The organism is Pseudomonas sp. Root401, from assembly GCF_001425105.1.
GTDB classification, from domain to species: Bacteria; Pseudomonadota; Gammaproteobacteria; order Pseudomonadales; family Pseudomonadaceae; genus Aquipseudomonas; species Aquipseudomonas brassicacearum.
This window is the reverse complement of record NZ_LMDO01000064.1, coordinates 314,573-369,383: the sequence shown is the minus strand read 5'-3', so window position 1 is coordinate 369,383 and position 54,811 is coordinate 314,573. Positions and strand designations below refer to the sequence as shown.

The window sequence follows — 54,811 nt, the reverse complement described above, 5'->3', positions numbered from 1 at the left end:
GATGAATTGAAAAAGCCCCCGCTTAGCGGGGGCTTTTTTATTGGGTTGACACCTATCGGGGGCGTCTATAGAATTGCGCCTCCTTTTAACGGGCGTATTGCGCCCGGTGGGAATAGCAGCCGGAGTCTGAAATCCAATGCAAAATCAGCAAATCCGTATCAGGTTGAAGGCTTTTGACCATCGCCTGATCGACCAATCCACCCAGGAAATCGTGGAAACCGCGAAACGTACTGGTGCTCAAGTGCGTGGTCCAATTCCACTGCCTACCCGTAAAGAGCGGTTCACCGTTCTGGTCTCCCCGCACGTCAACAAAGACGCGCGTGACCAGTACGAGATCCGTACTCATAAGCGCGTTCTGGACATCGTCCAGCCAACGGATAAAACCGTTGATGCACTTATGAAGCTTGATCTTGCGGCCGGTGTGGAAGTGCAGATCAGCCTCGGCTAAGACTCGGTCTTAGTCGTGTAACGCTCTGAAATGGGCGGCCATAGCGGGTGAAAGCCCCGTACACTCATGAGGTTTACAACATGACTATTGGTGTAGTCGGTCGTAAATGCGGTATGACCCGTATTTTCACCGAAGAAGGTGTCTCCATTCCGGTCACGGTCATTGAGATCGAGCCGAATCGCGTCACCCAGTTCAAAACTGAAGAGACCGATGGCTATCGTGCAGTGCAAGTCACTGTCGGCGAGCGTCGCGCTTCGCGTGTAACAGCAGCTCAGGCTGGCCACTTCGCCAAGGCGAACGTTGCCGCTGGTCGTACCGTAATGGAATTCCGTCTTGAAGAAGGCGAGTACCAGGCCGGCGATCTGATCAACGCTGAAATCTTCGCCGCAGGTCAACTGGTTGATGTAACCGGTCAGTCCAAGGGTAAAGGCTTCCAGGGTACGATCAAGCGTTGGAACTTCCGCGGGCAAGATAACACCCACGGTAACTCCGTATCCCACCGCGTTCCAGGCTCTATCGGCCAGTGCCAGACTCCTGGTCGTGTATTCAAGGGCAAAAAAATGTCCGGTCATATGGGCGCTGAGCGCGTGACCGTGCAGTCCCTCGAAGTAGTGCGCGTGGACGCTGAACGCAATCTGTTGTTGGTCAAGGGCGCTGTTCCTGGCGCTACTGGCGGCAACTTGGTTGTACGTCCAGCAGCCAAGGCTCGCGGTTAAGGGGAAGCTGACATGCAATTAAATGTAAATGACGCTCAAGCGATCGAAGTTTCCGAACTGACATTTGGCGGCGAATTCAACGAGACGCTGGTTCACCAAGCAGTCGTGGCCTACATGGCCGGCGGCCGTCAAGGTAGCAAGCAGCAAAAGACCCGTTCCGACGTTTCCGGTGGCGGCAAGCGCCCATGGCGTCAGAAAGGTACTGGCCGTGCTCGTGCCGGTACTATCCGTAGCCCAATCTGGCGTGGCGGCGGTACCACTTTCGCAGCTCGTCCTCAGGATCACTCCCAGAAGCTGAACAAGAAGATGTATCGCGCAGCAATGCGTTCCATCCTTGCTGAGCTGGTGCGTACTGATCGTCTGGTCGTGGTTCAGGACTTCGCTGTTGAAGCACCGAAAACCAAAGATCTGCTGAACAAGCTGAACGGCATGGGCCTGACTGACGTCCTGATCGTGTCTGACGCTGTTGATCAGAACCTGTACCTGGCTGCTCGCAACCTGCCACACGTCGACGTTCGTGACGTGCAAGGTTCCGATCCGGTCAGTCTGATCGCATACGACAAGGTGTTGATCACCGTGTCGGCCGTGAAGAAATTCGAGGAGCTGCTGGGATGAACCAGGAACGCGTATTTAAAGTTCTGCTTGGCCCGCACGTTTCCGAGAAGGCTACGGTTCTGGCAGACAAGAAAGGCCAGTTCGTTTTCAAGGTTGCTACCGACGCAACCAAGCTGGAAATCAAGAAGGCCGTCGAAAGCCTGTTCAGCGTGAAAGTAGAGCGCGTGACTACCCTGAACGTTCTGGGTAAAAGCAAGCGCACTGCTCGCGGTCTGGGCAAGCGTAATGACTGGAAGAAGGCAGTTATCTCCCTTCAGCCAGGCCAAGATCTCGATTTCAGCAGCAGTGCTGAGTAAGGAAGGGGTGCATCATGGCAATCGTTAAATGCAAACCGACTTCCCCTGGCCGCCGTTTTGTGGTCAAGGTGGTCAACCAGGAGCTGCATAAAGGCGCTCCTCACGCACCGCTGCTCGAGAAAAAATCGAAGTCTGGTGGTCGTAACAACAATGGCCGTATTACCACTCGTCACATCGGTGGTGGTCATAAGCAGCATTATCGTCTGGTCGACTTCCGTCGCAACGACAAGGATGGCATCGCTGCCACCGTCGAGCGTATCGAATACGATCCAAACCGTACTGCTCACATCGCTCTGCTGCTGTACGCAGATGGCGAGCGCCGCTACATCATCGCCCCTAAAGGCGTGAGTGCTGGCGACCAGCTGATCGCAGGTGCCCTGGCACCGATCAAGCCGGGCAACGCTCTGCAACTGCGTAACATTCCAGTTGGTAGCACCGTACACGGCATCGAATTGAAGCCAGGTAAAGGCGCACAGATCGCTCGTTCCGCTGGTGCTTCGGCTCAGCTGATCGCTCGTGAAGGTGTCTACGTGACCCTGCGTCTGCGTTCTGGTGAGATGCGTAAAGTACTGGCTGAATGCCGTGCGACCCTGGGCGAAGTCTCGAACTCCGAGCACAGCCTGCGTTCGTTGGGTAAAGCTGGTGCCAAGCGCTGGCGTGGCGTTCGCCCAACCGTTCGTGGTGTTGCCATGAACCCGGTTGACCACCCACATGGTGGTGGTGAAGGTCGTACCTCTGGTGGTCGTCATCCGGTATCGCCATGGGGCTTCCCGACTAAGGGCGCGAAGACTCGTGGTAATAAGCGTACCGACAAAATGATCGTCCGTCGTCGCAAGTAAATAGAGGGATACGACAGTGCCACGTTCTCTGAAAAAAGGTCCTTTTATTGATCTTCACCTACTGAAGAAGATCGAAGTGGCGGCGGAAAAGAACGATCGCAAACCAGTTAAGACCTGGTCGCGTCGTTCGATGATCCTGCCACAAATGGTCGGTTTGACCATCGCAGTACACAACGGTCGCCAACACGTCCCAGTTCTCGTGAACGAAGACATGGTCGGCCACAAACTGGGCGAGTTCGCCGGTACCCGCACATACCGTGGGCACGTGGCTGACAAGAAAGCCAAGCGTTAAGGGGTAAGGAAATGGAAGTAGCCGCTAAGTTGTCGGGCGCTCGAATCTCCGCCCAGAAAGCCCGCTTGGTCGCCGACCAGATCCGCGGGAAGAAGGTGGGCGAAGCGCTCAACCTGTTGGCTTTCAGCAGTAAGAAAGCCGCCGAGATCATGAAGAAAGTGCTGGAGTCGGCCGTAGCCAACGCCGAGCATAACGAAGGCGCAGACGTTGATGACCTGAAGGTCAGCACCGTTTTCGTCAACGAAGGGCGTTCGCTGAAGCGCATCATGCCACGTGCCAAAGGCCGTGCTGATCGCATCGTCAAGCGGTCTTGCCATATCACTGTCAAGGTTGCTGACAAGTAACGGAGTCGAAGAGATGGGTCAGAAAGTACATCCCATTGGCATTCGCCTGGGAATCGTCAAGGAGCACACCTCCGTCTGGTACGCAGACGGTCGGACTTATGCGGACTACTTGTTCGCTGATCTGAAGGTGCGTGAGTATCTCCAAGACAAACTAAAAAGCGCGTCCGTAAGCCGTATCGATATCCATCGTCCGGCGCAGACTGCACGTATCACCATCCACACCGCTCGTCCAGGTATCGTTATCGGGAAGAAAGGTGAAGATGTTGAGAAACTGCGTCAGGACCTGACCAAGCAAATGGGTGTGCCTGTGCACATCAATATCGAAGAGATCCGCAAGCCGGAGCTCGACGGTATGCTGGTTGCGCAGAGCGTAGCTCAGCAGCTGGAGCGTCGCGTAATGTTCCGTCGCGCTATGAAGCGCGCTGTACAGAACGCAATGCGCATTGGTGCCAAAGGCATCAAAATCCAAGTGAGCGGTCGTCTCGGCGGTGCTGAAATCGCACGTACTGAATGGTATCGCGAAGGTCGTGTGCCACTGCACACCCTGCGTGCCGACATCGACTATGCCAACTACGAAGCTCACACCACCTACGGTGTGATCGGTGTAAAGGTTTGGATCTTCAAAGGCGAAGTAATTGGTGGTCGCCAAGAAGAACTGAAGCCACAAGCACCAGCGCCTCGTAAAAAAGCTGCTAAGTAAGGGGTACGCCAAATGTTGCAACCAAAGCGTACGAAGTTCCGCAAGCAGATGACCGGTCACAACCGTGGCCTGGCATTGCGCGGTAGCAAAGTCAGCTTCGGCGAGTTCGCGCTGAAGTCTGTTGCTCGTGGTCGTCTCACCGCTCGTCAGATCGAGTCAGCGCGTCGTGCTCTGACCCGTCACGTAAAACGTGGCGGCAAGATCTGGATCCGTGTATTCCCGGACAAGCCTGTCACCAAGAAGCCACTCGAAGTTCGGATGGGTAAAGGTAAGGGTAACGTGGAGTACTGGGTTGCCCAGATTCAGCCAGGCAAAGTCCTGTATGAAATCGAGGGTGTTTCTGAAGAGCTGGCGCGTGAGGCTTTCGCCCTGGCTGCTGCAAAGCTGCCGCTCGCCACCTCCTTTGTTAAACGGACGGTGATGTGATGAAAGCGAATGAACTTCGTGAAAAATCAGCACAGCAGCTGAACGAGCAACTGCTCGGCCTGCTGCGCGACCAGTTCAATCTGCGTATGCAGAAAGCAACTGGCCAGTTGGGGCAGTCTCATCTGCTCTCGCAAGTTAAGCGTGACATCGCTCGCGTGAAAACTGTGCTCAACCAGCAGGCAGGTAAGTAATCATGGCTGAAGCCGAAAAAACTGTCCGTACGCTGACTGGCCGTGTTGTCAGCGACAAGATGGACAAAACCATCACCGTTCTGATCGAGCGTCGCGTTAAGCACCCGATCTACGGTAAATACGTTAAGCGTTCGACTAAGCTGCACGCGCACGACGAAACCAATCAGTGCCACATCGGCGACAAAGTCACTATTCGTGAAACTCGTCCGATGGCCAAGACCAAGTCTTGGGCGCTGGTTGATGTTCTCGAACGCGCTGTGGAAGTCTAAGGGCTAGGGGTCGGAGAAATTATATGATTCAGACTCAATCCATGCTCGATGTGGCCGATAACAGCGGCGCTCGCCGTGTTATGTGCATCAAGGTGCTGGGTGGCTCCCATCGTCGTTACGCTGGTATCGGTGACATCATCAAAGTTACCGTCAAGGAAGCAATTCCTCGCGGTAAGGTGAAAAAAGGCCAAGTGATGACTGCTGTCGTAGTCCGCACTCGCCATGGCGTCCGTCGTGCTGACGGCTCCATCATCCGCTTTGATGGCAACGCTGCTGTTCTGTTGAACAACAAGCAAGAGCCGATCGGCACCCGTATCTTTGGGCCAGTGACCCGTGAACTTCGTACTGAGAAGTTCATGAAGATCGTCTCGCTCGCCCCAGAAGTGCTGTAAGGAGATCCGACATGCAAAAGATTCGTCGTGACGACGAGATCATCGTGATCGCCGGCAAAGACAAAGGTAAGCGCGGTAAGGTGCTGAAGGTTCTTGCTGACAACCGTCTGGTTGTTGGTGGTCTGAACCTGGTCAAGCGTCATACCAAGCCTAACCCGATGTCGGGCGTACAGGGCGGTATCGTCGAGAAAGAAGCGCCACTGCACGCTTCCAACGTCGCCATCTTCAACGGCGAAACCAACAAGGCTGATCGCGTTGGTTTCAAAGTAGAAGACGGTAAGAAAATTCGTGTCTTCAAGTCGACCCAAAAAGCGGTTGATGCTTGAACACTGCTAGGTAGAAGACCATGGCACGACTAAAAGAGATTTACCGGAAGGAAATCGCACCGAAACTTAAGGAAGAACTTAAGCTTTCGAACGTGATGGAAGTTCCGCGCGTTACCAAAATCACCCTGAACATGGGTCTGGGCGAAGCGATCGGCGACAAAAAAGTCATCGAGCACGCTGTTGCTGACCTGGAAAAGATCACCGGTCAGAAAGTCGTCGTGACTTACGCTCGGAAATCCATCGCTGGCTTTAAAGTCCGTGAAGGTTGGCCGATCGGCGTCAAAGTGACCCTGCGCCGTGAGCGTATGTACGAGTTCCTGGATCGTCTGCTGTCGATCTCCCTGCCTCGGGTTCGCGACTTCCGCGGCCTGAATGCCAAGTCCTTCGATGGTCGTGGCAACTACAGCATGGGCGTTAAAGAGCAGATCATTTTCCCGGAAATCGATTACGACAAGATCGACGCTCTCCGCGGTCTGGACATTACCCTGACCACCACTGCTCGGACGGATGACGAAGGTCGCGCACTGCTGCGCGCTTTCAAATTCCCGTTCCGCAACTGATTGGAGTAGGAAAATGGCCAAGAAGAGCATGAAAAACCGTGAGCTGAAGCGTCAGCTCACCGTTGCCAAGTACGCCACCAAGCGTGCAGCGCTGAAAGCTATCATCGTTGATCTGAACGCAAGTCCAGAAGCGCGTTGGGAAGCTACCGTAGCCCTGCAGAAGCAGCCACGTGACGCAAGCGCCTCGCGCATGCGTAACCGCTGCCGCCTGACTGGTCGTCCGCACGGCGTGTACCGCAAGTTCGGCCTTGGCCGTAACATGCTGCGTCAAGCTGCAATGCGTGGTGACGTTCCAGGTCTGGTTAAAGCCAGCTGGTAAGCACTGTCAAAGTCGCGGCGTTCGGGATTGCAAGATCCTGACCGTCGGTGACCTTGAACATGAATCAAGCCCCTATTGGGGCTTGATTCATTTGTGGGGTGTGTCTAGAATACCCGGCTCGCCTGAGCCCGTGTTTTTATTGCACGGATGCGCTCGGCGACACGTACTAGCCGAAAGGCTAATTTTTTGTGTATTAGGAGCGTCTAGCCCATGAGTATGCAGGACCCGTTAGCGGACATGCTAACTCGTATCCGTAATGCCCAGATGGCTGAAAAGTCCGTCGTAAGCATGCCATCTTCTACGTTGAAGGTAGCTGTTGCCAAAGTCCTGAAGGACGAAGGTTACATTGCGGGTTATCAGATCAGCAGCGAAATCAAGCCACTGCTGTCCATCGAGCTGAAGTACTTCGAAGGCCGTCCGGTCATCGAGGAAGTGAAGCGCGTTAGCCGTCCAGGCCTGCGTCAGTACAAGTCCGTCGAGGATCTGCCGAAAGTTCGCGGCGGCCTGGGCGTGTCTATCGTCTCCACCAACAAAGGTGTGATGACGGATCGTGCTGCGCGCGCTGCCGGTGTCGGCGGCGAAGTTCTTTGCACTGTGTTCTAAGGGGGGATAAGCATGTCACGCGTCGCTAAGAACCCCGTTAAGCTGCCAGCCGGTGTCGAAGTCAAATTCGCAGGCCAACAGCTTTCGGTGAAGGGTGCCAAGGGCACTCTGCAACTGAACATCCATTCGTCCGTTGAGATCGTTGAAGAAGCTGGTGAGCTGCGTTTCGCTGCTCGCAATGGCGATCAACAGACTCGCGCAATGGCTGGTACCACTCGTGCGTTGGTAAACAACATGGTCCAAGGCGTAAGCCAAGGCTTCGAGCGCAAGCTCCAGCTGGTCGGTGTTGGTTACAAAGCGCAAGCAAAAGGCACAGTGCTGAACCTGGCTCTTGGCTTCTCGCACCCAGTGGATTATGAACTGCCGGAAGGCATCACCGCTGAGACTCCTAGCCAGACCGATATCCTGATCAAGGGCATCGACAAGCAGCTGGTAGGTCAAGTGGCCGCCGAGATCCGCGACTTCCGTCCACCAGAGCCGTACAAAGGCAAAGGTGTGCGCTACGCGGACGAAGTCGTCCGTCGTAAAGAAGCCAAGAAGAAGTAGGGCATAGCAAATGACCGACAAAAAAGTTACTCGACTGCGTCGCGCTCGCAAAGCACGCCTGAAAATGCACGAACTCGAAGTCGTGCGTCTCTGCGTGTTCCGCTCGTCGCAGCACATCTACGCCCAGGTCATTTCGGCCGACGGCAACAAAGTCCTGGCAAGTGCCTCGACTTTGGATAAAGAACTGCGTGATGGTGCCACTGGCAACATCGACGCGGCCACTAAGGTTGGCCAGCTGGTCGCTACGCGTGCTAAAGCCGCTGGCGTCTCGCAGGTGGCTTTCGACCGCTCTGGCTTCAAGTACCACGGCCGCGTCAAGGCGCTGGCTGATGCTGCTCGTGAAGCTGGGCTGGAGTTCTAAGTTATGTCAAATAACGACCAAAAGCGCGACGAAGGCTACATCGAGAAGCTGGTTCAAGTTAACCGCGTAGCCAAAACCGTTAAAGGCGGCCGTATCTTCACTTTCACTGCGTTGACCGTAGTGGGTGATGGTAAAGGCCGTGTTGGCTTCGGCCGTGGCAAGTCGCGTGAAGTGCCTGCTGCGATCCAGAAGGCAATGGAAGCTGCTCGCCGCAACATGATCCAGGTTGATCTGAACGGCACCACTCTGCAGTACGCAATGAAGTCTGCCCATGGCGCTTCGAAGGTGTACATGCAGCCTGCTTCTGAAGGTACCGGTATCATCGCTGGCGGCGCTATGCGTGCTGTCCTCGAAGTTGCTGGCGTTCAGAACGTTCTGGCCAAGTGCTACGGCTCGACTAACCCGGTAAACGTGGTTCACGCCACTTTCAAGGGTTTGAAAGCAATGCAGTCTCCTGAATCCATTGCCGCCAAGCGTGGCAAAAGCGTCAAGGAGATCTTCTGATCATGGCTACCGTAAAAGTTACGCTGATCAAAAGCATGACCGGCCGCATCCCTAACCACAAACTGTGCGTTAAGGGTCTGGGTCTGCGTCGCATCGGTCACACTGTAGAAGTCCTGGATACTCCCGAGAATCGCGGGATGATCAACAAGGCTTACTACATGCTGCGTGTCGAGGGTTAATCGATGAAACTCAATGATCTGAGTCCAGCGCCGGGTTCCCGTCGTGAAAAGCATCGTCCGGGCCGTGGTATCGGTAGTGGTTTGGGCAAGACCGGTGGCCGTGGCCACAAAGGTCAGACCTCCCGCTCCGGTGGCACCATTGCTCCAGGCTTTGAAGGCGGTCAACAGCCGCTGCATCGTCGCCTGCCGAAGTTCGGTTTCGTTTCCCTGAAAGCCATGGATCGCGCAGAAGTGCGTCTGTCCGAGCTGGCCAAAGTGGACGGCGACATCGTCACCGTGCAGTCCCTGAAGGATGCCAACGTGATCAACCAGAACGTTCAGCGTGTGAAAATCATGCTGTCGGGCGAAGTTGCTCGTGCTGTCACCATCGGAAAGGGAATCGGCGCCACCAAAGGTGCGCGTGCGGCTATCGAAGCAGCTGGCGGCAAGTTCGAGGAATAAATGGCTAAGCAAGGTGCTCTCTCTGCGCTCGGCAAAGGCGGTATGTCTGAACTCTGGGCTCGTCTGCGTTTTCTGTTCCTGGCGATTATCGTCTACCGAATAGGCGCACACATCCCGGTTCCAGGTATCAACCCGGACCGACTCGCGGACCTGTTTCGACAGAATGAGGGGACCATTCTTAGCTTGTTCAACATGTTTTCCGGCGGCGCGCTGGAGCGGATGAGCATCTTTGCACTGGGGATCATGCCGTACATTTCGGCATCGATCATCATGCAATTGATGAGCGCCGTCAGCCCGCAGCTGGAGCAGTTGAAGAAGGAAGGTGAAGCTGGCCGTCGCAAGATCAGCCAGTACACCCGCTACGGCACTGTCGTCCTCGCTCTCGTTCAAGCCATTGGCATGTCCATCGGCTTGGCGGGGCAGGGCGTTTCGTTCACTGCTGACTTCAGCTTTCATTTCGTTGCGGTAACCACTTTTGTGGCGGGCGCGATGTTCATGATGTGGCTGGGTGAGCAGATTACTGAGCGTGGTGTTGGCAACGGTATCTCGATGTTGATCTTCGCAGGTATCGTCGCCGGTCTTCCGAGAGCGATCGGGCAGTCTTTCGAGTCTGCGCGTCAGGGTGATATCAACATTTTCGCCCTGGTTGCCATCGGTCTGCTGGCAGTAGCGATTATCGGTTTCGTGGTGTTCATTGAGCGTGGCCAGCGTCGTATTGCTGTTCACTACGCCAAGCGTCAGCAGGGCCGCAAGGTATTTGCTGCGCAGACTAGCCACTTGCCGTTGAAGGTGAACATGGCCGGCGTAATTCCGGCTATTTTCGCGAGCAGCATCCTGCTGTTCCCGGCTTCGTTGGGTGCCTGGTTCGGCCAGTCTGAAGGTATGGGCTGGTTGCAGGACATCTCGCAGTCGATCGCTCCTGGTCAGCCGTTGAATATTCTGCTGTTTAGTGCAGGGATTATTTTCTTCTGCTTCTTCTATACGGCGTTGATGTTCAATCCGAAAGACGTAGCGGAAAACCTGAAGAAGTCCGGTGCCTTTATTCCGGGCATCCGTCCAGGTGAGCAGTCTGCGCGCTACATTGATGGCGTTCTGACTCGCTTGACCATGTTCGGTGCTCTTTACATGACGGCCGTCTGTCTGTTGCCCCAGTTCCTGGTGGTTGCGGCAAACGTACCGTTCTACCTTGGCGGGACCTCGTTGCTGATCGTGGTCGTGGTTGTGATGGACTTCATGTCCCAAGTACAATCGCACCTCGTTTCGCACCAGTACGAATCCCTGATGAAGAAAGCCAACCTGAAGGGCTACGGCAGCGGCATGTTGCGCTGAGTAGCGTCCATAAGGTTCGAGGAGTTGGTGATGAAAGTTCGTGCATCGGTGAAAAAGCTGTGCCGTAACTGCAAGATTATTCGCCGCGAAGGTGTTGTTCGGGTAATTTGCAGCGCGGAACCGCGTCACAAACAGCGCCAAGGCTGAGTGTGATTGTGCTTTAAGCCCGGCAGCTAGTGCGCTGCCGGGTTGATTATTTGTTATTACAGCGATATTATCTCGCGCCCTATTTCTTGGCTTCCGGGGCGTAGGTAGCTGTCAATTGGAGTCCCACTGAATGGCCCGTATTGCAGGCGTCAACATTCCAGATAACAAGCATACTGTTATCTCGCTGACCTACATCTATGGTGTTGGTCGCACTACTGCACAGAAAATTTGTGCGGTGACTGGGGTCAACCCAGCGGCAAAGATCAAAGATCTGAGCGACGAGCAGATTGAACAGCTGCGTGGCGAAGTGGCGAAGTTCACCACTGAAGGTGACCTGCGTCGCGAAATCAACATGAAAATCAAGCGCTTGATGGACCTCGGTTGCTATCGCGGTCTGCGTCATCGTCGTGGTCTGCCAGTACGCGGTCAGCGTACCAAGACCAACGCGCGTACCCGTAAAGGTCCGCGTAAGCCGATCCGCAAGTAATCGCCCCAGCGAATCGACAGGAATTTAATCATGGCAAAACCTGCTGCTCGTCCTCGTAAAAAAGTTAAAAAGACAGTGGTTGATGGCATCGCCCACATCCATGCTTCTTTTAACAACACCATCGTGACCATTACCGACCGTCAAGGTAACGCTCTTTCCTGGGCTACCTCCGGTGGTTCGGGTTTCCGCGGTTCCCGCAAGTCCACCCCGTTCGCTGCTCAAGTAGCTGCTGAGCGTGCTGGTCAAGCTGCGCTGGAATACGGCCTGAAAAACCTCGACGTCAACGTCAAGGGTCCAGGTCCAGGTCGTGAATCCGCAGTCCGCGCTTTGAACGGCTGTGGCTACAAGATCGCCAGCATCACCGACGTGACGCCAATCCCGCACAACGGGTGCCGTCCGCCGAAGAAGCGCCGCGTGTAATCCAGGAGATTGTAAAGAATGGCTCGTTACATTGGTCCAAAATGCAAACTCGCTCGTCGCGAAGGCACCGATCTTTTTCTGAAGAGCGGCGTGCGCGCGATCGAATCGAAGTGCAACATTGAAGCAGCACCTGGTATCCACGGCCAACGCCGCGGTCGCCAGTCCGACTACGGCACCCAACTGCGTGAAAAGCAGAAGGTCCGTCGTATCTACGGCGTTCTCGAGCGTCAATTCAGCGGCTACTACAAAGAAGCTGCTGGCAAGAAAGGCGCAACCGGCGAAAACCTGTTGCAGCTGCTCGAATGCCGCCTGGACAACGTTGTATACCGTATGGGTTTCGGTTCTACTCGTGCCGAATCCCGTCAGCTGGTATCGCACAAGTCGATCAGCGTTAACGGTCAGACCGTAAACGTTCCGTCCTACCAGGTTCGTGCTGGTGACGTGGTTGCTGTTCGCGAGAAAGCAAAGAACCAACTTCGCATTGTCCAAGCTCTCGATCTGTGTGCCCAACGTGGCCGCGTAGAATGGGTAGAAGTAGACACTGAGAAGAAGTCGGGCGTTTTCAAGAACGTTCCTGCTCGCAGTGATCTGTCCGCCGACATCAACGAAAGCCTGATTGTCGAGCTCTACTCCAAGTAAGGGCTAGAAAATAGGTGCATCCATGCAGATTTCGGTAAATGAGTTCCTGACACCCCGCCATATTGATGTGCAGGTTGTCAGTCCAACCCGCGCCAAGATCACACTCGAGCCTCTCGAGCGTGGTTTCGGCCACACCCTGGGCAACGCGCTGCGCCGCATCCTGTTGTCCTCAATGCCCGGCTGTGCAGTAGTCGAGGCCGAGATTGACGGTGTGCTCCACGAGTACAGCGCCATCGAAGGTGTACAGGAAGATGTAATTGAAATCCTGTTGAACCTTAAAGGTCTGGCTATCAAGCTGCACGGTCGTGACGAAGTTACGCTGACCTTGTCGAAGAAGGGTTCGGGGGTGGTTACCGCTGCCGATATTCAGCTGGATCATGATGTCGAGATCGTTAACCCCGATCACGTAATCGCTAACCTGGCGTCTAACGGCGCCCTGAACATGAAGCTCACCGTAGCTCGTGGTCGTGGTTATGAACCGGCAGACTCGCGTCAGAGCGATGAAGACGAAAGCCGCAGCATCGGTCGCTTGCAGCTTGACTCTTCGTTCAGCCCGGTTCGCCGTATCGCATACGTGGTGGAAAACGCCCGTGTCGAACAGCGTACCAACCTGGACAAGCTGGTTATTGATCTGGAAACCAACGGTACCCTGGATCCTGAAGAGGCTATCCGCCGTGCTGCAACCATCCTGCAACAGCAGTTGGCTGCGTTCGTCGACCTCAAAGGTGATAGTGAGCCAGTGGTTGTCGAGCAGGAAGACGAGATCGATCCGATCCTGCTTCGCCCGGTTGACGATCTGGAACTGACTGTACGTTCGGCTAACTGCCTTAAGGCGGAAAACATCTACTACATCGGCGACCTGATTCAGCGTACCGAAGTAGAGCTGTTGAAGACTCCGAACCTTGGCAAGAAATCCTTGACTGAAATCAAGGACGTTCTGGCCTCCCGCGGTCTGTCCCTCGGCATGCGCCTCGACAACTGGCCGCCTGCAAGTCTTAAGAAGGACGACAAGGCGACTGCCTGATCGTCGTAATCACCGAACGTTGTGTTTGGTAAGGAATGAACCATGCGTCATCGTAAAAGTGGTCGTCACCTGAGCCGCACCAGCTCGCACCGCAAGGCCATGTTCCAAAACATGGCGGTGTCGCTGTTCGAGCACGAGCTGATCAAAACTACACTGCCGAAAGCCAAAGAACTGCGTCGCGTTGCTGAGCCGCTGATCACTCTGGCCAAGACAGATAGCCTGGCTAACCGTCGTCTGGCTTTCGACCGTACTCGTTCGAAAGCTATCGTTGGTAAGCTCTTCAACGACCTGGGCAAGCGTTACGCTACCCGTGAGGGTGGCTACCTGCGCATCCTCAAGTGCGGTTTCCGCGCTGGCGACAACGCGCCTATGGCGTACGTCGAGTTGGTTGATCGTGCTACCAGCGGTGAAGCTGTATCCGCTGAGTAAGTCGGCAACATACAAAAAACCGGGCCTTGTGCCCGGTTTTTTGTTGCCTGAAGGAAATGCAGGCAAGCCGCTTTGACCGGCTTGGCTATTGGCAAGTACTCAGCATTAGATAATGACTATCGATGTCCATGATTTAATGAATTTGGATACTGTCATTAATATGATCAATACTCCTTTCCAGCCGATTAGCCGGCAGTTCGAAGACCGACCTAGGAAGATTGAGCATGAGCCAGACCAAAACGCTTACGACCGCCAGCGGCGCTCCTGTCGCCGATAACCAGAACTCTCGTTCCGCCGGCCCGCGCGGCCCGCTGCTGCTCGACGATTTCCACCTGATCGAGAAGCTTGCTCACTTCAATCGCGAGAACATTCCTGAGCGCCGCGTGCACGCCAAGGGCTCGGGCGCCTACGGTACATTCACCGTTACCCGGGACATCACCCAGTACACCAGCGCCAAGTTGTTCGAATCAGTTGGCAAGCAGACTCCCACCTTCCTGCGGTTCTCCACTGTGGGCGGTGAGCGTGGTTCGGCCGACACTGAACGCGATCCGCGCGGTTTCGCCCTGAAGTTCTACACCGAGGAAGGCAACTGGGACATCGTCGGCAACAATACGCCGGTATTCTTCATCCGTGATCCGTTGAAGTTTCCCGACTTCATCCACACCCAGAAACGTCTGCCGCAAAGCAACCTGAAAAGCGCCCAGGCGATGTGGGATTTCTGGTCGCATTCGCCTGAGGCGTTGCACCAGGTCACCATTCTGTTCTCCGATCGCGGTATTCCGGATGGCTACCGCCACATGCACGGCTTTGGCAGCCACACCTACAGCCTGATCAACGCGCAGGGTGAGCGCCACTGGGTGAAGTGGCACTACAAGACCCAGCAAGGGATCAAGAACCTCGCGCCGGCAGAAGCAGCACGCCTGGCGGGTACCGACCCGGATTACGCCCAGCGTGACTTGTTCGGCGCCATCGAGCGCGGTGACTTCCCGAAATGGAGCGTTTGCATCCAGGTCATGACCGAGGCCCAGGCGGCAGCGCATTACGAGAATCCGTTCGACGTCACCAAGACCTGGTCGCAGAAAGAGTTTCCGCTGATCGAAGTCGGTGTGCTCGAGCTCAACCGTAACCCGCTGAATTACTTTGCTGAAGTCGAGCAAGCGGCGTTTGGCCCTAGCAACATGGTGCCAGGGGTGGGTCTGTCGCCGGACCGCATGCTGCAGGGCCGTGTCTTCGCCTATGCTGATGCGCACCGCTACCGTGTGGGCACCAATCACCAGCAATTGCCGGTGAATGCGCCGCGCAGTCCGGTCAATACCTACCAGCGCGACGGCGCCATGGCGTTTGGCAGCAATGGCGGGGCGGCACCGAACTACGAGCCTAACAGCTACGTGGAAGCGCCGAAGCAGGCCCCACGCTACGCAGAACCAGCACTGGCCCTCAGCGGCGCGGCGGATCGTTACGACCATCGCGAAGACACCGACTACTACAGTCACGCCGGTGCGCTGTTCCGTTTGATGAGCGATGAGCAGAAGGCGCTGTTGATCAGCAACATCGCCGGTGCAATGGGAGGCGTGTCGGCAGATGTGGTGGACCGTCAGTTGCAGCATTTCTTCAAGGCCGATGTTGCCTATGGAGAAGGCATCGCAAAAGCCTTGGGTGTAGCGCTTAACTAAGTCTAAACGAGAAGCAGAACCGCCCTCATTAGGGCGGTTTTTGCGTTATTTAACCTGGTTTTCTCGGATTTTCTTCGCTTTTGTAGCGTTGAGGCAGTGACCTTGCGGTCAGCTTGGTTCAAACTACAACCTTTAAAAGCTTGTGGAGATGTAGGGCGATGCAAGGTCACCCAGACGTAATCGATTACCTCAACACGCTGCTGACAGGCGAACTGGCAGCCCGTGATCAATATTTCATCCATTCGCGGATGTACGAGGATTGGGGTTTTACCGAGCTCTACGAACGTATCAACCACGAGATGGAAGAAGAGACCCAGCACGCCGATGCGCTGATGCGCCGGATCCTGATGCTCGAAGGCACGCCACGCATGCGCGCCGATGACCTGGACGTCGGTACCACGGTGCCCGATATGCTCGCTGCCGACCTGCGCCTGGAATACAAAGTCCGCGCTGCGCTGTGCAAAGGCATCGAGCTCTGCGAGCAGCACAACGACTATGTGACCCGCGAGATCCTGCGGATCCAGCTCGCCGACACCGAAGAAGACCACACCTACTGGCTGGAGAAGCAGTTGGGTCTGATCAAGCTGATCGGGTTGGAAAACTACCTGCAATCGCAGTTCTGATTGCTGGGAAAGGGAACGCAGAGCGTCCCAAGCTGCATTCCCACGCAGAGCGTGGGAACGATCAAGCCCCTGTCATTGATGAGATGACAGGGGCTTTTTCGTGCTCGGGTGAAATCAGTCCCGATCACGTTCCAGCAGCGGCTTGAGGTAGTAGCCGGTGTAGGACTGCTTCATCTCGGCCACTTGTTCCGGCGTCCCTACGGCGATGATCTGGCCACCCTTGGAACCGCCTTCCGGCCCCAGGTCCACCAGCCAGTCAGCGGTCTTGATCACGTCCAGGTTGTGTTCGATCACCACCACGGTGTTGCCGTGGTCGCGAAGGCGGTGCAGCACGTCGAGCAATTGCTGGATATCGGCGAAGTGCAGACCTGTGGTCGGCTCGTCGAGGATATACAGGGTCTTGCCGGTGTCGCGCTTGGACAACTCGCGGGACAACTTGACCCGCTGGGCTTCACCGCCGGACAACGTCGTTGCTGACTGCCCCAGCTTGATATACGACAGGCCGACATCCATCAGCGTCTGGAGCTTGCGCGCCAGGGCCGGCACCGCGTCGAAGAACACCCGGGCCTCCTCGATGGTCATCTCGAGGGTTTCGTGGATGTTCTTGCCCTTGTACTTGATCTCCAGGGTTTCGCGGTTGTAGCGCTTGCTCTTGCACACATCGCACGGCACGTAGATGTCTGGCAGGAAGTGCATTTCCACCTTGATCAGGCCATCGCCCTGGCAGGCTTCGCAGCGCCCGCCCTTGACGTTGAACGAGAAACGCCCCGGGCCGTAGCCCCGTGAACGGGACTCCGGCACGCCGGCGAACAGTTCGCGGATCGGCGTAAACAGCCCGGTATAGGTCGCCGGGTTGGAGCGCGGGGTACGGCCAATCGGGCTCTGGTCGATGTCGACCACCTTGTCCAGGTGCTCCAGGCCCTTGATGCTGTCGTGGGCGGCCGCTTCCAGGGTGGTGGCGCCGTTCAGGGCCGTGGCGCTGAGGGGGAACAGGGTGTTGTTGATCAGCGTCGACTTGCCGGAGCCGGACACGCCGGTAACGCAGGTCAGCAGGCCGATCGGGATTTCCAGGTCGACGTTGCGCAAGTTGTTGCCGCGAGCACCCTTGAGGGTCAGCGATAACTTTTTGTTGCGCGGCGTACGTTTGGCCGGGACCTTGATCTTGACCCGACCCGACAGGTATTTGCCCGTCAGCGAGTCAGGGTGCGCCATGACTTCGGCGGCGGTGCCCTGGGCGACGATATGCCCGCCATGCACGCCCGCGCCCGGGCCGATGTCGACCACGTAGTCGGCCAGGCGGATGGCGTCCTCGTCGTGCTCGACCACGATCACCGTGTTGCCGATGTCCCGCAGGTGCTTCAGGGTCCCGAGCAACCGATCGTTATCCCGTTGGTGCAGGCCGATGGATGGCTCGTCGAGGATGTACATCACCCCCACCAGGCCGGCGCCGATCTGGCTGGCGAGGCGGATACGCTGGGCTTCGCCGCCGGACAAGGTGTCGGCGCTGCGGTCGAGGGTCAGGTAGTCCAGGCCGACGTTCACCAGGAACTGCAGGCGTTCGCGGATTTCCTTGAGGATCTTGTCGGCGATTTCGCCCCGACGACCGGTGAGCTTCAAGCCGCCGAAATACTCGGTGGCGTCGCCAATCGGCAGGTTGGTCACCGCCGGCAGCGTCTTCTCGCCAACCCACACGTGCCGCGCTTCGCGACGCAGACGGGTGCCACGGCAATCCGGGCACGGCTGGGTGCTGAGGAACTTGGCCAGTTCTTCGCGCACGCTGGCCGACTCTGTCTCGCGGTAGCGTCGCTCCAGGTTCGGCACGATGCCTTCGAACGGGTGGGAGCGCTTGACGATATCGCCGCGGTCGTTGAGGTATTTGAAGTCGACATTCTGCGAGCCGCTGCCCTGCAGGATGAATTTCTGCTGCTCGGCGGGCAACTCGTTGAACGGCTTGTCCAGGCTGAACTTGTAATGGGCCGCCAGCGAACCGAGCATCTGGAAGTAATAGACGTTGCGCCTGTCCCAGCCGCGAATCGCGCCTTCGGCCAGGGTCAGCTCGCCATTGACCAGCCGCTTGGTGTCGAAGAACTGTTTGACCCCCAGGCCGTCGCAGGTCGGGCAGGCGCCAGCCGGGTTGTTGAAGGAGAACAGCTTGGGTTCCAGCTCGCTGATGGCGTGGCCGCAGATCGGGCAGGCGAAGCGCGCGGAGAAAATGATCTCCTCGCCAGGCTCGTCGTCCATCGGTGCGACCAGGGCGATGCCGTCGGCCAGTTTAAGCGCCGTCTCGAAAGACTCGGCCAGCCGCTGTTGCAGATCGGCCCGGACCTTGAAGCGGTCGACTACTACATCGATCGAATGCTTCTTCTGTTTATCCAGCTTCGGCAGTTCGTCGAGTTCGCACAGCTTGCCGTTGACCCGGGCCCGCACGAAGCCCTGGGCGCGCAGTTCTTCGAAAACCATCAGGTGTTCGCCCTTGCGCTCGCGAATCACTGGCGCCAGCAGCATCAGCTTGCTGCCTTCCGGCTGGGCCAGCACCAGGTCGACCATCTGGCTGACGGTCTGGGCTTCCAGGGGAATGTCGTGATCGGGGCAACGGGGAATACCGACCCGCGCATACAGCAAGCGCAGGTAGTCGTAGATCTCGGTGATGGTGCCGACCGTCGACCGGGGGTTATGGGAGGTCGACTTCTGTTCGATGGAAATGGCCGGCGACAGGCCTTCGATGGTGTCGACGTCGGGTTTTTCCATCATCGACAGGAACTGCCGGGCGTAGGCCGACAGCGATTCGACATAGCGTCGCTGGCCTTCAGCGTACAACGTGTCGAAGGCCAGGGATGACTTGCCGGATCCGGACAGGCCGGTGATGACGATCAGCTTGTCCCGTGGCAGGGTCAGGTCGATGTTCTTCAGGTTGTGGGTACGGGCCCCACGAATCAGGATCTTGTCCAAAGTGGCCTCGCTCGGCGGGCGTCGAAAACGTAGGAGTATACGGGCAAATACTGGATGGATGCACACTATCGAAGGCGCGATTGCGGCCATACATGAAGACTGCGCGGCAAACGGTCGCCATATACCCTCTCAATCGATGGGACTGGTAGAATCGCCGCCGGTTCACATGAGGTTTTTCCATGCAAGATCCCCACAGCGAACGCATGAGTAGTGGCGAGACACGCGCAGCAAGCGGTCTGGCCCTAGTGTTCGCCTTCCGTATGCTGGGCATGTTCATGGTGTTGCCGGTGCTGGCGACCTATGGCATGGACCTGGCTGGCGCGACCCCGGCCCTCATCGGGTTGGCGATTGGCGCTTATGGCCTGACCCAGGCGATCTTCCAGATCCCGTTCGGGGTCATTTCCGACCGCATCGGCCGGCGTCCGGTCATCTACCTGGGGCTGATCGTCTTCGCCCTTGGCAGTGTGCTGGCGGCCAATGCCGACTCGATCTGGGGCGTGATCGCCGGACGCATCCTACAGGGCGCCGGGGCTATTTCCGCGGCTGTCATGGCGCTGCTGTCAGACTTGACCCGCGAACAGCATCGGACCAAGGCCATGGCCATGATCGGCATGACCATTGGTCTGTCGTTCGCCGTGGCCATGGTGGTAGGTCCCTTGCTGACCCGCGCCTTTGGCTTGTCCGGCCTGTTCCTGGCAACCGGCGCCATGGCGCTGGTGGGGATCCTGATCGTGGCGTTCATGGTGCCGCACGCCACCGGGCCGTTGCAGCACCGGGAATCCGGCGTGGCGCGCCAGGCGCTGATCCCGACGCTCAAGCACCCGGACCTGTTGCGCCTGGACCTGGGCATTTTCGTGCTCCACGCCATGCTGATGTCCAGCTTCGTGGCCCTGCCGCTGGCGCTGGTCGAGAAGGCTGGCCTGCCCAAGGAACAGCACTGGTGGGTCTACCTCACCGCGCTGCTGATTTCGTTCTTCGCCATGATTCCGTTCATCATCTATGGCGAGAAACGACGCAAAATGAAACGAGTTTTGCTCGGCGCCGTCATGACGCTGATGCTCACTGAGCTATTCTTCTGGCAGTTCGGCGATAGCTTGCGGGCGCTGGTGATCGGCACGGTGGTGTTCTTTACCGCGTTCAATCTGCTGGAAGCATCGCTGCCGTCGTTGATCAGCAAGGTTTCACCGGCGGGCGGCAAGGGCACGGCGATGGGGGTCTATTCCACCAGTCAGTTCCTGGGCTCGGCGTTGGGCGGGATCCTCGGCGGCTGGCTGTTCCAGCATGGCGGTTTGTCGGTTGTGTTCCTGGGATGCGCCGCGCTGGCTGCACTTTGGTTAGCCTTTGCTGTTACCATGCGCGAACCTCCCTATGTGACGAGCCTGCGCTTGCCCTTATCGCCCGAGGCGATTCGTGAGGCTGGCCTGACCGAGCGTCTGAAGGCCGTCGTTGGAGTAACCGATGCAGTGGTGGTCGCCGACGAGGCGGCCGTGTATATCAAACTCGACACCGAATTATTGGATCGCGCGACGCTCGAGCGCCTGGTGAACAACCCGGCCCCGACTACGTGCGAAGCCTAGGAGAACGTTATGGCCCGTGGGGTTAACAAAGTCATATTGGTCGGTACTTGCGGCCAGGATCCCGAAGTTCGCTACCTGCCGAACGGCAACGCCGTGACCAACCTGAGTCTGGCGACCAGCGAACAGTGGACCGACAAGCAGACCGGCCAGAAGGTCGAGAAGACCGAATGGCACCGCGTGTCGATGTTCGGCAAGGTGGCTGAGATCGCCGGTGAATACCTGCGCAAGGGTTCGCAGGTATATATCGAAGGCAAGCTGCAGACTCGCGAGTGGGAAAAAGACGGCATCAAGCGCTACACCACCGAAATCGTGGTCGACATGCAAGGCACCATGCAACTGCTGGGCGGCCGTCCACAGGGCGACCAGCAGCAAGGTGGCAACAACTACCAGCAGTCGGCTCCAGCCCCGCGTCAGCAGGCGCCTCGTCCGCAGTCGGCGCCACAGCCACAACGCGAACGCCCGGCCCCACAACAGGCCGCGCCGCAACCGGCTCCGGATTTCGACAGTTTTGATGACGATATTCCGTTCTGAAGTGTAGTTTTTTCAGAGCCGTAAATATTAAAAGCGAAGCCATTGATTTGGCTTCGCTTTTTTATTGTTTACAGTTTTTTGTGGAGTCAGAAGCGCTTATCTTTCGAAGGTGTAAACAAATGACACGGGAGATCGGACGCCCGCGCGGGTCATTATCTGGATGACTTTCCGTCCTTTTGGAGGAGATCTCTAGCCATCTCTATTGCTTCTTCACGTGAAGCGGCAAGAAGTAGAGGGTAGCCCCAGAACTTGGCAAAAAGGACCGCGAATGCCTTGTAACCCAAGCGTTTAGCCTGGTTGGATTCGATCTGGATCATTGCCAGAACCAGCTTTCGCAATTCCACTTTGTGTTTCTTCATCCAGAGCGCGGTGCGCTTCTTGTCTTCTGGTGTGTGGTCGTGGTCTTCGGCGGGTGCGGTGTCGCTCAAGATTACGAAGGGCTCGCCGCGCCGCAAATTCGCCTCGAATTCCTCGAAGTCCTTCTGGTGATCATGTCCGGGTTCTTGCGTAAGATTCATCCAGACCAAAGGGAAGTCAGAACTATTCATCGACATCGCTGTTTCCTTTGTTTTTGATACCACGCCAGGTAGTCGCAATAGCGAACACGCCGGGCAATGTAATGAAGAACACTGCTGAAAAGGTGATGTGCCAACCGTCGCGTAACCCGTCGGAGATTCCTCCGAGGGTATTGAGGACGACAAGCAGGCTGCCGAGGACAAACGCAACCCACTGAGCCTTACGGGTGCCTATCAGCGCGAGAAGCACCGTGACGATCCAAGACCCATAGAAAGCGGAAAACATCCACAGTACTCCGGGCTCAAACGTAATCGCCGGTGTCGCTCCGTGCGCTCTCACAAAATCGTTTACGTAGAAAAATAACTGAAAGGTGACAAAAAGTACGGCACCAGCGGCTGTCGTCAGCCAGAACAAGGCCACTTTGTTTGCATTGTTCATGGCCGTGTCTTGGGCGGGGTTTAGCGTAGGCTTAATGGGCATAAGAGCTTTCTCGATAATCAATAGATGTTGCATGTCTGCGATTTACAACGGGTGAAATGTTCGCCTGCGGGAAATCAATACCTATAGTCCAGTGTCACCATCAAGTTGCGTGGTGCGCCATAACCTACAGTGTCAAAATCTCCCTTCTCCAACGCGTACTTCTTGTCGAGCACATTGTTGACGTTGACCGCCGCAGTGATCTGCTTCGTGATGGCGTAGCGCCCCAACAGTGATACCAGCGCATAAGAACCTTGTTCCCCACCCAGCGAACTGGTGCCTGTGTTGGCCGCCTGGTAGAAGCGGCTTTGCCATTTGACGCCTCCGCCTAGCGTCAACTTGCTCCAGTCTCCGGGCAACTGGTAGGTGCTGAAAAGCTGGGCAGTGGTGCGTGGTATTTGCGAATTCAAGCGGACGCCATCGCCATCTTGTGCCGTGAAATGGGCGATGCCTGAATAGATGTTCCAGCCACGCGCCAGCTCGCCCTGCAAGTCCAACTCGATCCCGCGCGACTTCGTCCCATCCGAGCCCGTATAGGCTTGGGCACCACTTGGCGTACGGGTTCCTGCGACCATCTGTGCAGCGTTGTCCAACTCGGTCTGGAACAAGGCCACCGACGCATTCAGACGCCCGTCCATGTAAGCGCCTTTGAGGCCGATTTCCTTGGTTTTTCCCTTTGTCGGCGTGAGCACGTTGCCCTTGCTGTCGCGATAGTCGGTTTGCGGATTGAATATGCCCGTGTAGCTCACGTAGGCCGAATAGGTCTTGTCGATGTCGTAGATCAAGCCGGCATACGGGGTGAATTCACTGCTCTTCTTGTAGTGCAACGACGAGGCGCCGACGGCGTCGTCGATTTCGTAGTTGCTGAAGCGGCCGCCGACAATGAGTTTCAGAGGATCGGCCAGCGAGAACCGGGCTGCGCTATAGACACCGCTCTGTTTGATCAGGGTGCGGGTCGGTATCGAAGCCAAGGCATCGAAGTCGGGCCGGGGAAAGGCTGGGCTCAATGCATAGACGTTGACCGGCGTAAAGCCTGCATAGAACGGAGCGATAGCTTCCTGGCTGGAGGTGCGGCGCGAACTCGTCGCCCCCACCACCAAGTCATGCTGGCGGCCGAGCAGTTCGAAGGGGCCGCTCGCCATCACGTCGAAGGTGTTTTGACGACTGCTACCTTCGGACGCCAGTGCCACCGGGAGAGCCCCGTTAGGAAAGGAGCCCAGTCCCGTGGCGCGATCGGGGCGGCCGACCAGGCCGAGCAGTTCGGCATCGAATTCCGTGCGGTATTGATTAGCGACGGTCCGGAGATTCCAGTCGTTGTCAAAGCGGTGCTCGATCTCGGCAAACGCCGTCTTGAGGGTGTTGTCCCAATGGCTCCATTTCTGCGCGTAGTTCTTGGAGCGTGAATACTCCGCCTGCGTGCCGTCGCTGAACCATAGCGGTAAACCTCCCCAGGTGGAGCCCTTCGGCGTGCTGTCCTGGTAGTCATAGCCCAGACTCACCGTCGTGTCTGGTGTCAGATCTGCCTCGATGATGCCGTAGAACGCCTTCCTCTGCGGTTTGTAGCCATCAATGTACGAGTTTCCTTCCTGGGACGTCCCGACCATGCGGGCGCGGATACGGCCATCCTCGGTCAACGGAGTCGATACGTCGGCCATTTCCCGGTGGGTATCCCAGCTCCCTGCACCGAGCGAGGCGGACGCCGAGAAGTCGCGGGTCGGTCGTTTGCGCACCAGGTTGACGGCGGCCGAGGGATTGCCGGTGCCGGTCAGCAAGCCGGAGGCGCCGCGCACGACCTCGACACGATCGTAGAACGCGGTATCGAGGGAGCTGATGCCGCTCCCGCTGACGATGTCGCCGACGACGGTGGGTATGCCATCGTACTGAACGTTGTTGATCAAGAAACCACGCGAATAGAAACTCGTCCGTTCGCTGTCGGATTGGTACGACGAGACGCCCGTGGTGTTATCCAGCACGCTCTGCACCGAGTTCAGTTGCTGGTCGTCCATGCGTTGGCGGGTGATCACCGTCACCGACTGCGGTGTTTCCCGCAGCGACAGCGGCAGGTGCGTCGCCACCGACGTCTGGCCCGTAGTGTAGGAACCAGTCCCTTCGGTGGTCGCCGTATCCATGCGGCCCGTTACGGTAATGGCCGGCAAGGCTATCTCTTCTTGAGACGTCCCCCCTGCCTTGGTTTGGGTCTGCGCTGACTCGGCGGCGAATGCGCCCTGCGCGCTAATGAAAACCGCCGCCGCGACTGCCGAACCCAGCACAGTGCGAGGCGCGCTCCTGATGGCGCCCTTGTAATGTCTATTCATATGAGGAAGGGCGGTGCGCTCTGTGCGCGGATCGATGGGCCGGCGAGGCTTCGCAGCAGGGGTGAGGGCGGGCATCAACAATACTCATTTGCATTTAGATGCCGTATTTAACATTAGAGACAAAGTGGCGTGATGGCGAAGCCAGGCCAGATTGTTATTCATTTAGGCCAAGCCAGATGATCTTCAACGAAATGGCCTAAATGAAAAATATACTGACCTAGTTTCGCAATGATGCGTCTGGTCGGCGTGTGTACGCTTCGCCCAATGGTGGTTTGCCATGCCTCAGTCCAGGGTTCTTGGCCGACCGAACAAACACTTAGCTCTTACCTAGGAAATCCCTAATGCCTCCACTTTGCCGCGATATGGCGACTATGCGACGCCGGCCGAACGCCCCCTTAACACCGGTTGCCGTTGAGAGGAATGCATGAGTACCGCCGCTTTCCGTGCCAAGCCCATTGCCATCAGCGTTGTTGGCCTGGTCGTGGTCTTCGGCCTGCTGTATGCCTGGCGCACCACCCGTAGTAGTGGCGCTGAACACTACGCCATGCCGCCGATGCCGGTATCAACGATCCGGGCCGAGCCTCGTAGTGTGGCCGAGGACTTGCAGGCTGTCGGAAGCCTGCAAGCCGTGCGAGAAGTGCTGTTGGCTCCCGACACGTCGGGTCGCGTGACAGCCATTCATTTCGAGGCTGGCCAGACTGTGAAGGAGGGCACAACGCTTGTGCAGCTTTTTGACGCCCCCGAACAAGCGGATCGTGCTGCGCTCGTGACCGGGCCGAAGGAGCCTTCCAGTTGGCAAACCAACGATACCGCGCTGGATCGATCAGCTACCTTGATGTGATCGTGGCGCAGTCTAGTTTGATCGACGCGAGGTCGCAGTTGGCTGCTTCCGATCAGCGGGTAGGTTCAGCACGGGTCAGTGTGTTTAAGGCACTTGGTGGCGGCTGGGAGCAGGCCGCGGTGCGGTAGCTTTGACAGTCCCAGCGCGGTGGTGACCCACCATCGCGCTGGGACTGGGGCCAACATGAGCCACGCCGCTTCACGATGCGACAAGCGACTGAGGACTGGTATAGCTAAGGAATGATGATATGGAGCCACACGATGAATCGCCTCGGATCGTTGACCTAATTGCAGCGTTCGGTGGTAAGAAGCTACCGTCAGGCAAACACAAGATGAAGCTCGCTGTGGCAACCAATGCCGAGTCCGGATCGCTGAGGTCGCCTCAGGCGAGGAAGGCTTCGCTCCCGACGAGGAGTCAATCTTCACCATCATAACGACCTGTGCGAAAAGCCGGCGACTTCGCAAGGAAGGACAACTGACGATGGATGCCGGTCGGCGCTCCCGAGCCAAGACAGCCTGATTGAATCAGGGGGAGATTTCATCGGGGAGCATGATGCCGGGAACAGGTGCAAGTTCCGCGCCGCCCATGCGATCCGAGAGATAGCGTGCCGGAGGCTTGCCCACCGCCTTGCGGAACATGGTCACGAACCCACTGGCGTTTTCATACCCCAGCTCCAAGGCCACCGTTTGCACGCTTTCACCCTTGGTCAAACGTTGAAGGGCAAGGATCACATGCAGCTGCCGACGCCAGCGCCCGAAGCTCATTCCAATTTCGTGCAGCAGCAGACGGCTCATGCTTCGCTCGCTCATGCCTATGCGAACAGCCCAATCGGCCTTCGAGGTTTTGTCCGTGGGGTCGGCAAGCATCATTTCCGCGAGGCGGCGCAATCGGGGGGAGCGCGGCATGGGTAGATGCAGGTCCTCTACCGGAGCCTCCACCAATTCATCGAGCAATACGGCAATCAGCCGTTCTTCCCGTCCTCCCAGCGGGTATAACTCAGGAATACCGGCCACCTTCATTAGCAACTCGCGTAGCAATGGCGATACCGAAATCGTGCAGCAGGTTTTCGGAAGATCCGGTGCGGCATCTGGCTCGACGAACAGGCAATAGCATTCCGTTTCCCCTGCCCCTCGCGCCGCGTGAGGCAAATCTCCCGGTATCCATATGGCGCACTGCGGAGGCACGATCCAGACGCCGTCTTCGATTTCGCAGTTGAGGATGCCGCGTAGGGAGTAGATCAGCTGCGCCTTGCGGTGCTGATGCCTCGCATTTTCCCAGTCCTTTGCTACCGATGTGGCACTCAAGGCCATAACGGGGCGCGAGACGCTGTCGACGTCCCTGGGCACAGTCAGATTGCTGATTGCTATGCTCGACATGTTGTGTCGTAGAGCCTCGTGGGGGCAAACCAGGCGTGGCCTGAATGAAAAATATTATGTCCAACTTGCTCAATGACCTCCAGCGTTAATGCAGCCTGGAGCCGTTGTGTCGGTTGGCCGTGCCGTCACCCTCACGGTCGGTAGTTCGCCGGTAATTCATGCCGCGTCGGCGTCTTCTCTTCGTGATAGTGCGGTTTGCCATGGGGGGAGTTCATCAAGGTCGAGTTGGCCAGGATCGTCTCCGTCAGCAAACAGTCCTCGCCTTCCCTGAACCAGCAGGCCAGCGCCGAGTTTCGGTTGCCGTGCATGTCCACGACGGCCGGCCAGTTTTCGACACCATGGGCGTCACTGGGGGCAATGTCGGGGTAATGCTTGGGCGGCAGGACCAATGCATCACCGGGCCGCAGCCACAGGTCCGCCAGATAAATTTCCCTGGCCGCAGGCCGCCAGCGGGCGACGCTGATCACCAGCGGCAAGCGTCCGTAGCGGGAAAAGAACGCGTGGGGGAAGTTGTGGTATTCGAGATCGGTCGGGTTGTAGGTCAGCAGCTCGCGCTGGCGCGCCGGGCCCAGGTAGGGCGATTGGTGGCCGGCCCATTTGCCGTAGGTGTATTGGCCCAGGATCAGTTGGTCGTACTCGAAACGCAGGCATTCGCCGTTGCCGAGCAGGGTCATGCCAAAGGCTTGCGCCGTTTCCCTGGTTGCCCAGATGGGGGCGTAGTGCACTTCGCTGGCGTGGAAGTCGAATGTCTTGATCCAGTAGGAGCCGGTGTTCGTTGGAACCTCACGGTCCCTCCAACTGATGCCGGAGTAGCGAGTGCCCAGGGACAGGGATGGATTCTCGGGGCTGAGCGGGATCAGGTTGCCGCGCACCTGGACACTCGGTTGCGCCAGCCCATGGTCGTTGAACAGATAGGGAAAGCGACGGGGGTCGAGCGCTGTTTCCACGCCGTCGCCGATAAAGGGAACACAGTTGAAGACTTGCATCGGACAGGGACCACGCACGCAAGAGGGCTAGAGGAAATGGCAATCCAAACCTGTGGGAGCGAGCTCCCACAGGGGGGATAACTGCCTGGTATCAACTGTACGGACGATGCTGCTCGCGCAACCAATCCATGCCGTGAGGTTGGCGCCAAGCCCGGACGGCGGCGCGCTTTTCAACCTGGGTCAGGCACAAGGCGTCCATCCAGTAGTAGACCATCAACAGGTGAAACACCTCATCGCCACGCCGGTCCCAAATGACGTCGTCCTGCTGGCGGCCCGGTTCGATGGGCTTGAGCCGGCAGTCGCCCTGATCATGCATACCCTGCAGGCAGGTTCCCGTCTCGTAGTTGATCAGCAGGACCGGGTGGTTGATTTCCGGGTAGGGTTTTTCCAGCTCGGGCATGTACCAGAATTGCCCTGGGTTGGACCTGTCCGGCGTCTGCATGGCGATACGGGTCCGGTTTTGCGGATCGACCGCCAGTGCCGGTTTGTCCCCAGTATTGTTGCGCACGATGTACAGCGCGGTGCGAGGGTCCTGCTCGGTACTTGCCGTCTTGACCAGCTTGACCTTGCCGAACGAGTCGTGGGAAAGCCGAGCCTTGATCTTCACCGTTGGGTTGAGGTCTTTGCCTGCCTGGCCGAAACCGGCAATGAGTCCATCGACACCGGGCACCTCGAAGTCATTCCCTGCCAGCACATAGGTCAGGCCGGACAAGGGGTTGGGTTGCATGTGCTTGGTCAGCGTCTCCCAACGTGCGAGCGACACTTCGCTGGCGCCGTTGGCCAGCAGGGCCTCGCGCATCGCGTACCCCGGGTAGTAGCGTGAGTCGCGCGGCCAGCGTTCAGTGGCCATCAGCAGTTTCTGCCCGCTTTTTTGTCTCAGCAGCAGGGCCAGTCCATCCCAGAACTGTTCAAATTCCGTGGTCGATGCATTCGCGGCGGGTGGGTAGTGGAAACTCTCGCTGGTTTCCTTGCTTTTGTTGTCGACGAACACCATTCGCAAGGCCGGGCCGGTTGCCGTGGCCTTGGGCGTGGTTTGCCGCCCGGAGCGGCCGAGGACCACCACCGATTCCTGCCAATTGGCTTCGATTTCCGCCTTGTAGCTGGTGTACCACTGATAGGCCTGCTCCAGTGCCGTACGGGTCTCGCCTTCCTTGACGAAACGATAGACTGGCGAGATTTTCAACTCCACGACCGTGGGGTCGTCCGGCAGCGATTCACGCCATTTGCCGAACTCCGCGTTGCAGTTGCTGGGGTCCACTGCATTGAACGCGATGGCGTGCGTACCGCCCTGGGTGGTCAGGTTGGCGTTGCGATGGGCGATGTTTTTCTTGACCGTTTCCGAGATCGAGGTGGTCGCGCTACCGCTGACAAAGGCGCCGTATTCGGCCTTGACCATCGCATCGAGGGTGTTGGTCTGGCTGAGGAAGCTCTTGAGTGCGGTCATCGCATAGTTCAGCGAGCCGCCGACGGTCACTTCGCTGACGATATCGGCGCCAAAATCGACGAGGAAGTTGAAAAACGCTGTCGGATTGCCCGGGTCGAAGGCCTTGGGCAGGTCGTCGACACGTTTCTTGAACGCTTCGGTCGCATTGGCCGGATTGACTTCGAAGGTCAGTTTCCATAACCGCACGGTGTGACTGTAGAGCGCGGCTTCGCGTTCTTCGAGCGTCTTGATGTCACTGCCGAAGGTGACTTTGAAACCGGCGGAAAAGGCGCCGTATTTACCGGAGGCTTCGACACTGGTCTGGGTATGTCTTTCGAACTCGTCGCGGGAGGAAAACGTCTCGGTTGAGAAGTTGTCGGTGGCCACGACGGTGGACATGGTGACGTTTTTCCCTACGTTGTAGGCTGTTTTCCGGTACGGCACGGCACGTTTGCCCGACTCGGTATCACCGACCTTCTGACACTCCTTGCTGTCGCCGGCCCAATCGAGCCGGTTCAGTCCACGCCCCAGCAGCTGCGAACCGCCGATGTCGCGCAATTCGTCGCCTGCGTTGCCCTTCAGTCCATCGTTCATCGCCTTTCTCCCATCGCTCAGGTTGTATCAACTGGGTGCCAATTGATGGGAGTGAGTATCGGGAGGGCCGTGATAACCGGACAGTCCAGAGCAGTGTCAGTCCGGTATCAGTTTGGTATCAGGCCAAATGCCATCTTTTCATTAACCCGCAGAGAGGCGCTGGAGTACACTCGGTCGGCTGCCGTTGTCCCAGGGTAGAAGGGTTATCGACATGGACTCCCGACACAGTACCTTTGCTGTCCTGCCCAAGCGTGATGCCTCGATATCCGACGGTCGTGTCCTGCTGGACGCGGTGTCGTTGAAAGGACTGCGCAAACAGCATGGCCTGAGTCAGGAAACCCTGGCCGAGGCCTGCCTGAACCGGCATTTGTGCGTCTCGATCGCCTCCATCAAGCGCGCCGAAACCGGCAAGCCAGTGCTTTATCGCACCGCTCGGCACTTGGCGACGGCCTTCGGGGTCGATGTGAGTGCGCTGCTGGGCGATCCCGCCTCGGCGGCTTTGGTGCACATCCAGCAGACGATGACCGAACTGCACCAGATGGCCTTTGCGCAACAGGCGCAGAAACAGGTCGATGACAGCGTCATTCGATACGTACTTGAACTGTCCTTTCGGATCGATGGGTTGCCAGGGGCGACGTTCATGGATGAAGTCGAGCGCCTGGTGCGTCAGTTCGGTGGCATTCCACTGGGGATGACGCAGGATGTGGTGATCGCCCAATTCGGCTCTCCGCAGGCGTATCGCAGCGATAGCGAACGGGGCCTGCTCTGCGCTTTGGCGCTGAGCCGCGAGCAATTCGTCACGCCAGGGCATGCCTTGGTGCTGCGGCTTGTGCGCCTGAGTGCCGAAGCGGCAGATCCCCACGCTGAGCCTGCTTTGCTCGCGCAAAAGCCGTTGCTGGATCGTCATGGAAATGCGCCGGTGTATGTTGCGCAGAACCTGCTGGAACAACTCGCTGCCCGGTTTGAGTTTTCCGCCTCCGACGATGAGTTTCAGGCCTATCGCAAATGCCTGCGCCCGCGCAGCCTCGACGAAAACGCGCCGCGTCCGTTGGTGGGGCGAGCCATCGAGCTGTTGCAGTTCAAGGCAGTGATCGAGGCCACCCAGGAATGCCAGGACGGGCACGTCGTTTATGTGCGCGGCATGGCGGGTATTGGCAAGACCCGCCTGGTCAGCGAATTTCTCGAAATGGCCCGGCAGCGTGGCTTCGCCTGCCACCGCGGCGATGTGCTGGATTTCGGCATGGACAACAGTCTGTGGCCCCTGGGGCAATTGGTGGCCAGCCTGCTCAACCTCGGTGGGGCGCCGCCCATCAGCGCGTCGCTGTTGGACGTGGCCTTGTCCCGCCTGAAAGTGGCCGCCGAACATCGCATGTTCCTGCAAGTGCTGACTGCTGTGTCGTCTGTGGAGCCGCCCATCTTGTATGGCGCGATGAGCAACCAGGCCCGTACCCAGGGGCTGTTCCAGGCTTTGCTCGACGTGTTGCTGCGCGTCGCAGTGCAACAGCCCTTGGTGATCTGCCTCGAAGACCTGCACTGGGGCGACACCACGCTGTTTACGCTGTTGGGCAAGCTGCTCGATGCCACTGACGAAGCCCCGGTGGTCTGGCTGCTGACGTCCCGTCCCGAAGATGACCCGCTGGGCGGCGAAATTCGTTCGTATTCCTCCAGCCCCATGAGTCTGCTCGACATCGCGCCGATTCGGGCGCGGGAGGCCACGGTCCTGGCGGAGCAATTCATCAATGTCGATCCACATTACCGGGCTGAATGTGTCGCCCGCGCCCAGGGCAATCCGCTGTACCTGACGCAACTGTTGTCGAGCCAGCAAGGTATTTTCCCCGACAGTCTGCGGCATCTGGTCCAGACCCGCTTTGACAACCTGGCCCCCGAGCAGCGTCGCGCCCTGCATTACGCCGCGGTGCTGGGCAATCGTTTCGAGCTGACGCTGTGGCGCCAAGCGCTGGGGCAGCCCGCTTATCTGCCGACGGCGGACATGCGCCAGGGGCTGCTGCGGGAAGTCGAGCCAGGCAGCTATCTGTTTGTCCACGACCTGGTCATGCACTGCCTCTACGACGCGATGCCCACGTTGCTTCGCGAGCAGTTGCACGGTGAGGTGGCGAGCCTCTACCGCGAGCGCGACCGGGTGCTCTATGCCCAGCATTTGCTGCGGGCCAACGATCCGGCGGCGTTCGACGCGTTGTTGGTTGCCATGGGCGAAAAACGCCTGGCCTGCCAGTACGACAGTGTCCTTGCGCTGGCGCGGCAGTGCGCGGCGTTTGCCGAGCGTACGCAGGGCGATTTTTCCTTCGCGTTGCTGTGCGGCCAGGCGTGCTCGGGCCTGGGCCAGACCTTGGAAGCTCGGGCGCATTTCCAGCGGGCCTTGGCATTGGCCGAGCAGCCACAGGATCAGATCGAGGCCGCGCTGGGGCTGGCAGCGGTCCTCAATACCCTCGATTGCCTGGACGAGGAGGAACGCCTGATCGAGGCCATGCTGCCCATCGCCCGGGCCATGCAGGCGCATACGGCGCTGGCCCGGTTGAATCACTTGCACGGGAATATCTATTTTCCACGGGGCGATTACGCCGAGTGTCGCCGGCTCCATGAAGAGGCCTTGTCCTGTGCCCGCATCGGCCGGGATCTGGAGACCGAGGCCAAGGCCTTGAGTGGCATTGGCGACTCCTATTACGCACAAGGGCGCATGCAGACCGCCTACGAGGTGTTCGATCAATGCGTACGCCTGTGCGAACGCAATGGGCTGGTGCACGTGGAGGCGGGCAACCGCAGCGCCCGTGGATCGGCGCAGCTGTACCTGGGCCAGCCGGAGCAGGCCTTGCGTGACGCCATGGAGGCCATCGAATGCAGTACCCGGCTGGGCAATCATCGGGCACAGGTTTTCTCGCGGCTCACGGCGGCCTGGGTGCTGGTGGCGGGCGGCCAGGATGCCCTGGCGGAGCAAGAGCTGACCTGTGCCCTGGCACTGGCGCGCAACCTCGGCGCCAGCCGTTTCGAAGCGATCCTGCTGGAAGGGTTGGCGCGAGTGGCGTTGCGCCAGGGCGAGCGCGGACTGGCGCAGACCTTGATCATGGAGGCGGCGAGCCTGGTGGAGCGTTTCGAGCTGCAGCGCTACATCGGGCCGTGGGTCTACGGCAGCCTGGCGATGATCAGCGACGATGGGCCGCTCAGCCAGCAGGCCTTGGCGACGGGCGAAGCCCAACTGACCCTGGCCTGCCTGGCCCACAACGCTTTGCGCTTTCGCGTGGCCGCCGCTGAAACCTGCCTGTTGGCGGGCAATCCCGAACAGGCGATCTGGCATGGGCAACAGATGGCGGCATTGCCCGAGTCGGCGTCATGCGCCTGGATCACCCATCATGTGCGGTTGATCGACGTGGCGGGACAGTGGCTGCGCAGCGCCGATCAAGCCTGCGGCGAGAAGTTGAAAGGGATGGCGCGCGAAGCGCAGCAGATGGGATTCGTGGCGACGATGCCGAGGTTGCTGCAAGTGCTGGATGTGTGATCGCTTCCAGGCACACCGTTGATGCTTGAGGCAAAACCGCACTTCGCCGACGAAGCGCGGTTTTTTTTACGGTTTTTTCGATGTGCCGTGTATTTAGCGATTGGCCACCAGGAATTGCTCGGTGCTCACCACACTCGCGTAGGCAAACCCCAGCGCGGCCATGAACGCCGCATGCACCTGGGCAGCCGGCACGACGACGCCGTTGAATTCCAGGTCTAGGGTAGCGCAGGCATCATGGATCACCGTGACGCCGTAGCCCAGGTCCGCTGCCGCCCGCACCACGCCGTCGACGCACATGTGGCTCATGCTGCCGACCACCACCAGTTGTTCGATGCCGTGCTGGTCGAGGAGGGCTTGCAGTTCGGTTTCGCGAAACGCATTGACGAAGTGCTTGAGTACTACCGGTTCATCGGCGCGGTTGAGCACCTTGGGGTGCAATTGGGCGCCTTCGGAGCCTGGGGTGAAGAAGGGCGCGTCGTCGGAAGTGAATTCGTGGCGGATGTGCACCACGCTGTCGCCGGTTTGGCGAAAGGCTTCGATCAACCGTGCGGCGTTATCAGCGGCGGCTTGGGCGCCGACCAACGGCCATTTGCCCTGGGGGAAGTAGTCGTTCTGGATATCGACTACGATGAGCGCTTGCTTGGACATGAAGGCTTCCTTGATCAGGTGGGGTAGGGCGCCAGTATTGGCGTTTACCGTCGATTCGAGGATTGGCCGCAACGACAATAAGCGAGGGAAAACTGACAATGACGCAACAAAGGGCAGTCGCCGAGCTTGGCGTGCTCATCTACCCCGGTGCGCAAATGGCGGCGGTGCATGGCTTGACCGATCTGTTCGCCGTCGCCCAGCGGATCGCGGCCGAGCACGCCAGCGCACCATTGCCAAGGTTGCGGGTCAGTCACTGGCAGACCGACAACGGCGAGGCGCCGCGGCGGGTGTTCGACAGCGAAACCGGCCCAGCGGGCCCGTTAGTGGCGGTGCTGATTCCGCCGTCCCTCGCCGGTTTCGATGACGACCTGGCCGCGCCAACGCTGATGGCTTGGCTGCGTGCGCAGCATGCGGGCGGCACCGTGTTGGGCGGTGTGTGTGTGGGCTCGATCCTGATGGCCGAAAGCGGCCTGCTCGATGGGCGCAGCGCTACCACCCATTGGACCTCGGCCAAGGATTTCGCCGCCCGTTACCCGAAGATCAAGCTCAACGCCGACAAACCCATTGTCGACGACGGCGACCTGATCACCACCGCCGGGCTGATGGCCTGGTCGGAACTGGGGCTGCGCCTGGTGGACCGCCTGCTCGGGCCCAGCATCGCCACGCGCACGGCGCAATTTCTGGTGATCGAGCACAGCGACAGCGCGAGCCAGTGCGGCAGTAATTTTGCGCCGATCCTCGGCCATGGCGACCCGGCGATTCTCAAGGTCCAGCATTGGTTGCAAAGCAGTGGCGCGGTGGAGGTTTCCCTCGGTGCGATGGCCGAACGCGCCGGGTTGGAAGAACGCACCTTCCTGCGCCGGTTTCGCGCCGCCACCGGGCTCAAACCCACTGAGTACTGCCAGCACCTGCGCGTCGGCAAGGCCCGGGAAATGCTGGAGTTCACCAATGGCACCATCGACCACGTTGCCTGGACCGTCGGCTACCAGGACCCGAGCGCCTTTCGCGCGACGTTCAAGAAAATCACCGGGTTGGCGCCGAGCGATTACCGGGCGCGGTTTGGGGTAAGTCCGCCGAGCGTTCCCAAAGGCTGACACTGACCCTTTGTGGCGAGGGGATTTGTGGGAGCAAGGCTTGCCCGCGATGGAGGCGCCTCGATTTCTGAAAGACCGCAGCGCCTTCATCGCGGGCAAGCCTTGCTCCCACATAGACTCCCTCGCCACAGGAGGGGGCGTATGCTGCTGGAGATCGTGCAATTTGCCGGATGCCTGCCGTCTCTCGTGCAGAATGAAACAGGCCCGATGCTATCAACTGCGCACAAGACGCCCGCTTGGCTGACCATTATTGCCGATGCCACCGTTGGCCTGATCTCTGCACCTGCCCTTATCCAAAGCCATCGAGCGCAGGAAAAAGGGCAAGGCATGACACCAGTCAATCGCAACAAGCGGGTAGTGGCCTATTCGGTCAATCCACAAGCACCGTGCCATGAGGTCGAGACCAATCGTGCACTGGCCCAGTGGCTGGCACAGATCCTGGGATGGGAGTACGGCGACAGTCATGACCCTCAGGCCGGTCATGATCTTTATCTGTTGCCCACGCAAACCCTGATCGGCACCGAAACCTTGATGCGCCTGGGTGTCAAAGGGCCGGAGGACGTGTGGGGCGGGTATGTCGAGCATGATTTTATCTGCACCAAGGCGATTACCCATGGTCTGTTGAATAAGGACGCCGTGGCGCCCAAAGGCTGGTCGCCGCTGTTTGCCAAGCTCACGCGAGGCGCGGTGCTCGATGGCGTGACGGTCTTTTCGCTCAAGGATGCGCGCCCCGCCGCCGAGCACTTGCTGTACACCGGGCCGATTCGCCTCAAGCCGATCCATGCCTGTGCCGGGCGTGGGCAACGGCTGATCAAGAGCCTGGCGCAGTTCGATGAAATTGCCGCCGGGCCCGACGCCCAGGCGCTGTTTCGCGATGGGGTGGTGCTGGAACAGCACCTCAACGAGGTCAAGACCCAGAGCGTCGGCCAGAGCTTCATCAACGGCAAGGTCCTGAGTTATTGCGGCGTGCAACACCTGACCCACGACAGTGAAGGGTTGGAGGTGTACGGCGGCTCGGACCTGCTGGTGGTGCAGGGCGGTTATATCGAGTTGCTCAGGCTCGAACTGCCCGACGATGTGCGCGAGGCGGTGCGCCTGGCGCAAGTGTTCGATGAAGCCGCCAACCAGGCCTACCCGAGCTTTTTTGCATCGCGACGCAATTACGACATTGCCCAGGGCCTGGATGCCGCCGGCCAGCCGCGTGGCGGTGTATTGGAACAGTCATGGCGCATGGGCGGCGCCAGCAGCGCCGAACTGGCGGCGTTGCAGGTGTTCGTCGAAGCGCCGCAAACCAGCGCGGTGCGGGTGTCCTCGGTGGAGACCTACACCGAGCAACCGCTGCCGCCCGGCGCGAGGGAGGTCTATCGCGGCGCGGCGCACAACGGCGACTTCCTTCTCAAATATGTAACGGTTCAATCCTATGACGGCTAGAAGTGAAACCATTCAGATCGAGATTGACGATGAACGCATGAACGGGACGTTCCTGAGTCCCAAGTCGAAGGTTCCTGGTGTGTTGTTCGTGCACGGCTGGGGCGGTAGCCAGGAGCGGGACCTTGAACGGGCCAAAGGCATCGCCGGCCTGGGTTGCGTGTGCCTGACCTTCGACTTGCGTGGGCACACCGGCGGGGCGGGGATCCCGTTGGCGCGGGTCACCCGCGAGGACAACCTGCGCGACTTGTTGGCGGCATACGACCGACTACTCGCGCACCCGGCCTTGGATACCTCGGCGATTGCCGTGGTGGGCACCAGTTATGGCGGCTACCTGGCTTCGATCCTGACTTCGCTGCGCCCGGTACGCTGGCTGGCCCTGCGGGTGCCGGCGCTGTACCGCGACGAGCAATGGCACACGCCCAAGCGCGACCTGGACAAGACCGACCTGCTGGATTATCGCAGCACGCTGGTGCACGCCGGAACCAATCGCGCCTTGCATGCGTGTTCGCAGTTCACCGGCGATGTGCTGCTGGTGGAGTCCGAGACCGATGCCTACGTGCCCCATGCCACCATCATGAGCTACCGGGCGGCATGCCAGCAGACCCATTCGCTGACCCACCGGATCATCGACGGCGCCGACCATGCCTTGAGCGATCCCGTGTCACAGCAGGCCTACACCTCGATCCTGGTGGACTGGATCACGGAAATGGTGGTGGGAGAGCGGTTGAGCATTATCCAGGAGCGGTAGATGTGCGGTGTTCAGGAGGGCCTCATCGCGAGCAGGCTCGCTCCCACAATGGACCTGTGTGGACCCAATCTTTCGAACGCTACAAATCCCCTGTGGGAGCGAGCTTGCTCGCGATGGGGCCAAACCAGGCAACCCATCACTTGGGCCCAGGCTTGACCCGCAACGCCTTGGCCTTCGCCTCGATCACCAGGTACATCACCACGGTAATCAGCAACGGCAGGATGAAATAGATCGCCCGGTAAGCGATCAGCCCCGCCAACAGGCTGCCCCGCGACACTTCATGTTGCAACAGGGCAACGAACACCGCCTCCAGCACCCCAAGCCCCGCCGGAATGTGGGTGATGACCCCGGCAATGCTGCTGATCAGCAGCACCCCGAGTACCACCGGATAATCCAGTTTGCCGGGCAGCAACGTGAAGATCACCGCCGCCATCAACGACCAGTTCAGCGCGCCCAACGCCAGTTGCAGCACCGCCATGCGCAGCGATGGCAGGTTGATCTCCATTCCGCGAACGGTCCAGGCCCGGCGCTTGGAAAACCGGCAGGCCACCAGGTAACCCGCGCTCACCAGCAGCAACAGCGCGCCGACGCCTTGCAGTGCATCGCTGCTGAGTTTCCAGCCCGGTGGCATGGTCACCAGGCCGCTGCTGAACACCACGCCGGCCAGGGTCATGTAGCCGAACCAGTTGGTGGCCAGGCTCAGGCCGAGGATCTTGGCAATGTTCCCGGTGCTGACCCCCAGCCGCGAATACAGCCGATAACGCATGGCGATGCCACCGACCCAGGCGCTGAGGTTGAGGTTGAACGCGTAACTGATCACCCCCACCGGCAAGATCTGCCGCCAACCCAGTTTCTGGCGGATGTAGGTGCGACCGATCAGGTCGAAGCAGGCATAGGTGATGAAGCTGGTGGCGGTCAGCGCGGCGGCGATGATCAAGGTGCGCGCCTTGAAGTCGGCCAGGGTGGCTAACACCTCGGACCAATCGATACGCCGGGCCAGGGCGGTGAACAGCACGATCAGCAGCAGGAAGAACGCCAGGGTCAGCGGTCTTTTCCAGCGGCTCCAGCGGGATTTGGGCTTGGACTGTTCCGGCGCATGGGCATCTCTCGGCGCGGCGTGCGCTTCAGAGTGGTTCATGGGGTTCGCTCCGGACCGCCGTCGGCGGCGAAAATGGTTTCAGACGCGGTTTATGGGCCGGCAGCCAGCCGGCCCAGGCCGGGAAATGGCGCAAACAGTGGAACACCATGAAACCGATGGTCATGCGCCACAACAGGCCCCGGGGGGCGTGGTCCTCGGGCATGGCGGTGCAATGGTTGCGGCTCAGGTAGTCGAGGCGCTCGAACAGCTCGCGGTTGAACGCCCGGTCGCGGATCAGCACATTGGCTTCCAGGTTCAGGGACAGGCTCAACGGGTCGAGGTTGCTCGAGCCCACCGTGCTCCAGTCCTCATCCACCAGGGCGACCTTGCCGTGTAGCGGTCGCTCGCAATATTCGTAGATCACCACGCCGGCCTTGAGCAGGTAGCTGTAGAGCATGCGTGCGGCGAGCTTGGCGATCATCATGTCCGGCTGGCCCTGCAGGATCAGCCGCACCTCCACGCCGCGCCGTGCCGCGTTGCGGATCTCGCGCAGCAACCGGTAGCCAGGGAAGAAATAGGCATTGGCGATCACCACCCGCCGCTGGGCACTGCGCAGCACCTGCAGGTAGACCTCTTCGATGTCGGTCTGGTGTTCGTGGTTATCCCGGTAGACCAGGCGCACCTGGCCGTCATGGTCGTTGAACGCCAGCGCGTTGCGGCGGCTGCGGCGGCGTTGCCACCAGTATTTGGCCCGGGCGGGCCGGCCACTCTGCAACAGCGCGAAGTGGTGGATATCCACCACCGCCGGGCCTTTGACCTCCACGGAATAGTCCTGCTTGGCCTCGGCGCCGAAATCGCCCAGGTGGTCGGCGGAAAAGTTGATCCCGCCGATAAACGCAATCACCCCGTCCACCACCACGATCTTGCGGTGCAGGCGGCGGAACCAGTTGGTGCGGATCCCCAGGCGCCGGGGCGCCGGGTCGAACATCTGCAAGCGCACCCCGGCGTCGCTCAACGAGGCCAGGAAGGCGGTGGTCAACTCACCGCAGCCGAAGCCATCGAGGCTGACGGTGATGCGCACGCCACGCGCGGCGGCTTCGACCAACAGATCCCGCAGTTCAATGCCGACCTTATCCTCGAACAGGATGAAGGTCTCAATAAGGATTTCTGTCTCGGCCCGGCGAACGGCCTCGAAGACCCTGGGGAAAAACTCCTCGCCGTTCTCCAGCAGCTTGACGCGATTGTTGCCGTGCCAGCCGTATTCGATATCCGTCAGCGCCGGGTTGCGCTCGGTGGGTGGCGTCTCGACCTGCTCAACCGTCGCCTTGTTCATCGTCGCGCTCATAATTCGATCTCCACCGACAGCGGTGCGTGGTCGGAGAGGTGCGACCAGGGTCGTACGCTCAACACCTTGGGATGATGGGCCTTGAGGTTGCGCACGTAGATGCGGTCCAGGCGCAGGACCGGCAGGCGCGCCGGAAAGCTGCGGGCCGGTTTGCCCCACTGTTCGGCGAACACTTCCCGCAGGCCGCAGGGTTCGAGCAGTTCACTGGCCTTGCCGCGCCAGTCGTTGAAGTCGCCAGCGACGATCACGGGCGCGTCGGGCGGCAGTTCGCTCAAGCGCTGGCAAAGCAGCTTGAGTTGCTCGACACGATGACCTTCGCGCAGCCCCAGGTGCACGCAAATGGCATGCACTTGCGGTCCATCACCCGGCAGGCGCAGCACGCTGTGGAGCATGCCGCGGTTCTCATGGCCGCTGATGGACACGTCGAGGTTGTCGTGGCGGATGATCTGGAATTTCGACAACAACGCGTTGCCGTGGTCGCCCGCCGGGTACACCGCGTTGCGCCCGTAGGCGAACTGCGGCCAGAGGCTGTCGGCCAGGAATTCGTACTGCGGCATGCTCGGCCAGTTGCTGTAGCGCTGGGGGTGGTGTTCGTGGGTGCCGTGGACTTCCTGCAAGAACACCACGTCGGCGGACACGCTGCGCACCGCTTCGCGCAGTTCCGGCAGGATGAAACGGCGGTTCAGGGCGGTGAAGCCCTTGTGGGTGTTGACCGTCAGCACGGTGAAACGGCTGACCCGGTCGAGATCCTGGGCCTGTTGCTGGGTCGGCTCGTGGGTCGCTTCGCTGGCTTCCGGGCGGTTCATGGCAACACCCCTTCGGCCGGGCGTTCGCCGGGCGCGGTGGCGAGGTCCTTGTCCAGATGGAAGTGTTCCAGCAAGTGGCGTGCGTCATAGGGCGCGCGGACTTTGATGTCGTTGTCGAAATAGCAGAACACTTCCCGGCTTTTGCGGGCCCGGGGCTTCTTGTCGGGGTCGATCAGGTGGGCGTCGGCGGGTTGCTTGCCGTGGCTCCAGGCCTCGATCCGCTCGCCCCAGCGCCTCAACGCCTCGTCGGTATAGCCGCTGGCGTACAGCTGCTCGGCACCGTGCAGGCGCAGGTAGACGAAATCGCTGGTGACGTCTTCGCGATAGGGCCATTTACCGGCGGTATCGGCGATCACCAGGGCCACGTCGTAGCGCTTGAGCAGCGTGACGAAGTGCGGGTCTAAAAAACTGTCATGGCGGATTTCCACGGCGTGGCGCATTGGGCGCTTTTTGTCAGTGGTGGTGCTGGCGTGGCCGTCCAGGCGCGGCTCGTGCTCGCGGGCCAGGGTGGCGGCGCCTTCGGTGTCGTGGGGCAGTTGCTTGAGGAAGTCTTCGAACAGCTCGGGGTCGAATTTGAAACTGGGTGGAAACTGCCAGAGGATCGCGCCCAGCTTCTCCTTGAGCTCCAGCACACCGGAGGCGAAGAAATTGGCCAAAGGCTTGCGGATGTCCCGCAGGCGCTTGATATGGGTGATGAAACGCGGGGCCTTGACGCTGAACACGAAGCCGGACGGTGTCTCGGCATACCACTGGGCATACCGTTCGGGGCGTTGCAGGGCGTAGAACGATCCATTGATTTCGATGCTATTGACCGCTCGCGAGGCGAATTGCAATTCCCGTTTCTGGGTCAGTCCCTTGGGGTAGAAATCCCCCCGCCAAGGCGTGTAGCGCCAGCCGGAAATACCAATGTGGATCGCCGTCATGTATCCCTCCCGTGCCAATGACCTCGTACTGCCTGTGTCTTGTGATGACTGTTGCGCGGCCCGGAAAGTTTCGATGGGGTGCCCAGCGGCGAAAAAGGCGATCGGGGCGAGGGGATCTTCCTGCTGAACTGCGCCTGTAGGAGCTGCCGAGTGCAACGAGGCTGCGATCTTGTCCCAGACAATTGAGTCGCAAGCGAAAGCTCAAGATCAAAAGATCGCAGCCTTCGGCAGCTCCTACAGACCTTTACATTCCGCCCAAAACCGAACTTGCCGGCCCAATATCGATCAGTTCCTTACCGCCCCCCTGTGAAGGAGCCTCGCGTCTTGTCTCGATTGAGCACTGTATTGCTGCTGTTCCTGCTGGCGATGACCGGCACCAGCGCCTACGGGACCGCCGCTGTCCCTGGCGCCGCCAAGGCCGATGAACCGCCCGCCGAACCCGCGCCGCTGGTGCAGGGCGGTTTATTGGGGGCCATCAGTTCGAGCATCGACGACGTCCAGGACAAGCTCGATCTCAACCAGAGCCTGGTGGATGCCTGGCGCTTGCGAGCGGACCGTGCGGCAGATGAGGTGGACCGGCTGGTGGACCAGACGTCCCGTTCGTCCTGGCGCGTGGCGGGGGATTTCCTGTTGTTGTCGAGCGTCTGGATCGGCGCTTTTGCACTGATCTGGTCGGGGGCGCGGCTGCTGCTGCGCCATCTGGGCCGGCGCCGCTGGTTGCGCAGCCGCCAACGCCTGCGCGACCTGCTCGGTTATCTGCTGCCGTACACCGCTGCGGCGTTGATCTGCCTGCCGCTGACCCTGTACGTCAGCCACTTCCTGCAGGTCTCGGTCGGTCGCGCCCTGGCGCTGTGCTTCGCCTACGCCACCAGCAGCGGCATTTTCTCCACTTCGGTGTTGCTGTGCGTGATCGTGATGTTCAACGCTGGCCACAAACGCCGGGCGGTGACGATGATCCGGCGCTTCAGCCCCCGGCCATTGTTCATGATCGGTTTTCTCGCCGCCCTCAGCGATGCCCTGACCAGCCCGCAGATCGCCCGGCAACTGGGCGGCAACATCACCAGCAGCATCGCGGTGTTCACCGGCCTGTTTGCCTCGGTGATCTTTGGCTGGCTGGTGATTCGCATGCGCCGGCCCGTGGCGCACCTGATCCGCAACCGCCCGCTGGCCCAGCGCTTGAAGCAACCGGCCTTGCAAGAGTCGCTGCGGATTTTCTCCGGGCTCTGGTATTGGCCGATCCTGTTGATGGTGCTGGTGTCGGCGGTGAGCCTGATCGGTGTCGGCGAGGACAACCAGAAAGCCCTGCGCTGTGCGCTGTTCACCACCATCCTGCTGATCGCCACGGTGTTCCTCAGCACCGTGTTCCAACACGTCTTCAAGTCGCCCAAGGCCGAGGCCATCCAGCGCAACAGCGCCTACAAGGGCCGCCTGTTGAGCCTGCTGCACGCATTGCTGCGCATCGTCATGGCGGTGGTATTCATTGAGGTCCTCGGGCGGATCTGGGGGATTTCCCTGTTCGAGTTCGCCTCGCGCAATGCCATAGGCCGGGCGATCAGTGATTCCTTGAGTCGCATCGGCCTGATCTTCCTGATGACCTGGCTCACGTGGGTGGTGCTCGACACGGCGATCCAGGAAGCCCTGAAACCGCCGCTGAACAAGCGTGGGGCCCGCCAGCCCAGCACCCGGGTCAAAACCATCCTGCCGCTGTTGCGCAACGCGGCGAAAATCATCCTGGTGGTGATTTGCGCAATCACCACCATGGCCAACCTGGGCATCAACGTCGCACCGTTGCTGGCCGGTGCCGGGGTGGTGGGGCTGGCGATCGGTTTCGGTTCCCAGCAACTGGTGCAGGACGTGATCACCGGGCTGTTCATCATCATTGAAGACACCCTGTCCATCGGCGACTGGGTGGTGCTCAGCTCCGGCCACGCCGGCACCGTCGAAGGCCTGACCATCCGCACCCTGCGCCTGCGCGACGGCAAGGGCTTCGTGCATTCGGTGCCGTTCGGCCAGATCAAGGCCGTGACCAACCAGTCCCGGCAATTTGCCTTTGCGTTCTTCTCCGTGCAGTTCACCTACGACACCGATGTCGACCAGGCCATCGAGCTGATTCGCGAGGCCGGACGTTCGATCGCCGAAGACCCGTTCCTGAAATTCAACCTGCAAGGGCCGCTGGATGTGTTTGGCGTGGACAAGATGGACCTCAACGGCGTGGTGCTCACGGCGCAGTTCCGCACGGTGTCGGGTGGGCAGTATGCAGTGAGCCGGGCGTTCAACCAGCAGTTGAAGAAGCTTGTGGATAACCATCCGGCGGTGCACTTCGCGCAGACTTATCCACAGCAGGTGATGTTGCCCAAGCGGTTGGTCGAGGAGCCGAAGGCAGGGGAAGAATTGCCTGATCAAGCGCATTGATCGTTCCCACGCTCTGCGTGGGAATGCCTCTACGGACGCTCCGCGTTCGGTTTCCTGGGGACGCGGAGCGTCCCTGGCTGCATTCCCACGCAGAGCGTGGGAACGATCATGTGTCTGGCTAAAGGTGTTGAATCAGCTTGGTGCGAATTTCTGCCATCCCTTGAACATCCAATTCCACCCACAGATGCTGCTTGCTGGCAATCTGCGCCGCCACCGGCAAACCATCGCGATACACCAGCCGATTACTCGCCAGTGCCGGTACCTTCGCCCCCGGCAGCAAGGTGCCCGCCAGGTTCAGCGGGTCGACGCCGCACACCGCTACCAGGCTGCCATCGGTGGGGCGGCGGCGGGTTTCGCGCAGCAGCGGGATGGCTTCGGGCAGCGCGAACTGTTCGCCCGCCAGCCCGCTGACAAAACGCCCGCCGCGAATCTCGCCCCGCGCCTCCAAGCGATGAAAGGTGCGCAGCAGCTCGCGCCAACTCGGCAGCCAATCCGCCTCCCGCTCCAGCAAGCGCCAGAACACCACGCCGTAACGGCGCAGCAGGGTCATGGCGATGTGTTCCAGGGTGTCGGGCGGTGTGGGCGCGGGACGATTGCCTTGCGCAGGCGCGGGTTGGCTGCGGCGCAACAAGGCCCAGCGGCCGGCGTCGTCCATGCCACCGACAAACGCTCCGCGCCCGCGCCGACTGCTGCGGGCCTGGCGTTTGCTGGCGGGGGTGATCAGCGCGCGCAGGCCGGCGAAGCTGTCGGCATTCACCAACCCGGCGCCCACCAGTTCCTGCAAGGCGATTTCCAGTTCGCTGCGCAGCAGGTGGGCTTCGTGGGCCAGTTCATCGAAAAACAGCGCGCCGTGTTCGCTGAGGGCCTGATGGACTTTTTGCGTCTTGGGCGACAACTCATCCAGGGCCGTTTGCCCGGCCAGGCTGCTCCACAGCGCCACCTGGTTGCGCGGCAACAACACCACCGGCGTGCTGCGCAGGGCACTGGCGGAAGGCTTCTGGCGCGCACTCAGGCGCGTCCATACCCACTTGCCACTGCGGCACAACTCATCGAGCCAACTGGGCGAATAGTCCTTGATCCGCGCCGGCAGCAGGTCGCTGTCCCAGGCTGACGCCGCGGCCGGGAAGCCTTCGAACTGGCCGAGGATCGACGGCAACACGGCATTGCCCCGACCTTGGCTGGACGATGACAGGTGCTGCCAGTCGAACAGGAACCGCATGAAATCCTGCAACATCACCGGCTCGATTTCCCGGCGCAGGCGCTTGACCGTGTAGCGGTGGATGCGCGCCAGCAAATGCCGCTCGCACCATTCCTCCTGGCCGGTGCCCGGCGTGAACCGTCCGCGCAGCACATAGCCTTGTTGCTCAAGCTGCGCCAGGGCCTGGGTGACCTGCGGGGTCGACAGCCCCAGCGGGTAGGCGATGGCCTTCAACGGCAGCGGGCCAAAGGCACTGAGCCGGGCGCGGAGCACTTCCACCAGGGCTGCGTCGCTGTCCCAGGCTTCATCGAAACCGGCCAGGGACGTCAACGGCGGTTGCCAGCGGGCCTGTGGATAAACGGCTTGCAGGCAGGTCAGGCGCTCCAGCGGCACCCACAGGCCACGCTCGGCATTGATCTGCAGGTGACTGGCGCGACCGCTGGCGGCCAATGCCTGCAACCAATCCAGCCACGGCGCGTGGGCGTCGGCTTCGCTGTCGGCGATGCAGGCCAGGCTCATCAAGGCTTCATGCATTTCATCGAGATTGGCCGGCGCCGGCCAGGCCTCATCGCGAACCGATTGGATGGCTTCGGCGTCCAGTGCGCCGAGGTCGTCGGTGGCTTGTGGATCGCTCCAGCGCCGGTTGATCACCGCCTGGGTCCGTCGTTCTTCCAGCGGCGCGTCGTCGAGAAAGGTGTAGGGGCGGGCGCTGAGGATCTCTGCCGCCAGCGGCGAGGGCGCCGGCAGGTCGCGGCTGATCAGGCGAACCTCGCCCGCTTCCATGCGCCGCAACAGCGTCAGCCAGCCTTCGCTGTCCATGGCTTCGTGCAGGCAATCGTCGAGGGTCTGCTCCACCAGCGGGTGGTCGGGGATCTCACGCTCGCCGGCCAGGTTTTCCAGGCAGGCGATCTGGTCGGGAAACACGCTGGCGATCAGGTCTTCGCTTTTCATCCGCTGGATCTGCGGGGCGACTTTGCGCCCGCCGGCGTAGCGCGGCAAGGCCAGGGCCACGCCGGCGTTCCAGCGCCAGCGTACGCCGAACAGCGGCGCATCCAGCACTGCCTGGACCAGGATCTGCTCGGCGCTGTGGCTATTGAGGTAGCGCCACACTTCGTCCAGTTCGAAGCTGTGGCTGGTGGACAGCGAGAGCACGATGGCGTCTTCACTGGCGGCGGCCTGCAATTCGAAGTTGAAGGTGCGGCAGAAGCGCTTGCGCAAGGCCAGGCCCCAGGCGCGGTTGATACGGCTGCCGAAGGGCGTGTGGATGATCAGTTGCGTGCCGCCGGACTCGTCGAAAAACCGCTCCATCAGCAGCGTGTCCTGGGACGGCAGGGCGCCGAAGGCCATGCGCGCCGGGGCCAGGTAATCCACCAGTTGTTCAGCGCTGGCCAGGTTCAGTTGCAAGGTGCCGGTGAGCCAATCGAGGGCCGGTTGCAGGTTGCCCGGCGTGGCGGCCAGCAGTTGATCGAGCTGGGCTTGCAGGCGCGCCACGGCCAGGGACAATTCGGCGCTGCGCCCCGGCGCTTCGCCGAGCCAGAACGGGATGGTCGGCGGCTGTCCCTGGGCGTCCTCGACCCGCACGCGGCCGGTCTCGACGCGAATGATGCGATACGACGTATTGCCCAACTGGAACACATCGCCGGCAATGCTCTCCACCGCGAAGTCTTCGTTGACGCTGCCGATGTTCAAGCCCTGGGGTTCGAGCAGCACGGCGTAGTCGGCATTGTCCGCAATGGTGCCGCCGCTGGTCACCGCCGTGAGCTTGCTGCCGCGGCGCCCGCGCAAGGTCCGGGTCACGGCATCGCGGTGCAGGTAGGCGCTGCGCACGCCCTGGCGACCATTGAGGCCTTCGGCGAGCATCTGCAACAAGGCCTGATAGTGGTGGTCGTCCAGGTCCGTGTAGGGCGCCGCGCGGCGGAAACTCTCCAGCAGCGCCTGCTCCTGCCATTCCTGGCAACTGACCTCGGCGACGATCTGTTGGGCCAGTACATCCAACGGCGCCTTGGGGATGTGCAGGATGTCCAGCTCGCCACGGCGTACGCAGTCGAGCAGGGCGGCGCATTCGATCAAGTCGTCGCGGGTGGTGGCGAACAGGCGCCCCTTGGGTGTGCCGCCGACCTGGTGGCCGGAACGACCGACCCGTTGCAGGAATGCCGAGATCGAACGGGGCGAGGCGATCTGGCACACCAGGTCGACATCGCCGATATCAATGCCCAGCTCCAGGGACGCGGTGGCGATCAGCACCTTCAGCTCGCCGCGTTTGAGGCGTTGTTCGGCGTCGAGGCGAAATTCCTTCGCCAGGCTGCCGTGGTGAGCGGCCACGGCGTCCTTGCCCAGGCGCTCGCTCAGATGACGGCTCAGGCGTTCGGCCAAACGCCGGGTGTTGACGAACACCAGGGTGGTGCGATGTTCCCCGGCCAGCTCGGCGAGGCGGTTGTAGACCAGTTCCCACACGTCATTGGCCATCACCGCCGACAGCGGCACTGGCGGCACCTCGATGTCCAGGTCGCGGGGGCGGGCGTGGCCGATGTCGACGATTTCACAGGTGCGTCCCTCACCGACGAGAAAACGTGACACCGCTTCGATGGGCTTTTGCGTGGCGGACAGGCCGATGCGCATCAGCGGTTCGGCGCACAGGGCTTGCAGGCGTTCCAGGCTCAAGGCCAGGTGGCTGCCGCGCTTGCTGGCGGCGATGGCGTGGATTTCGTCGACGATGACTGTGCGGGTGCTGGCGAGCATCTGTCGGCCGGAATCGGAGCCGAGCAGCACGTAGAGCGATTCGGGAGTGGTCACCAGGATGTGCGGCGCGGTCTTGCGCATCGCCGAGCGTTCTTTCTGCGGCGTGTCGCCGGTACGCACGGCGGTGGTGATGTGCAGGGGCGGCAGGTCCATTTGCCGCAGCTGTTCGGTGATGCCGGCCAGCGGATTCTGCAGGTTGATCTGGATATCGTTGCTCAAGGCCTTGAGCGGCGAGACATAGACCACCAGCGTCTGGTCCGGCAGGCCGCCCTGTTCCAGGCCGCGGTGCACCAGGTCATCGAGCACGGCGAGAAAAGCCGTCAGGGTCTTGCCCGAGCCGGTAGGCGCCGCCACCAGGGTCGAACGCCGCTGGCCGATCAACGGCCACGCCCGGGCCTGGGCGGCCGTGACCGCCGGGAAGGTCTGGCTGAACCAGGCGCGAACGGCGGGGTGGAAGCCGGCCATGGCGTGGTTGGCTGGGAGAGGCAGATTCATGGGGCAGTTATGCGGGTGGGTTGGGCAAGATGCAAGTACCACTTGAGACCCTTATTGCCTGCCAGGGCCTCATCGCGAGCCTGCTCGCGATGAGGGCCTCAAGACCTGCACAAACCCGGCGATCTGCACATTGCGGATGACGGTTGCGCACTAAACCCGCAAAATGCAACGATTCCGACAACGCCTGCGGGCGTTGTCGACCAAATTCTTGTGCCAATAGACTGGGCCTGCTGACTTTATGCGAATGCGCCTTATGTTACTGGGCGGCGGAAATGCCCTTGGGCAGGCGCTGATTCGCCTCGGTGCAGAAGAAGACATCGGTTTTCTTGCCCCCCGCCCTCCCGAAGACGGTTGGGATGCCGCGAGCCTGACGCAACTGCTCGACGACACCCGCCCGGACGCCTTGATCAACCTGGCGTACTACTTCGACTGGTTCCAGGCCGAGGCCGTCAGCGAGCAGCGCCTGGCCAGCCAGGAGCGCGCTGTCGAGCGCCTGGCCGAGCTGTGCCAGCATCACAACATCGTCTTGCTGCAACCGTCGAGCTATCGCGTGTTCGATGGCTCCCGCGCCACGGCCTACAGCGAGAAAGACGAACCCGTGCCCCTGGGCGTGCGTGGCCAGGCGCTGTGGCGGATCGAGCAAAGCGTGCGCGCCACCTGCCCGCAACACGTGCTGCTGCGGTTCGGCTGGCTGCTGGACGACAGCGCCGATGGCATCCTCGGGCGTTTCCTGGCCCGGGCCGAACAGCCCGAAGAGCTGTTGCTGGCCGACGACCGCCGCGGTAATCCGACGCCAGTGGACGATGCCGCGCGCGTGATCATCTCGGTGCTCAAGCAACTCGATTGCGCGGCGCCGCTGTGGGGCACCTACCATTACGCCGGCCACGAGGCGACTACGCCGCTGGCGCTGGGCCAGGCGATCCTCACCGAAGCCCGCGCCCTGCATCCGCTGGCCATCGAGTCGCCCACCCCCCAGGCCCACGCCGCACGGCCGGACGCCGCGGAAGAACCGCAGCACGCGGTGCTGGCCTGCAAGAAAATTCTGCACACTTTCGGGATCAAGCCCCGCGCCTGGCGCGCGGCACTCCCGGGCTTACTGGATAGGTTTTATCGCCATGGCTGAAGGCCCTGTTTTAATCACCGGCGGCGCGGGTTTCATTGGTTCGCACCTGACCGACGCCTTGCTCGCCAAGGGACATTCGGTGCGCATCCTCGATGATTTGTCCACCGGCAAGCGCAGCAACCTGCCGCTGGACAACCCGGCGCTCGAACTGATCGAAGGTGACGTCGCCGATGCCGCGCTGGTGGCGCGGGTCATGGCCGGTTGCAGCGCCGTCGCGCACCTGGCGGCGGTGGCCTCGGTGCAAGCCTCGGTGGACGACCCCGTGCGCACCCACCAAAGCAATTTCATCGGCACCCTGAATGTCTGCGAAGCCATGCGCCAGAACGGTGTGAAACGGGTGCTGTTCGCCTCCAGCGCAGCGGTCTACGGCAACAACGGCGAAGGCGAGTCCATCGACGAAGAAACCCCCAAGGCCCCGCTCACGCCGTATGCCTCGGACAAACTGGCCAGCGAGTTCTACTTCGACTTCTATCGCCGCCAGCACGACCTGGAGCCGGTGGTGTTCCGCTTCTTCAACATCTACGGCCCGCGCCAGGATCCGTCCTCGCCGTATTCCGGGGTCATCAGCATCTTCAGCGAACGGGCGCAGAAAGGCCTGCCGATCACCGTGTTCGGTGATGGCGAGCAGACTCGGGATTTTGTCTACGTCGAAGATTTGGTGGATTTGCTGGTGCAGGCCATCGAAAAGCCCGAGGTGGAAGTGGGCGCGGTGAACGTCGGCTGGAACCAGGCCACGACCCTCAAGCAGATGCTCCAGGCCCTGGCCGCGGTGGTGGGCGATCTGCCGCCGATCAGCTACGGCCCGGCGCGCTCCGGCGACATCCGCCATTCGCGGGCCGACAATCATCGGCTGTTGCAGCGCTTCAGCTTTCCCCCGCAAACCCCGATGAGCGTGGGGCTGGCGCGGTTGTTGGGACGCTGATTTCAGCCTCGACAAAAAAAGGCGCCTTTCGGGGCGCCTTTTTTGTCACGGCCTACAACGTTGTGGCGAGGGGATTTAGCGAAACGTCGCACCGCCCCGTTGGGCTCTGTAGGTGCTGCCGAAGGCTGCGATCTTTTGATCTTTCGCTCGCGACTCAATTGTCTGCGACAAGATCGCAGCCTCGCTTCACTCGACAGCTCCTACGGTCAGCGGGGCGGTGCGACGTTTCGCTAAATCCCCTCGCCACAGGGTGTTGTCATCTTGCAATTGCGCAGGCTTAGAACTTGTAGCCCAACCCCACCATGTAGATCCATGGGTCCACATCGACATTCACCTTGGCCCGGGTACCACCGGCCACGGCGTTGTTGTCCACATACGCGGTGGTGTCGATGTCGATGTAGCGAATCTGGCCGTTGATCATGATGTTGTCGGTCAACATGTAGTCCGCGCCCACTTGCCACGCCATGCCCCAGCTGTTGCTCGCGCGGAAATTGCTGAAGCCGTTGGCGCTGGCTTCGCTGCCGACGTGTTCGTCGTAGATCCAGGTGTAGTTGATGCCGGCGCCGACATAAGGCTGGAACGTCGACTTGGCGTCGAGTGGGTAGTAGACCAGGCTCAGGGTCGGCGGCAGGTGCTTGAGGGTGCCGAGCTTGTTGTTGGCCGCGCCCAGGGCGGTGCCTTTGATCTTCACGTCGTGCTCGAACGGCGAGGCCGCCAGCAGTTCGATCCCCAGGTTGTTGGTGATCATGTAGGCGAAGTTCAAGCCCAGTTGCGTGTCGCTGCTCATGGTCGCCTTGCCGCCCAGGTCGGCACCGGCCAGCGGGCCACGGTCGACCTTGACGCTGGAGCTGTCGGCTTCCGGGTTGACGGTGATGGCACCGGCGCGAACGATGATGTCGCCAGCCGTGTGGGCCTGGGCGAGTGGGGCAGCGAGCGCGAGGGCGGCGAGGGAAGCGCAGAGCAAGGACTTGTTCATAAGGGCTCCAGAGGGCATCGAAATTTGATGTCCCATGGTACGAAGCCGTCTGGTCCGGTCTTTTGACACAGCTCAATGAGTCAGGGGGTGTTTAATTGACTCAGCTCAATAAAAACGCTGATGGGAAAATTTGAGGGAACCATCGCGAGCAAGCTCGCTCCCACATTATTCGACCGTATTCTTTCTGAAGAAACACGATCAACTGTGGGAGCGAGCCTGCTCGCGATAGCTACCTCACCAACAACACATCACCACCGCATTCACTCCGGCAGCTCATACACATAAATTTTCTCCGCCTCCATCTGATACCCGGCATCGGCCAGTTCACTGGTGGATGGCTTGACCTGCATCGGTCCTTCGACCCAGTACGGCTGGTACAACTCGTCGAGCTTGACCCCGACTTCACTTTTCACATGCACGATCTGGTTGGACGGCGGTGGCGGTACGTGGATGCAGGCGCCGAAATACGGCACCAGCAAGAAGTCCGTGGTGCGACCTTCCTCGCTGACTTCCAGCGGCACGATGTAGCCCGGTAAACGAATCTGCTGGCCATCGAGGGCCTTGACCACCGGGGCGTTGGGTAAATCCTGCTTGGCCGCTGGGGCGGATTCGGCGGCCAGGGCATCGCTCATCTTCGACAAGTCGTGCAGCGGCGTCATGTTTGGCACTTCCGGCGGCGCGTCCGGCGGGATCATTTCCGACCAGGCCAGGTCCCTCGGCTCGGCCGCCCACAGCGGCAGGGCAACCATCATCAACAGCGCAAGCAGGGCGCGGGGCATCTTCAACGTCCTCATAAACGGATCGACAGGCCGTCGGCCAGCGATTGGCGATAGGCGCGCCAGGCCGGCACGCTGCCCATCAGCAGGGCGGCGACCAGGATGCCAGCCAACAGCGTCCATTCATATTCGCTCGGCCAGCTCAGTGGCAGGTACAAGCCGTAGGCCGACTGCACGTAACCCTGGGCGGCGGCGATGCCAATGTACAGCAGCGCCAGCCCGGCGGTGACCCCGGCCAGCGCCAGGGCAAAGGCTTCGAGCACCAGCAGCGTCGCGATGTGCCACGGCCGCGCGCCCACCGAACGCAGGATCGCCATTTCCCGACGACGCTCATTGAGGCTGGTGAGAATCGCCGTGAGCATGCCGATCAACCCAGTCAGGACCACGAACAACGAAATCACGAACAAGGCTTTTTCCGCCGTGCCCATCAGGCTCCACAATTCCTGCAGCGCCACGCCGGGCAGGATGGCCAGCAGCGGTTCGCCACGGAACTCATTGATCTCGCGCTGCAAGGCAAAGGTGGAAATCTTGTTGTTGAGGCCGAGCATGAACGCGGTGATCGCCTGGGGCGTGAGGTCCATGTTGCGGGCCTGGTCGGCGCTGATGCGGCCATTGCCCTGGGCCGGCACACCGTTCTTCCAGTCAATGTGGATCGCCTCCATGCCGCCGAGGCTGATGTGCAGCGTGCGGTCCACCGGGGTGCCGGTGCGCTTGAGAATCCCGACCACGGTGAAGGGCTTGTCGTCATGCTTGACCAGGCTGACCACCGCCACGCCGTGGGCCAGCACCAGTTTGTCGCCGAGTTTGTAGTGCAGCGCCTCGGCCACTTCGGCACCTAGCACCACTTCGAACGGATCGGTTGCGAACGCCCGGCCATCGGCCAGCGCCAGGTGTTGCTGGCGGCCGTACTGGTAATGCTCGAAGTAGGCCTCTGTGGTGCCCATCACCCGATAACCACGGTGGGAATCGCCAAGGGACATGGGGATCGCCCACTTCACTTTCGGGTTATTGGCGAACTGTTCGAAGCTGTCCCAGCGGATGTTGTTGGTGGCGTTGCCGATGCGAAACACCGAGTACAGCAGCAGGTTCACAGAACCTGAGCGGGCGCCGACGATCAGGTCGGTGCCGCTGATGGTGCTGGCGAAACTGGCCCGCGCCTCGGTACGTACCCGCTCCACGGCCAGCAACAAACAAACAGAAAGGGCGATGGCAAACGCGGTGAGGATCGCGGTGAAGCGGCGGTTCGCCAGGCTGGCCATGGCTAGACGGAACAAATACATCTCAAACCTCGAGTGGCGTGGCGGCGCGATTGAGATCGGCCAGCGACAGGTTGCGGTCGAACAGCGGCGCCAGGCTCTGGTCGTGGCTGACGAACAACAGGCTCGACCCGGCCTCGCGGCATTCGGCGAACAACAGCCGCAGGAAGTTTTCCCGGGCGTCGTAGTCCAGGGCCGAAGTCGGTTCGTCGGCGATCACCAGTTCCGGTTGGCCGATCAGCGCCCGGGCGGCGGCGACCCGTTGTTGCTGGCCGATGGACAACGAGTCGGCACGCCGCTCCAACAGGTTCGGATCGGTCAAGCCCAGGTGGGCCAGCAGCGTGGCGGCGGCCTGATCGACGCTGCCATGGCGCTGGATCGCCCGTTGTGCGCGCAATTTCGAGAAGTGGCAGGGCAGTTCGACGTTCTCGCGCACCGAGAGAAACGGCAGCAGGTTGAATTGCTGGAAGATGTAGCCGGTGTGGTCGACGCGAAAGCGGTCGCGACTGCCGGCGCCCAGTTCGGTGAGTTCCTGGCCGAGCAGGCGGATGCTGCCGCGATCCGGTGTCTGCACACCGCCCAGCAGCCCTAGCAAAGTGGTCTTGCCGCTGCCGCTCGGGCCCTTGAGAAACAGCGTCTCACCGGCCTCCAGGCGAAACGCCGGGATATCCAGCAACGGCGGATGCCCGGGCCAACTGAAGCCCAGGTCGGAGAGTTCGATGAGTGCTTGGGTCATATTTGCCGCTTCAAAGTGGAACCTGTGGGGGACCTGTGGGAGCTGAGCTTGCTCGCGATGAGGGCACCACATTCAACTTGGATGTTGATCGTTGGGCCGCTATCGCGAGCAAGCTTTGCTCCCACCAGGCTTGTTCCCACATTGGGGTTGCGATGAATCAGAACTTCAGGGCTGGCGCCTTGGCCGTCACTTCCACGCCTTGCTGGCCGCTCGGGCTGATCAGTTGTACCTGAATTTTCTGGGTGGCCGGGAAGGTTTTGAACAGGGTCGCCAGGTCCAGGTTCTTCAGCGCACCCGGGGCGGCGCAGGTGAATTGGTAGTGGGCATGGATCTCACTGTGCTCGTCGTGGTGCTCGTCGCCATCTGCGTCTTCGTCATGGTCGTGATCGTGGTCCGGTTCATCGCCGAACAACGGGCTTTCCAGTTCCTGCTGGGCCACGGTGCATTTGGCCGCAGCGGGCAGGTTGAACAGCGCCAGCGGTTTGTCCAGCTGCGCGCGTACGGCGGCGACCTTGGCCTTGTCGGCATCGCTGGTGGCGGCGTGTTCGAAGCCCACCAGGTTCATCGCCGGGCTTTCCAGTTCCAGCTCCAGGGTCTGGCCGTCCAGGGCAGCGTTCAATCGGCCCACACCGTGTTCATGGGCGCCGAGGCTGCCATGCTCGTGGTCATGATCATGCTCGACCGCTGCGTGAGCGACAGCCAATGGCAGCAGGGCGAACGGCAAAGCGAGAAGCAGACGACGCATGACGAGTCTCCGAAAAGGTTATGTAATCTTATAACGAAAGTGCGGAGAGTTTGACCGTCTGCTTGGCGTCGCGCAAGGGCCATGGGAGCATGCGAACATGAAATATTCAGGAGCACGGTGATGTTG

Annotated in this window: 60 protein-coding genes (1 of these 60 only partly in view); 42 read left to right on the top strand and 18 right to left on the bottom strand. The window is 60.4% G+C overall.

Annotation, left to right across the window (positions count from 1 at the left end; genetic code table 11):
• Positions 1-136 precede the first annotated feature (136 nt).
• The 30 genes from rpsJ (at position 137) to bfr (ending at position 16,138) form a co-directional block, all read left to right on the top strand.
• Entirely contained in the window at positions 137-448 is a 312-nt protein-coding gene (rpsJ, locus tag ASC85_RS28920; RefSeq protein ID WP_003186070.1) for a 30S ribosomal protein S10, read from the top strand.
• A gap of 80 nt (positions 449-528) precedes the next feature.
• On the top strand, positions 529-1,164 hold the full coding sequence (gene rplC / locus ASC85_RS28915) for a 50S ribosomal protein L3 (RefSeq protein WP_003186059.1): 636 nt from the start codon (positions 529-531) through the stop codon (positions 1,162-1,164).
• A 12-nt stretch (positions 1,165-1,176) separates the two neighbouring features.
• The gene (gene rplD, locus ASC85_RS28910) at positions 1,177-1,779 is read left to right on the top strand and encodes a 50S ribosomal protein L4 (protein WP_003186057.1); all 603 of its coding nucleotides are present in this window, start codon (positions 1,177-1,179) and stop codon (positions 1,777-1,779) included.
• Positions 1,776-2,075, top strand: a complete 300-nt coding sequence (gene rplW, locus ASC85_RS28905) for a 50S ribosomal protein L23 (RefSeq protein WP_002555488.1) — start codon at positions 1,776-1,778, stop codon at positions 2,073-2,075. The genes rplD and rplW overlap by 4 nt, the downstream gene beginning before the upstream one ends.
• A gap of 14 nt (positions 2,076-2,089) precedes the next feature.
• Positions 2,090-2,914 (top strand): 50S ribosomal protein L2, encoded by an 825-nt coding sequence (gene rplB, locus ASC85_RS28900; RefSeq protein ID WP_003186055.1) that lies wholly within the window; start codon positions 2,090-2,092, stop codon positions 2,912-2,914.
• 16 nt (positions 2,915-2,930) lie between these two features.
• Entirely contained in the window at positions 2,931-3,206 is a 276-nt protein-coding gene (gene rpsS, locus ASC85_RS28895; RefSeq protein WP_002555486.1) for a 30S ribosomal protein S19, read from the top strand.
• 11 nt (positions 3,207-3,217) lie between these two features.
• Positions 3,218-3,550: a 50S ribosomal protein L22 gene (gene rplV, locus ASC85_RS28890; RefSeq protein WP_003103908.1), complete on the top strand. Its 333-nt coding sequence runs from the start codon at positions 3,218-3,220 to the stop codon at positions 3,548-3,550.
• Between the two features lie 13 nt (positions 3,551-3,563).
• Positions 3,564-4,250 (top strand): 30S ribosomal protein S3, encoded by a 687-nt coding sequence (rpsC, locus tag ASC85_RS28885; protein WP_003176422.1) that lies wholly within the window; start codon positions 3,564-3,566, stop codon positions 4,248-4,250.
• Between the two features lie 12 nt (positions 4,251-4,262).
• Positions 4,263-4,676 (top strand): 50S ribosomal protein L16, encoded by a 414-nt coding sequence (rplP, locus tag ASC85_RS28880; protein ID WP_003186052.1) that lies wholly within the window; start codon positions 4,263-4,265, stop codon positions 4,674-4,676.
• Positions 4,676-4,867 (top strand): 50S ribosomal protein L29, encoded by a 192-nt coding sequence (gene rpmC, locus ASC85_RS28875; protein ID WP_002555481.1) that lies wholly within the window; start codon positions 4,676-4,678, stop codon positions 4,865-4,867. The genes rplP and rpmC overlap by 1 nt, the downstream gene beginning before the upstream one ends.
• Positions 4,868-4,869: 2 nt before the next feature.
• Positions 4,870-5,136, top strand: coding sequence for a 30S ribosomal protein S17 (gene rpsQ, locus ASC85_RS28870; RefSeq protein WP_003194644.1), 267 nt, complete (start codon positions 4,870-4,872; stop codon positions 5,134-5,136).
• Positions 5,137-5,159: 23 nt separating this feature from the next.
• A complete protein-coding gene (gene rplN, locus ASC85_RS28865) occupies positions 5,160-5,528 on the top strand; it encodes a 50S ribosomal protein L14 (protein ID WP_002555479.1) in 369 nt (122 codons plus the stop codon).
• Positions 5,529-5,539: 11 nt separating this feature from the next.
• Positions 5,540-5,854 carry a 50S ribosomal protein L24 gene (gene rplX, locus ASC85_RS28860; protein WP_003186046.1) on the top strand — a complete coding sequence of 105 codons (315 nt, stop codon included), beginning with the start codon at positions 5,540-5,542 and terminating at the stop codon, positions 5,852-5,854.
• A 20-nt stretch (positions 5,855-5,874) separates the two neighbouring features.
• A complete protein-coding gene (rplE, locus tag ASC85_RS28855; protein WP_003186044.1) occupies positions 5,875-6,414 on the top strand; it encodes a 50S ribosomal protein L5 in 540 nt (179 codons plus the stop codon).
• A gap of 13 nt (positions 6,415-6,427) precedes the next feature.
• A complete protein-coding gene (gene rpsN, locus ASC85_RS28850) occupies positions 6,428-6,733 on the top strand; it encodes a 30S ribosomal protein S14 (protein ID WP_003186042.1) in 306 nt (101 codons plus the stop codon).
• 210 nt (positions 6,734-6,943) lie between these two features.
• Positions 6,944-7,336, top strand: coding sequence for a 30S ribosomal protein S8 (rpsH, locus tag ASC85_RS28845; protein WP_017848802.1), 393 nt, complete (start codon positions 6,944-6,946; stop codon positions 7,334-7,336).
• A 12-nt stretch (positions 7,337-7,348) separates the two neighbouring features.
• Complete coding sequence (gene rplF / locus ASC85_RS28840) at positions 7,349-7,882, top strand: 50S ribosomal protein L6 (protein ID WP_003186039.1); 534 nt, start codon at positions 7,349-7,351, stop codon at positions 7,880-7,882.
• 10 nt (positions 7,883-7,892) lie between these two features.
• Complete coding sequence (gene rplR / locus ASC85_RS28835; protein ID WP_003186037.1) at positions 7,893-8,243, top strand: 50S ribosomal protein L18; 351 nt, start codon at positions 7,893-7,895, stop codon at positions 8,241-8,243.
• A gap of 3 nt (positions 8,244-8,246) precedes the next feature.
• A complete protein-coding gene (rpsE, locus tag ASC85_RS28830; RefSeq protein ID WP_003186035.1) occupies positions 8,247-8,747 on the top strand; it encodes a 30S ribosomal protein S5 in 501 nt (166 codons plus the stop codon).
• A 2-nt stretch (positions 8,748-8,749) separates the two neighbouring features.
• Complete coding sequence (gene rpmD / locus ASC85_RS28825) at positions 8,750-8,926, top strand: 50S ribosomal protein L30 (RefSeq protein WP_003186033.1); 177 nt, start codon at positions 8,750-8,752, stop codon at positions 8,924-8,926.
• 3 nt (positions 8,927-8,929) lie between these two features.
• The gene (gene rplO, locus ASC85_RS28820) at positions 8,930-9,367 is read left to right on the top strand and encodes a 50S ribosomal protein L15 (RefSeq protein ID WP_003186032.1); all 438 of its coding nucleotides are present in this window, start codon (positions 8,930-8,932) and stop codon (positions 9,365-9,367) included.
• Complete coding sequence (secY, locus tag ASC85_RS28815) at positions 9,368-10,696, top strand: preprotein translocase subunit SecY (protein ID WP_003186029.1); 1,329 nt, start codon at positions 9,368-9,370, stop codon at positions 10,694-10,696.
• A gap of 30 nt (positions 10,697-10,726) precedes the next feature.
• A complete protein-coding gene (rpmJ, locus tag ASC85_RS31925; protein WP_002555468.1) occupies positions 10,727-10,843 on the top strand; it encodes a 50S ribosomal protein L36 in 117 nt (38 codons plus the stop codon).
• A gap of 130 nt (positions 10,844-10,973) precedes the next feature.
• On the top strand, positions 10,974-11,330 hold the full coding sequence (gene rpsM / locus ASC85_RS28810) for a 30S ribosomal protein S13 (protein ID WP_003186020.1): 357 nt from the start codon (positions 10,974-10,976) through the stop codon (positions 11,328-11,330).
• Between the two features lie 30 nt (positions 11,331-11,360).
• Complete coding sequence (gene rpsK / locus ASC85_RS28805) at positions 11,361-11,750, top strand: 30S ribosomal protein S11 (protein WP_002555466.1); 390 nt, start codon at positions 11,361-11,363, stop codon at positions 11,748-11,750.
• 18 nt (positions 11,751-11,768) lie between these two features.
• Positions 11,769-12,389: a 30S ribosomal protein S4 gene (gene rpsD / locus ASC85_RS28800; RefSeq protein ID WP_003176404.1), complete on the top strand. Its 621-nt coding sequence runs from the start codon at positions 11,769-11,771 to the stop codon at positions 12,387-12,389.
• A 22-nt stretch (positions 12,390-12,411) separates the two neighbouring features.
• Positions 12,412-13,413 carry a DNA-directed RNA polymerase subunit alpha gene (locus ASC85_RS28795; RefSeq protein ID WP_003186012.1) on the top strand — a complete coding sequence of 334 codons (1,002 nt, stop codon included), beginning with the start codon at positions 12,412-12,414 and terminating at the stop codon, positions 13,411-13,413.
• A 42-nt stretch (positions 13,414-13,455) separates the two neighbouring features.
• Positions 13,456-13,842 carry a 50S ribosomal protein L17 gene (gene rplQ, locus ASC85_RS28790; RefSeq protein WP_003186009.1) on the top strand — a complete coding sequence of 129 codons (387 nt, stop codon included), beginning with the start codon at positions 13,456-13,458 and terminating at the stop codon, positions 13,840-13,842.
• A 224-nt stretch (positions 13,843-14,066) separates the two neighbouring features.
• Positions 14,067-15,515 (top strand): catalase, encoded by a 1,449-nt coding sequence (locus tag ASC85_RS28785; protein WP_057452334.1) that lies wholly within the window; start codon positions 14,067-14,069, stop codon positions 15,513-15,515.
• Positions 15,516-15,673: 158 nt separating this feature from the next.
• On the top strand, positions 15,674-16,138 hold the full coding sequence (bfr, locus tag ASC85_RS28780) for a bacterioferritin (protein ID WP_003206084.1): 465 nt from the start codon (positions 15,674-15,676) through the stop codon (positions 16,136-16,138).
• A 114-nt stretch (positions 16,139-16,252) separates the two neighbouring features.
• Here the strand turns inward: bfr and uvrA are convergent, their stop codons facing one another.
• Complete coding sequence (gene uvrA / locus ASC85_RS28775; RefSeq protein ID WP_057452333.1) at positions 16,253-19,087, bottom strand: excinuclease ABC subunit UvrA; 2,835 nt, start codon at positions 19,085-19,087, stop codon at positions 16,253-16,255.
• A 179-nt stretch (positions 19,088-19,266) separates the two neighbouring features.
• Between uvrA and ASC85_RS28770 the strand changes: the two genes are divergently transcribed.
• Entirely contained in the window at positions 19,267-20,664 is a 1,398-nt protein-coding gene (locus tag ASC85_RS28770; protein WP_057452332.1) for an MFS transporter, read from the top strand.
• A gap of 9 nt (positions 20,665-20,673) precedes the next feature.
• Positions 20,674-21,195: a single-stranded DNA-binding protein gene (locus ASC85_RS28765; RefSeq protein WP_003206078.1), complete on the top strand. Its 522-nt coding sequence runs from the start codon at positions 20,674-20,676 to the stop codon at positions 21,193-21,195.
• Between the two features lie 152 nt (positions 21,196-21,347).
• On the opposite strand, the gene ASC85_RS28760 is transcribed toward ASC85_RS28765, so the two are convergent.
• The 3 genes from ASC85_RS28760 to ASC85_RS28750 all read right to left on the bottom strand — a co-directional run bounded on the left by ASC85_RS28760 (position 21,348) and on the right by ASC85_RS28750 (position 24,578).
• Positions 21,348-21,749 (bottom strand): hypothetical protein, encoded by a 402-nt coding sequence (locus tag ASC85_RS28760; protein WP_053188677.1) that lies wholly within the window; start codon positions 21,747-21,749, stop codon positions 21,348-21,350.
• Complete coding sequence (locus ASC85_RS28755) at positions 21,736-22,149, bottom strand: hypothetical protein (protein WP_236712421.1); 414 nt, start codon at positions 22,147-22,149, stop codon at positions 21,736-21,738. Before ASC85_RS28755 ends, ASC85_RS28760 begins: the two co-directional genes overlap by 14 nt.
• A 116-nt stretch (positions 22,150-22,265) precedes the next feature.
• Positions 22,266-24,578 (bottom strand): TonB-dependent siderophore receptor, encoded by a 2,313-nt coding sequence (locus ASC85_RS28750; protein WP_236712420.1) that lies wholly within the window; start codon positions 24,576-24,578, stop codon positions 22,266-22,268.
• A gap of 349 nt (positions 24,579-24,927) precedes the next feature.
• Here ASC85_RS28750 and ASC85_RS28745 point away from each other — a divergent pair, with 349 nt between their 5' ends.
• On the top strand, positions 24,928-25,344 hold the full coding sequence (locus ASC85_RS28745; protein WP_057452331.1) for a biotin/lipoyl-binding protein: 417 nt from the start codon (positions 24,928-24,930) through the stop codon (positions 25,342-25,344).
• The gene (locus tag ASC85_RS31920) at positions 25,296-25,472 is read left to right on the top strand and encodes a TolC family protein (RefSeq protein WP_236712419.1); all 177 of its coding nucleotides are present in this window, start codon (positions 25,296-25,298) and stop codon (positions 25,470-25,472) included. The genes ASC85_RS28745 and ASC85_RS31920 overlap by 49 nt, the downstream gene beginning before the upstream one ends.
• A gap of 396 nt (positions 25,473-25,868) precedes the next feature.
• Here the strand turns inward: ASC85_RS31920 and ASC85_RS28740 are convergent, their stop codons facing one another.
• From ASC85_RS28740 to ASC85_RS28730, 3 genes are all read right to left on the bottom strand, one after another.
• On the bottom strand, positions 25,869-26,720 hold the full coding sequence (locus ASC85_RS28740; RefSeq protein WP_057452330.1) for an AraC family transcriptional regulator: 852 nt from the start codon (positions 26,718-26,720) through the stop codon (positions 25,869-25,871).
• A 131-nt stretch (positions 26,721-26,851) separates the two neighbouring features.
• Positions 26,852-27,706 (bottom strand): hypothetical protein, encoded by an 855-nt coding sequence (locus ASC85_RS28735; RefSeq protein ID WP_057452329.1) that lies wholly within the window; start codon positions 27,704-27,706, stop codon positions 26,852-26,854.
• Between the two features lie 91 nt (positions 27,707-27,797).
• Positions 27,798-29,723, bottom strand: a complete 1,926-nt coding sequence (locus tag ASC85_RS28730) for an MAC/perforin domain-containing protein (RefSeq protein WP_057452328.1) — start codon at positions 29,721-29,723, stop codon at positions 27,798-27,800.
• Between the two features lie 211 nt (positions 29,724-29,934).
• Between ASC85_RS28730 and ASC85_RS28725 the strand changes: the two genes are divergently transcribed.
• The gene (locus ASC85_RS28725) at positions 29,935-33,234 is read left to right on the top strand and encodes an ATP-binding protein (RefSeq protein ID WP_057452327.1); all 3,300 of its coding nucleotides are present in this window, start codon (positions 29,935-29,937) and stop codon (positions 33,232-33,234) included.
• Positions 33,235-33,327: 93 nt separating this feature from the next.
• Here the strand turns inward: ASC85_RS28725 and ASC85_RS28720 are convergent, their stop codons facing one another.
• Positions 33,328-33,882, bottom strand: a complete 555-nt coding sequence (locus tag ASC85_RS28720) for a cysteine hydrolase family protein (protein ID WP_057452326.1) — start codon at positions 33,880-33,882, stop codon at positions 33,328-33,330.
• 98 nt (positions 33,883-33,980) lie between these two features.
• On the opposite strand from ASC85_RS28720, the gene ASC85_RS28715 reads away from it, so the two are divergent.
• From ASC85_RS28715 to ASC85_RS28705, 3 genes are all read left to right on the top strand, one after another.
• Positions 33,981-34,976, top strand: a complete 996-nt coding sequence (locus ASC85_RS28715; RefSeq protein WP_057452325.1) for a GlxA family transcriptional regulator — start codon at positions 33,981-33,983, stop codon at positions 34,974-34,976.
• Positions 34,977-35,303: 327 nt separating this feature from the next.
• A complete protein-coding gene (locus ASC85_RS28710) occupies positions 35,304-36,407 on the top strand; it encodes a DUF3182 family protein (protein WP_057452342.1) in 1,104 nt (367 codons plus the stop codon).
• Entirely contained in the window at positions 36,397-37,155 is a 759-nt protein-coding gene (locus ASC85_RS28705) for an alpha/beta hydrolase family protein (protein ID WP_003206064.1), read from the top strand. The genes ASC85_RS28710 and ASC85_RS28705 overlap by 11 nt, the downstream gene beginning before the upstream one ends.
• A gap of 136 nt (positions 37,156-37,291) precedes the next feature.
• On the opposite strand, the gene ASC85_RS28700 is transcribed toward ASC85_RS28705, so the two are convergent.
• Genes ASC85_RS28700 through ASC85_RS28685 form a run of 4 tightly spaced genes read right to left on the bottom strand, consistent with a single transcriptional unit; the run spans position 37,292 to position 41,307 of the window.
• Positions 37,292-38,293 carry a lysylphosphatidylglycerol synthase domain-containing protein gene (locus tag ASC85_RS28700; protein WP_057452324.1) on the bottom strand — a complete coding sequence of 334 codons (1,002 nt, stop codon included), beginning with the start codon at positions 38,291-38,293 and terminating at the stop codon, positions 37,292-37,294.
• Positions 38,280-39,578: a cardiolipin synthase ClsB gene (gene clsB / locus ASC85_RS28695; RefSeq protein WP_057452323.1), complete on the bottom strand. Its 1,299-nt coding sequence runs from the start codon at positions 39,576-39,578 to the stop codon at positions 38,280-38,282. The genes ASC85_RS28700 and clsB overlap by 14 nt, the downstream gene beginning before the upstream one ends.
• The gene (locus ASC85_RS28690) at positions 39,575-40,384 is read right to left on the bottom strand and encodes an endonuclease/exonuclease/phosphatase family protein (RefSeq protein ID WP_057452322.1); all 810 of its coding nucleotides are present in this window, start codon (positions 40,382-40,384) and stop codon (positions 39,575-39,577) included. The genes clsB and ASC85_RS28690 overlap by 4 nt, the downstream gene beginning before the upstream one ends.
• Positions 40,381-41,307, bottom strand: a complete 927-nt coding sequence (locus ASC85_RS28685) for a DUF72 domain-containing protein (protein ID WP_057452321.1) — start codon at positions 41,305-41,307, stop codon at positions 40,381-40,383. Before ASC85_RS28685 ends, ASC85_RS28690 begins: the two co-directional genes overlap by 4 nt.
• Positions 41,308-41,631: 324 nt before the next feature.
• Here ASC85_RS28685 and ASC85_RS28680 point away from each other — a divergent pair, with 324 nt between their 5' ends.
• Positions 41,632-43,719 (top strand): mechanosensitive ion channel family protein, encoded by a 2,088-nt coding sequence (locus tag ASC85_RS28680; RefSeq protein WP_057452320.1) that lies wholly within the window; start codon positions 41,632-41,634, stop codon positions 43,717-43,719.
• Positions 43,720-43,837: 118 nt separating this feature from the next.
• Here ASC85_RS28680 and ASC85_RS28675 read toward each other — a convergent pair whose 3' ends face one another.
• Positions 43,838-48,151, bottom strand: coding sequence for a DEAD/DEAH box helicase (locus ASC85_RS28675; RefSeq protein WP_057452319.1), 4,314 nt, complete (start codon positions 48,149-48,151; stop codon positions 43,838-43,840).
• A gap of 238 nt (positions 48,152-48,389) precedes the next feature.
• Between ASC85_RS28675 and ASC85_RS28670 the strand changes: the two genes are divergently transcribed.
• Together ASC85_RS28670 and ASC85_RS28665 are read left to right on the top strand one after the other, a co-directional pair.
• Positions 48,390-49,274 carry a sugar nucleotide-binding protein gene (locus ASC85_RS28670; RefSeq protein ID WP_053188636.1) on the top strand — a complete coding sequence of 295 codons (885 nt, stop codon included), beginning with the start codon at positions 48,390-48,392 and terminating at the stop codon, positions 49,272-49,274.
• A complete protein-coding gene (locus tag ASC85_RS28665) occupies positions 49,267-50,196 on the top strand; it encodes an NAD-dependent epimerase/dehydratase family protein (RefSeq protein WP_057452318.1) in 930 nt (309 codons plus the stop codon). The genes ASC85_RS28670 and ASC85_RS28665 overlap by 8 nt, the downstream gene beginning before the upstream one ends.
• 277 nt (positions 50,197-50,473) lie before the next feature.
• On the opposite strand, the gene ASC85_RS28660 is transcribed toward ASC85_RS28665, so the two are convergent.
• The 5 genes from ASC85_RS28660 to ASC85_RS28640 form a co-directional block, all read right to left on the bottom strand.
• A complete protein-coding gene (locus ASC85_RS28660; RefSeq protein WP_057452317.1) occupies positions 50,474-51,172 on the bottom strand; it encodes an OmpW/AlkL family protein in 699 nt (232 codons plus the stop codon).
• Positions 51,173-51,432: 260 nt separating this feature from the next.
• The gene (locus ASC85_RS28655; protein ID WP_013694320.1) at positions 51,433-51,951 is read right to left on the bottom strand and encodes a DUF3299 domain-containing protein; all 519 of its coding nucleotides are present in this window, start codon (positions 51,949-51,951) and stop codon (positions 51,433-51,435) included.
• A gap of 11 nt (positions 51,952-51,962) precedes the next feature.
• On the bottom strand, positions 51,963-53,228 hold the full coding sequence (locus tag ASC85_RS28650) for an ABC transporter permease (protein ID WP_057452316.1): 1,266 nt from the start codon (positions 53,226-53,228) through the stop codon (positions 51,963-51,965).
• 1 nt (position 53,229) lies between these two features.
• Positions 53,230-53,940: an ABC transporter ATP-binding protein gene (locus tag ASC85_RS28645; RefSeq protein WP_053187667.1), complete on the bottom strand. Its 711-nt coding sequence runs from the start codon at positions 53,938-53,940 to the stop codon at positions 53,230-53,232.
• A 157-nt stretch (positions 53,941-54,097) separates the two neighbouring features.
• Positions 54,098-54,685, bottom strand: a complete 588-nt coding sequence (locus ASC85_RS28640) for a DUF2796 domain-containing protein (protein WP_053187670.1) — start codon at positions 54,683-54,685, stop codon at positions 54,098-54,100.
• 120 nt (positions 54,686-54,805) lie between these two features.
• On the opposite strand from ASC85_RS28640, the gene ASC85_RS28635 reads away from it, so the two are divergent.
• Positions 54,806-54,811, top strand: partial view of a hypothetical protein gene (locus ASC85_RS28635; RefSeq protein WP_057452315.1) — the 5' end (the start) only. The gene runs 345 nt beyond the window's last position; only the first 6 of its 351 coding nucleotides appear in the window; the start codon lies at positions 54,806-54,808; the stop codon falls past the right edge of the window.

Coding starts and splice junctions, on each gene's coding strand:
- ASC85_RS28710 (WP_057452342.1), top strand. CDS start 35,304: ATGACACCAGTCAATCGCAACAAGCGGGTAGTGGCCTATTCGGTCAAT.
- rplP (WP_003186052.1), top strand. CDS start 4,263: ATGTTGCAACCAAAGCGTACGAAGTTCCGCAAGCAGATGACCGGTCAC.
- rpsK (WP_002555466.1), top strand. CDS start 11,361: ATGGCAAAACCTGCTGCTCGTCCTCGTAAAAAAGTTAAAAAGACAGTG.
- ASC85_RS28645 (WP_053187667.1), bottom strand. CDS start 53,940: ATGACCCAAGCACTCATCGAACTCTCCGACCTGGGCTTCAGTTGGCCC.
- clsB (WP_057452323.1), bottom strand. CDS start 39,578: ATGAGCGCGACGATGAACAAGGCGACGGTTGAGCAGGTCGAGACGCCA.
- rpsE (WP_003186035.1), top strand. CDS start 8,247: ATGTCAAATAACGACCAAAAGCGCGACGAAGGCTACATCGAGAAGCTG.
- ASC85_RS28760 (WP_053188677.1), bottom strand. CDS start 21,749: ATGTCGATGAATAGTTCTGACTTCCCTTTGGTCTGGATGAATCTTACG.
- rpsQ (WP_003194644.1), top strand. CDS start 4,870: ATGGCTGAAGCCGAAAAAACTGTCCGTACGCTGACTGGCCGTGTTGTC.
- rplX (WP_003186046.1), top strand. CDS start 5,540: ATGCAAAAGATTCGTCGTGACGACGAGATCATCGTGATCGCCGGCAAA.
- rplF (WP_003186039.1), top strand. CDS start 7,349: ATGTCACGCGTCGCTAAGAACCCCGTTAAGCTGCCAGCCGGTGTCGAA.
- ASC85_RS28735 (WP_057452329.1), bottom strand. CDS start 27,706: ATGCAAGTCTTCAACTGTGTTCCCTTTATCGGCGACGGCGTGGAAACA.
- ASC85_RS28660 (WP_057452317.1), bottom strand. CDS start 51,172: ATGAACAAGTCCTTGCTCTGCGCTTCCCTCGCCGCCCTCGCGCTCGCT.
- rpsN (WP_003186042.1), top strand. CDS start 6,428: ATGGCCAAGAAGAGCATGAAAAACCGTGAGCTGAAGCGTCAGCTCACC.
- ASC85_RS28785 (WP_057452334.1), top strand. CDS start 14,067: ATGAGCCAGACCAAAACGCTTACGACCGCCAGCGGCGCTCCTGTCGCC.
- ASC85_RS28700 (WP_057452324.1), bottom strand. CDS start 38,293: ATGAACCACTCTGAAGCGCACGCCGCGCCGAGAGATGCCCATGCGCCG.
- rplE (WP_003186044.1), top strand. CDS start 5,875: ATGGCACGACTAAAAGAGATTTACCGGAAGGAAATCGCACCGAAACTT.
- ASC85_RS28750 (WP_236712420.1), bottom strand. CDS start 24,578: ATGCCCGCCCTCACCCCTGCTGCGAAGCCTCGCCGGCCCATCGATCCG.
- rplW (WP_002555488.1), top strand. CDS start 1,776: ATGAACCAGGAACGCGTATTTAAAGTTCTGCTTGGCCCGCACGTTTCC.
- ASC85_RS28745 (WP_057452331.1), top strand. CDS start 24,928: ATGAGTACCGCCGCTTTCCGTGCCAAGCCCATTGCCATCAGCGTTGTT.
- ASC85_RS28795 (WP_003186012.1), top strand. CDS start 12,412: ATGCAGATTTCGGTAAATGAGTTCCTGACACCCCGCCATATTGATGTG.
- ASC85_RS28655 (WP_013694320.1), bottom strand. CDS start 51,951: ATGCCCCGCGCCCTGCTTGCGCTGTTGATGATGGTTGCCCTGCCGCTG.
- rpsM (WP_003186020.1), top strand. CDS start 10,974: ATGGCCCGTATTGCAGGCGTCAACATTCCAGATAACAAGCATACTGTT.
- ASC85_RS28705 (WP_003206064.1), top strand. CDS start 36,397: ATGACGGCTAGAAGTGAAACCATTCAGATCGAGATTGACGATGAACGC.
- ASC85_RS28725 (WP_057452327.1), top strand. CDS start 29,935: ATGGACTCCCGACACAGTACCTTTGCTGTCCTGCCCAAGCGTGATGCC.
- rpsC (WP_003176422.1), top strand. CDS start 3,564: ATGGGTCAGAAAGTACATCCCATTGGCATTCGCCTGGGAATCGTCAAG.
- rplQ (WP_003186009.1), top strand. CDS start 13,456: ATGCGTCATCGTAAAAGTGGTCGTCACCTGAGCCGCACCAGCTCGCAC.
- ASC85_RS28755 (WP_236712421.1), bottom strand. CDS start 22,149: ATGAACAATGCAAACAAAGTGGCCTTGTTCTGGCTGACGACAGCCGCT.
- rpmJ (WP_002555468.1), top strand. CDS start 10,727: ATGAAAGTTCGTGCATCGGTGAAAAAGCTGTGCCGTAACTGCAAGATT.
- ASC85_RS28770 (WP_057452332.1), top strand. CDS start 19,267: ATGCAAGATCCCCACAGCGAACGCATGAGTAGTGGCGAGACACGCGCA.
- rplN (WP_002555479.1), top strand. CDS start 5,160: ATGATTCAGACTCAATCCATGCTCGATGTGGCCGATAACAGCGGCGCT.
- rplC (WP_003186059.1), top strand. CDS start 529: ATGACTATTGGTGTAGTCGGTCGTAAATGCGGTATGACCCGTATTTTC.
- rplB (WP_003186055.1), top strand. CDS start 2,090: ATGGCAATCGTTAAATGCAAACCGACTTCCCCTGGCCGCCGTTTTGTG.
- rplV (WP_003103908.1), top strand. CDS start 3,218: ATGGAAGTAGCCGCTAAGTTGTCGGGCGCTCGAATCTCCGCCCAGAAA.
- ASC85_RS28685 (WP_057452321.1), bottom strand. CDS start 41,307: ATGACGGCGATCCACATTGGTATTTCCGGCTGGCGCTACACGCCTTGG.
- ASC85_RS28640 (WP_053187670.1), bottom strand. CDS start 54,685: ATGCGTCGTCTGCTTCTCGCTTTGCCGTTCGCCCTGCTGCCATTGGCT.
- ASC85_RS28715 (WP_057452325.1), top strand. CDS start 33,981: ATGACGCAACAAAGGGCAGTCGCCGAGCTTGGCGTGCTCATCTACCCC.
- ASC85_RS28730 (WP_057452328.1), bottom strand. CDS start 29,723: ATGAACGATGGACTGAAGGGCAACGCAGGCGACGAATTGCGCGACATC.
- rplD (WP_003186057.1), top strand. CDS start 1,177: ATGCAATTAAATGTAAATGACGCTCAAGCGATCGAAGTTTCCGAACTG.
- ASC85_RS28650 (WP_057452316.1), bottom strand. CDS start 53,228: ATGTATTTGTTCCGTCTAGCCATGGCCAGCCTGGCGAACCGCCGCTTC.
- ASC85_RS28670 (WP_053188636.1), top strand. CDS start 48,390: ATGCGAATGCGCCTTATGTTACTGGGCGGCGGAAATGCCCTTGGGCAG.
- rpsD (WP_003176404.1), top strand. CDS start 11,769: ATGGCTCGTTACATTGGTCCAAAATGCAAACTCGCTCGTCGCGAAGGC.
- rplO (WP_003186032.1), top strand. CDS start 8,930: ATGAAACTCAATGATCTGAGTCCAGCGCCGGGTTCCCGTCGTGAAAAG.
- ASC85_RS28665 (WP_057452318.1), top strand. CDS start 49,267: ATGGCTGAAGGCCCTGTTTTAATCACCGGCGGCGCGGGTTTCATTGGT.
- rpsJ (WP_003186070.1), top strand. CDS start 137: ATGCAAAATCAGCAAATCCGTATCAGGTTGAAGGCTTTTGACCATCGC.
- secY (WP_003186029.1), top strand. CDS start 9,368: ATGGCTAAGCAAGGTGCTCTCTCTGCGCTCGGCAAAGGCGGTATGTCT.
- rpmC (WP_002555481.1), top strand. CDS start 4,676: ATGAAAGCGAATGAACTTCGTGAAAAATCAGCACAGCAGCTGAACGAG.
- bfr (WP_003206084.1), top strand. CDS start 15,674: ATGCAAGGTCACCCAGACGTAATCGATTACCTCAACACGCTGCTGACA.
- ASC85_RS28690 (WP_057452322.1), bottom strand. CDS start 40,384: ATGAACCGCCCGGAAGCCAGCGAAGCGACCCACGAGCCGACCCAGCAA.
- rpsH (WP_017848802.1), top strand. CDS start 6,944: ATGAGTATGCAGGACCCGTTAGCGGACATGCTAACTCGTATCCGTAAT.
- rplR (WP_003186037.1), top strand. CDS start 7,893: ATGACCGACAAAAAAGTTACTCGACTGCGTCGCGCTCGCAAAGCACGC.
- ASC85_RS28765 (WP_003206078.1), top strand. CDS start 20,674: ATGGCCCGTGGGGTTAACAAAGTCATATTGGTCGGTACTTGCGGCCAG.
- ASC85_RS28720 (WP_057452326.1), bottom strand. CDS start 33,882: ATGTCCAAGCAAGCGCTCATCGTAGTCGATATCCAGAACGACTACTTC.
- ASC85_RS28740 (WP_057452330.1), bottom strand. CDS start 26,720: ATGTCGAGCATAGCAATCAGCAATCTGACTGTGCCCAGGGACGTCGAC.
- rpmD (WP_003186033.1), top strand. CDS start 8,750: ATGGCTACCGTAAAAGTTACGCTGATCAAAAGCATGACCGGCCGCATC.
- ASC85_RS28675 (WP_057452319.1), bottom strand. CDS start 48,151: ATGAATCTGCCTCTCCCAGCCAACCACGCCATGGCCGGCTTCCACCCC.